The organism is Mucilaginibacter endophyticus (assembly GCF_003351025.1).
Classification (GTDB): domain Bacteria; phylum Bacteroidota; class Bacteroidia; order Sphingobacteriales; family Sphingobacteriaceae; genus Mucilaginibacter; species Mucilaginibacter endophyticus.
The window spans coordinates 171,611-221,651 of record NZ_QPCG01000008.1 but is presented as its reverse complement, the minus strand read 5'-3'; the positions used below and the strand labels follow the sequence as shown (position 1 = coordinate 221,651).

Sequence of the window (50,041 nt, the reverse complement as noted above, 5' to 3'; positions counted from 1 at the left end):
GCTTTGATGATCTCATGCTTCTGTTTTGCACTGAAAAACTTACTTGGTCGCTGTTTCGATTTAAATCTTTTCTCTTCCATGTTTTGTCCTGGTTAGGTGTAAACCTATTTCAGGACAAGACACCTCCGCTTTCGCGAAGCGACCACCGCTTTTCTTCCTGATTTGCGATGCAAATCATTACCAGTGCAGCCATTGGCTTCACCGGGTTCATATAGCTGGATATCTGACTATACTTATATCGGAATAACCAGTTATTCCGATATGCGGTTATCCGTATAGCCCGGTATACAGCTATGCCGATATAAAATACCGGGCTACACTTCCCAACCGGCAGGCCAGTAAACCTGGCTGCCGAGCTTGGGATGATATGACGGCTGATAACGGATGTAACCATATTCGTCAAGTTCTTTGATACACTTGTGATATGTTGCAATAGATGCTATCCGGCTAAAAGCCATCAGCGTCTTTCTGGTGACAGAAAACGGGCTTTTAAAACCAGCGCGCTGCCATTGGACGAATAATGCGCTGAACAGGCTGACGTGTGTCGTATTCAGCCGCCCGTCCATGCTCATACGTTTGAGCAGCTTACTATAACCGGCGAGTTCACTAACCGCAATTTTAGGATTACTCATTGCCGTCCTCCTTCAAGTAGCTTGTTAATGTCTTCGAGTTTGTAATACATGATGCTGCCGATGCGGGTATAAGTCAATGTCNTCCTCCTTCAAGTAGCTTGTTAATGTCTTCGAGTTTGTAATACATGATGCTGCCGATGCGGGTATAAGTCAATGTCCCGTTGATGCGCAGGTTCTGTAAGGTGCCTGGTGATATTTTGAGCAGCTTTCTTACTTCGTTACTTTTGAGCCATTTTTTGGACTGGCCCTGGCCATCCAGTTGAACCAGTTTTTTGATTTCCGTTAACAGTTCGCTTTTAAACTCATTCAGATCTCCTTTAGTGATCAGTTCACTTGCTTGCATAATCGCCTCCTTCGTTAAATCATTACTAAATACTTGTACCACCTATACCAGGTACGAAGCAAAAGTGTGGGCAAAGCGATGTTATTCATTACCATAGGCCAAGATATGGTAATGGCACACAAAGCATAGTGCTGAAAAAGAGCGCACTGAATAGTTTAAAGGCAATTGCTAACGTTTGCCTGCAAAAGAAAATTGCAACTAAAATCCGTTCTTAACCTGCCCGGCGTTTTGCCGGAGTGATGTTGAAGTGCTGGTTTTCGGAGGGGACAGCAGACGACCTGCCGCTCGGGTTACCTGCATCGCGCGGGTAGTAGCGCCGCACACGGTCTAATTTGATCGGTTCCCCGTCTTCCTGAAAGTACCGGCAGATCAGTTTGGCCCACGTGATAGGCATTTGCGAAAACACGAGTTCCTTATCGCCTATTTTTAGTGCCTCGATCTTCTTAAAAATGTCAACTACTGTGAGGAAATGACCGCTGGCAATATTGATCGGGTAGTCGGTATCCAACTTCTCTGCTTCTCTGCGCTCATCCATCAGACGTTGCAATTGTTCTTTGAGTATTTTGATTTGGCCTTCTTTCTCTGCGATGATCTCAACCTGCGTACGGCCAAGGTTCCATTCGTCGATACTTTGAAGATATTCTGCAAAACGGTTAAGGTGAAACTTATTCCGGAAGTTGGAGGCATGACTTGAAGTATACCTCTCTTTATGTCTTAACTGTGCAATGGCATCCTGTATGACTTCCCACACATACCTGAAGAACTCTTGCGGGCTTGCATCATGGTACTCGGAAAGGAAAAATTGCAGGTGATATTTATACAGTTCATCGAATTGTTGCTCACTCTTTCGATAAAGCAGGTTAAGAAAGTGGTTGTCCTCTACTTTTTTATTCCAAAAGAATGGACGGCCGATATCGTTGGATTCTTTATTAAAATCGAACGGTTCACGATGTTTGAAGTATTGTTCTCGCATAAGTTGAACTTTAACCTAAAGTTAATAATTTAAGTAAAATTCACATTTCGAAAACGGAAGGATATCGAAGTATCTTAAATATTAAGTTAGAAGCCATTTTTCGGGGAGCATAAACTACCTTAAGCAGGTCGGAATGTGATGCCAGATAATGGGTGTCTATGTTCAAACTTATAAGAAAATCGTTAGGTTGCTTCGCGATACTTGGAATACAATAATCCCGGATTGATTCAAGTAACCTGAGCAAATGGGATAACGTGCCAGCGCTAAGACTTTTTTATGGAAATCATGCGGTGTATTCCATTCCGCTAAATCAATATTTGAAATTGAGTAAAAAACATCAAATGATATCATTCGAAGTTTTTTTGTTTTCGGGCGACACAAAATTATTCATTTATCTAAATTGCAGCTTATTTCTTTATTTGATCCGTGAATGACGGTGAAACTTTTTAATATCAATAATAACGCTATAAAATATCTCGTCGCCTTAATGGTGTTCAATTGCTCGGTTACACGTGCGCAGATAGACTTAAAAAACACGCTACCCGATCTTACCGTTAGATATGCCAGGTCCTCCACCATTCAAACTCGGATCAAGCTCGCCTTAACAATCAGCAATTTTTATCTGAGTAATAAAGCATCCACCAAAGAAAATCTTGATTCATCGTTTATTTATACGAAAACCGCTGAAAACTTAAGCAGATCCATCAATTACAACCAGGGAGTGGAAGACGCGGAATTGCTTCAGATCCGGATGTTGCTGCTTCAAAAGCGGTTTGCCGAAGCACAGGAAATGGCAAATAAAGCTAAAGGCGGTTTATACTGTCGTCTTCACATTGCTATAGGAATATTTTTTCTGGAGAAAGGTGGCGAAGAGAAGGCCGACCTTGATATTGCTGATACCAATATAACCGCAGCCCAAAATTACGCCCGCAGCCATCATATGCCGGTACTTTCACTTTACGCTTTAATTTATCGGTATCCGCTTCAAATGGAGCAATACCTGCCTGCTGCTACTTACGATAAAACTTTCGCGCAAATTATAAGTGCCAGCAGAAAATACAGGAGGAAAGACATCGAAGCAAAAGCCTGGTCTTTAAAGGCTTTTAACGAAGGCAATGACAGCTTAGCCCGTTTTTATTTAAAAAAAGCTGTTGGTTATGCATTCGCCGCGAAAGACACCGGGCTCGCAGTCGGCGAATTGAAAGAAATAGCCAACTATGATTTCAGAGCGGGCAGGTTAGATACCGCAGAAAGGCAGTTAAAAAATGTATTGAAAATGTACACAGCAGCCGGCTTTAAAAACCTACAATATACTTACGACCTGCTTTCGGCAGTTTACATGGCTAAACTAAACTTTGAAGCGGCTATGCGCAGCAGCCTGACAGCAGTTAAATACGCAGATACCACAGGTACCGATTATAAACTTAACTATATTCAGTTCAGGCTGGCTAATATATGCCATGACCTCGGATTGAAAAAAGAAAGTGTAAAATGGAGCCGGTTATGCTTGGACAATACTATCAAATTAGAAAAACGGTTTCCTTACCTTGTTTTCAGAGACATAGCAACTGAAATGATCATCGATGGAAAAGCGTTGCTTGTGTTGAAGCTTGTTGAAAATGCGTTTAAAAGGTATCCTGATGAAAAGCAAAATCAGGTTTTCATACCACTGATTCGTGGCGACTGCTATGTGGCGTTACATAAACCGGCTCTTGCCGAACAAAACTACCTTGAGGCCATTTCGTTATTTAAAGCGACGAACAGGTATGATTCCTATTATAATCTCGCCTGCAAAAATATCGCCGAATTTTATGTTGGACAAAGAAATTACAACAAAGCAGTACCTTATTTAGAGAACATATTAAAAAAGCCAAACCCGGCCTTTTCTATAATCAACATAGCTGCATGTCATCAACTTCAATTTAAAGTCGACTCTGCGAACGGCAAATATCTTACGGCAATCAAACACTTCGAAGCGGCGAAAGCTATTACTGATTCTATCTTCAATAAAGTACGGCTAAAACAATCAGAACTATTGCATCTTCAATTTGAGACTGCCCAACGCGATCATGAAAATCTGGTATTAAGAAATAAAAACACCTTACAGCAAAGTGAACTGGACAAAGAGGCGCTGAACCGTAAATTCATAGTAGTTGCGCTTTTTAGCTCCCTTTTGCTAACCGGCCTTATGATTTACCTTTACCGTGCGAAACAGAAAAATAACCGGGTGTTGCAGCAACGGCAAAATGAGATCAATGAACAAAACGATCAGCTTAATGAGCTACTTCGCGAAAAGGAATGGCTGATGAAGGAAATTCACCACAGGGTTAAAAACAACCTCCAGATTATTTCCAGCCTGTTAAATACGCAATCGTCCTACCTGGAAAATGAGCAGGCCTTAACAGCCATCAGGGATAGCCAAAACAGGATGCAGGCAATATCTATAGTACATCAAAAACTCTACAAATCCGATGACCTGTCAACCATCCACCTGGGGAAATACATTACAGAACTCGCCGACAGCATCCAGGGATCGTTTGAAACGGGGCACCGGATTCAATTTGAATTTAAACTGGCACACCTGCAACTAACCACAGCAGATACCGTACCGCTGGGATTGATTTTGAACGAGGCGATTACAAACAGCGTTAAATATGCTTTTAACACTGAAGAGCCTGGTGTAATTTCGATATCATTGACAGAAATTCATGATGGGTACATCGAATTGCTGATAAGGGATAACGGTAAAGGCTTACCTGAGGATTTTGACGTGTATAATTGTACTTCGTTAGGGATTAATTTAATGATCGGGCTTACAGAGCAACTCGGCGGGAAATTCAACTTGAAATCACAACAAGGGGTGACGGTAAGCGTGCAATTCCGCCCCCAGCTTTCAGAAGCCGGGCGCTGATCAATATGCTTACAGGTGAGTAGTATTGGATGTTGTTCCTGATCTATTTAACATACTCATACTTTATTCCCAATCGTTTGATTTTAGAATTAAGGGTTGTTGAAGGAATATTAAGCATTTCTGCAGCGCCGCCTTCTCCAAAAATCTTCCCTTTACAAATTTTCAGTATTTCAAGAATATGTTCCCGCTCCATCTCTTCCATTGTCCTTACACGATAGCCTTCTTTTGTCGGCACTGAAGTTACGGCGTTAACTTTAGGGATATCGATGATGTCGATGCTATTACCTGTTGCCATAAGTAAACTACGCTCAATTAAATGTTCAAGTTCCCTGATGTTTCCGGGCCAATCGTAATTTAACAAGGTTTGCATCGCATCTTCACTGATACCTGAAACAATCTTGCCTGATCTTTTGGCAAAACGATCTAAAAAGTGATTTGCCAGCATTGGGATGTCTTCTTTTCGTTGCCTTAATGGGGGTAATTCGATCGGGAACACGTTGAGCCTGTAATACAAATCCAGCCTGAACCGCCCTTCGGCTACCTCTTTCTCCAGGTTTCGGTTTGTGGCTGTTATAATCCGTACGTTCACTTTTTTGGTATAATTCCCTCCCAGTCGCTCAATTTCCTTTTCCTGTAAAACGCGTAATAGCTTAACCTGCGCTTCCAGTGGCAATTCGCCTATCTCATCCAGAAATATGGTACCTCCATCCGCCTGCTCAAATTTGCCGGTTCGCTTTTCGGTTGCGCCGGTAAATGCCCCTCTTTCATGCCCAAATAATTCTGATTCTATCAGGTTGATGGGAAGGGCAGCGCAGTTCACAGTCACCATAGGTTTGTTTTTTCTTGGCGACAGTTTATGGATGGTTTGTGCTATTCTTTCCTTGCCTGTGCCGCTTTCCCCTGCAACTAAAACAGACGTTTCGTCAGGCGCAACAATGTTAATTTTATGGAATACCGCCTTAAGCAGCGGACTTTCGCCAATAATTCCATTGAAATTTTGAGACGCGACCGGCAGGCTTAGCGGTAACGGAGGAGATGCTCTTAAGGTGCGGACCGGTTTTACTTCCGCGTCCTTTTTAAGGATAATATCGGTAACTAATTGTTTCAGCGCTATGGCGTTTTTTTTAAGCAAATCAAGTTGCAGCTTATTATAACGCTCCTGGCTGGTGCTTAAAAACAAAAACTTGTATACAGAGCCATCATCTGAAAGCACATCATAACATAAGGCAGATTGATATTGATAATGATCGCTCAGGACTTTCAGCCATAAGTTGTCCATTTTCAGACGCCTGAACTCAAAATTATTGTAAAACTGATTTTTTGTATCTACAGGCGAGGGCTTCCATGACCGGTAATCCCTTTGCGTAATACCTGTTATCTCCAGCAGTTCGTTAAGCGTTTGCACCTGGAATATATTCAGGGTGTTTTTCACGAGGTAAACCTGCTCTTGTTCGGCCGATGGGTCATTTTTGCTGATTTGTAAACAATCAAATGTTACCACCCCCTGCAAAATATCTGCCACCTGCTTCAGCTTTTCGTTCCTGTTATCGGCTTTTGAAGCAATCATAGTCACTTGATCCTTCAGGGATGACATTCGCGACTGGCTAAATTTCCTGCTCTGCTCGTGCTTGTAAAGAGCAATATCGAGCATCACCAATAAATCTTTTTCCCTGAATGGTTTAACCAGGAAACCATAAGGTTCTGTGGCTTTCGCCGCCTCCAGTATAGCCTGATTAGTGTTAGCCGATATGTAAATGAATGGAATCCCCATCTCGCTCAATTGACCGGCCAGATCGATGCCTGTTTTACTGCCTTGCAAAAATATATCGAGAAGAACCCAGTCTGGGTTTTTAGCCTTGATCAGTTCTGTAGCCTTAGCAACAGATGGCGCTATGCCGCAAACCTGATACCCCGCCTTTTGAAGCATGATCCTCAAATCGTTCGCTACTATAAACTCATCCTCAACAATTAAAATCTGCTCTTTCATTTGCTTTATCATGCCCGATAAACGATCAGGCTATTTTATTTTCTAAGTTATTAATTTCAGGCGTAATGGTGATGCAGGCCTTTGAGCCATTATATTTTCAGTAAAAAGCACCATCCTGCTGTAGGCTTAAACTTGGTTTTAGGTTCATCCGGGCAATTGGTAACATAGGGGTAAATGTTACCTGGCAAGCCCGCACTATCAATTTATCAAGTAAGATGCCATCGCTTAACCACCTGTTAATCTTAAGTTTAAACTGGCGTCAGGCTCAAAACCATGGCGAAATTTCGTGAATTTGCGATTGCTGATTTTTAATTAAAGGCCATTAAGGCAACAGCCTCTAATTATACATGATTAAACCGCGGTAACCGGTTCGTTTTTACCTGCGACGAAATAGCAAAAGATTATGCCTGCTCCGGGCAAAACAATTACCATGAGACCGAAGCTTTTAGCCAGTACAGCGCCGGCAAGGCACCCCGCCAGGAAACCACCGATGGTTATACATTGCTTTTTTAAACTTTCCATCGATACCAGATCTTTAAAAACGGAGCCGGCAGATTTACCAAGATCAAGCGATAGCTGGGTTACATTGCCCGTCATCATAGTTGTTGGCCCGAACGTTTCTTTAGCATATAATTTACCGAACGCGTTTTGCAGCCCCATAGCAAATACCACTAACATGACAACCAGGTAGGTTTCCCAGGTTAGCCCGGCAGTATGCACAAAAAGTTGGGAAATTAAACCGCACAGCAAAAGCACCAGCCCTTCGGCCAGTAGTATTTTATAATGATTTACAGATCTTGCAGCAATTTGTCCGCCAACGATGACCGAGATCATGAATACCGGAAATGTTAGCAACTTGATCCAGGCCTGGGCATCCGACCCTTTAATAATTTGATAAGCAAATACGATAAAGTTACCGGTTACATGCGCGGAAAAAATAGAACCGGCAGATACAAAGGTCACCGTATCGCAATAACCTGCCACGGCGGATAATATGAGTGTGACAAACCAGATGTTATGTTGATTTTCCATGTCGTTTTATTTTAAATGGGATCTTAGCATCCAGGCCATTTTCTCGTGCGTTTCCATCAGGCCGGTTACATAATCGCTGGTGCCGAGGTCTTTCAGATCGTTGGCGAAAACATTAATGTATTCCCTTAAACGGATAATAACGCTCTCATGATCGTTCAGTAACTCAGTAATAAAGCCAGCTCCATCATTTTTGCTGTGCAATACTTCAGACAGGTGAGTTAATTCCAGGAAGCTTTTTAAAGTAGCCGGAGCATAATGGCCAAGCGAACGGATCCGCTCTGCTACACTGTCCATAATCTCGTCCAGTTGTTCATACTGGTTTTCAAAAAACAGGTGTTTGGTATGAAAGTCCGGCCCTTCAACGTTCCAGTGCGCGTTGCGGGTTTTAGTGTAAAGTATGTATTCGTCGGCCAGGATGCTGTTTAAGGCATGGGCCACTTTGGCCAGGTTATCTGCCGATATTCCGATTTTTGGTTCCATGGTTTACGTATTTAAATATTAAAAAAATGATTAAAAATTAACTGATCAAATGAAATGCTGCCTGGGCCTGTTGCCAGCAACAATAAAAAGCAAATGGTGTATACGTAGGGTACATCCCTCACCTCTATCGAATCGTGCCGATGCACCACAAAATAGCCAACTGCCGTTACGCCAATAGTTGGTAATACGGCAACGCGGGTACATAAACCCAATATTACCATCAGCGGTACCACGGTATCTGATAGCATAGCCACCAGGTTATTGATAGGTTGCGGCAATCCTAAGGGGTTAGGCACAACCTCGGGCTTACCATCGTTCCCCTTAAACTTTTTCATGCCATGCACCCTGAAAAGTTCAACAGCCAGTAATATCCGAAACGCGAACATGGCCCAGTTCGCTACCGGCGTACCCAAATCTGAGTAAAGCAGGTTTTTAATTATATCATTCATAAAAATAGCTCAATTAAAATGCAAAACATGAGCAGCCCAGTGCGCCCCAAAATGCCGTGTAATCGTTTACGGGCAAATTACTCATGCGGGCCTGGTTATGATCATGCCCATGTACCGAACAACTGCCCATACAACTGTGTACCGCGTTGGCTATTTGCTGCTGCATCAATGCATTATCGGCCTTGCGTTTTTCGGCCTGCGCCTGGCGGGTATTGGCCGGGGCTAAATGGTTGCTACCGGGGAAATAACCGTTATAAATTTTAGTGGGCGACCAATCCGGCAAAATTGGGATTGGCGGCGGGTTGTGTGATGAGAAAGCTCCTTTAGCGTAAACCACTTTACCACCCAAAACGGTCATATCCGCTTCTATAGCTTTGATCTGTTCTTCATCAACGGTGAAAAAATCACGGTCAAGCACGGCGAAATCGGCTAATTGTCCAACTTTTATCGCGCCTTTTTTCTGCTGCTCGTTCGAGAACCAGGCGCTTCCTTTGGTGTAAAGTTCCAAAGCGGTTTCCCGGCTTAACCTGCCAGCCTCATCATAAATAGTTGTGCCACCAATTGTTTTGCCCGATGTTAACCAGTACAGCGCCAGCCATGGGTTATAGCTCGATACCCTTGTGGCATCGGTACCGCCTCCTACCGGTACGCCCATCTCCAGCATTTTTTTAACTGGCGGGGTTTGCAAGGCGGCTTTTTCGCCATATCGGTTAGCGAAATATTCGCCCTGGAAAGCCATCCTATCCTGTATGGCTATACCGCCGCCCAATGCCTTAACACGTTCAATATTTTTCTCGTGAATGGTTTCGGCATGGTCAAATATCCAGGGCAGGCCGTTGAAAGGGATCTCACGGTTCACTTTTTCAAAAACGTTTAAAAACCGGGTGATGCTTTCGTTATAAGTGGCATGTAACCTGAAAGGCCAGCGGTTTTCAATCAATAGGCGCACAACGCGTTCCAGTTCATTTTCCATTTGTTCGGGCAATTCGTGGCGGGGTTGTACAAAATCCTCAAAATCAGCAGCGGAGAATACCAGCATTTCGCCAGCACCATTGTGCCTGAACATGTCGTCGCCCTGGTAAAGTTTTACGGTTTTTGTCCAGCTTTCAAAATCTTCCAGTTCTTGTTTAGGGCGTTGGGTAAACAGGTTGTAAGCAATCCTTACGGTGAGTTTACCTTCATTATTCAGTTCATCAATTACCCGGTAATCATCAGGAAAGTTCTGGTAGCCGCCACCCGCGTCAATTACGCTGGTGATACCGAAACGGTTCATTTCGCGCATGTAATGACGGGTGGAGTTTACCTGGTGCTCGTACGATAGCTTAGGGCCTTTAGCCAGCGTAGCATACAAAATCAGGGCGTTCGGCGTTGCAAGGATAAGCCCGGTCGGTTCGCCTTTCGAGTTTCGTTCAATGTGCCCTCCCGGTGGCGCTGGGGTATCTTTGGTATAGCCAACCGCTTTCAGCGCGGCACGGTTTAAAAACGCCCTGTCATATAGGTGCATGATAAACACCGGTGTATCCGGCGAAAGCTCATTGATCTCGGCCAGGGTTGGCAAACGTTTCTCGGCAAACTGAAATTCCGACCAGCCCCCTATCACCCTCACCCATTGCGGCGATGGTGTACGGTCAACCTGTTCTTTCAGCATCCGCAATGCATCGGCCAATGAAGGCACACCATCCCAACGTAGCTCGAGGTTGTAATTCAACCCGCCCCTTATCAGGTGTGTGTGCGAATCATTGATACCCGGTATCACTGTTTGCTTTTGCAGGTCGATGGTGGTAGTACCCTCTCCTGCGTATTTCAACACTTCGGCATCATCGCCAACGGCAACAAATTTACCATCTTGTACAGCCACCGCCGTTGTAGAAGGCTGTTCAGCGTCAACGGTATGGATTTTACCGTTAAACAATACCATATCAGCTTTTTTCATATCGGTAATTATTGTTTAGTTGCCAGGTACGCCTTGATAGCCTCGCCCGATGGCGCGAAGAACGCCTGACCAGCCAAAAGGGTGACTTTAGTTAATGGTTTATGGGTTGATAGCTTTTTGCTCACCAAATACTCCTCGGTTTCATAAGCCTCGAGCGCGCCTTTAACCACATTAACCGCCACCGGGCCTGTTGGCGAATCAATACCTGCGTCTTTCAAATCGCTTGCATGCGAGTAGCTGCTTACGCCAAGTTTCAAAGCTTCGCGCATACCTACCCGGCCTACGTTGGTCATCAGGTCGGGCGTGAATTGGTTGCGGTCGCCGAGGCCTATCAGTAATAATTTCTGAGCCGGGATACTACCTTTGGGCGGCGTAATCAGTAAAGTTTCGAGGGCATGGCCGGCAAATTTTCCACTTTTACGCAAATCGGTAATCAGGCCATTCAAAGCTTCGTCAACATGCAGCAAGCCGTTTGCAGCAGCGGGTAAAGCCTGCGGGCTGGTCATGTCGCCTTCGGTATATTCAAAAACACATACTATTTGTAAAGGAGTTGGCTGCGCCGATGGGCTTTGCACTTTGCCCTCGATAGCTATACCATCAGCCTTACCTAAAATTGCCGATGTATTTACCGCGGCCAGCTGAGGCGAAGCGTTTTGCGCCAAAACGCCCGAACTTAAACCGATAAATAACAGAGAAGATAATACTGTTGCCTTAAGACGGCCTTGCCAGATCCCGTTGGCGGGTGTAGATGATTTGAACATGATGTTTTTATTATTAGGTATTAAAATTTAAACGTGAATTGCATGTTGTAAAACCAGGAGTTAGCCGTGGGCTTAACTACATCCTGAATAAAAGCCCCTGTGCGGAAATATTGCGCGCCGCTGCTCAGCGTAAAAAATTTACTGAACTTATACTCGGCGCTGGCCAGGTATGTTGTGCCGATATACTTTTGGGTTGAGCCCGCGCCCGGCAGGTTAAAATTACCGCTTGGCCTGTACAAGCCGTCTTGCGTGGAGTAGCGCCAGTTAAACACAACATCGGCTTGCAGGTCAAGGCGGTTAAATATATTATAGGTAGCGTAGGGATGCAGATCAATGAGGTTGGCCGGGCCAATAAGCGGATTAAACCCAAAGTAGCCGCCGCGCGGATAAAGCGGATTGAACGTTTGCAGGTTCCCATCCCCTTTTTTGGCATCGCCGGATATATAATCGTTCCGGAGGTTGATGCTTGGCATACCTTTTATTTTATCAAACACGTAGCCAAAATCGATAGCGAGAGTCCAGGCGTTGATATTGCCTTTACCAAAACTGCCAAACTGGTATGCACCCTCCAGGTTGTAAATAAAGCCGCCGCCGTTTTTCCAGTAGCGGGTTGCAACGGTATGCCGGGTTTCGTTGGCTACACCTTCTTCAAAGCGTTTATTATCGTTTTTTACGCCGAGGTAGTAAAAATCAAAATTGCCTCCCTTTGGGATGATGATACATGAATATGCACCCCAAAGATTTACCTCGTGCGTAGGCTTGTTATCAAATATGCCGGGGTTAACGTTATAGGCCATCATAGCAAAGCCATCCAGTACAATATTTTTAGCCCTGTACATAGCTTTAGCACCCGTAAAATATAACCTTACGTTGGTGCCTTCGCGTACCGAGATCAGCCTGCCGGTGCCGTAATTAAGTTCCTGTCTGCCCGCTCTTACCGAAAAGCTTCGATCATTTTTTTGCCAGACTTTTAATTCGGCAAACAGGTTTTGAATGTTGAGCTTATCCTCATCAACAGGGGCCGCGCCGTATTTGCTTCCGTTTTCGAGCCCGCTGTTTATTTGGGCGAATACCCGGAAATGGCTACCCATTTGTAGGTTGGTATTTAGCGAATAGCGTTGTAAAAAGCTATAATTATACCCCTGACCGGCTATCCAGTTCTCATCAATTTTTGAGGCGTACTCGTAACGGATCTCGCCGCCGATAGAAAGGTAAACGCTGCGGTTTGCTGATAATCCTAAGTATTTGATTTTATTATAAGCGTTATTAGTAGTATCCGTTTTTAACGCGCTGTAATCCTCATCAAAACGCATCAGCTTAAACGACTGCGCCATAGCAATGCGGCTATTTAATAATGAAAGAATAAGAAGCGGTAAAATTATTTTTTTCACTTTGTTTTAGATAGGTAGATGAATAGGATTTACAGAAACCGCAACGTTAATTTTAGTGTGCCAGCATGCGGTGCGCATACTGAATACCAATACCATAAGCGCCGCCGTGTTTCTTCATCAAATCGGTAACGGCTATGTAGGTTTCCTGGCGTGCCCAATCGCGTTGCAACTCCAGCAGGTATTGGATAGATGTTACAGGTTTAACGCCGGTATGGATCATCCGCTGAATGGCGCGCTCGTGTGCTTCGGTGCTTACATCGCCGCAGGCATCGGTAATAACATAAACTTCGTAGCCTTCGGTAAGCGCAGATAATGCCGGGCCAACAATGCAAACGCCTGTCCACAAACCGGCCAAAACAATTTTCTTTTTGCCCGTTCCGGTGATGGCTTTGTAAGCGGCTTCATCTTCCCAGGTATTCATAGAAGTACGGTCGATATAGTTTGAAGTGGCTTGCGGGTAGTACTCCTCAATTTCAGGAAATACCGGGCCGCTGAATGATTCTTCGGCAACGGTGGTAACGATAGTGGCAACATTGAAAATTTTTGATGCGCCCGAGATGATTGCCGTGTTGGTACGGAGCTCGCTTAAAGCGATGCTTTTGGTAGCGAAGCCCATTTGGCCTTCAAAATCGATCAGAACCAATACGTGGTTGTCAGGAGTTAATAAGTCTGGTGATGGTTTCATAAAATAAAGTTTTGCAAACATTTATTCATGAACGATGCCATTAGAATAAAAATTTGAAAATCAGCACATTACAAAAATCACCACCGCCAAAAAATGATGACATATCGTAATTTTACGACTTTCCTGAAATTTGCACTATCCCCAAATTATTTGTTATGTAATAAAAACATATTTCCCGGGCAGGAAAAAGCAAATAAATTCGCCATATTTGAAATACTACCATCTTCATTATATATACTACACGAGGTATCATTTTTGAAACACGCTATAATATGCATGGCACAATCGAATCTACTTTTTCGCGAATAAACAAGCGATCCGCTTTAAATACCCCTGCTGCCCTTAAACCCGGACCTATACTTGATAGCGCTCTTGGCTTGTCCGAGCTTTTGGGTATTATCTTCAGTAGGCTCCATCCGCTTTTTTCAATAAATTGCGGGGCGCTGTTGATCTATGATGAAGATTTAACGATAATCAGGGAAGCTTTCATTTCTACTGTGGGAAACGAAACGGATGAGCCCTGCACCGAACTGATCAATCAGCCTTATGAACTCAGTCCGCTGCAAAAGCTCGTGGCCGGATTTTCCTTCCCTGTAATCAAATCGAAGGAGGAGTGGATGGAGGAAGAGAGCCAAAACCACACTCTTTTAAACGGAGAATCGGGATATGAGTACCATTGTTATATACCGCTTGAGGTGGAGAATAAAATTTTAGGGACGCTTGAATTGCACAATAACGTCCGCGAGTTTAGCGCCGAATGCCTTACTTTTTGCAGCAGCATTGCCGATCTGCTTGCTGATATCGTTTTTTTCACGCAGCAATCTCCAGTTCAAAGCGAAATAGCATATCTAACGGAAAAACTTAATCAACAGGATAATAACGTAACCTCTGAAGGGTTTGCTTCGCAGCTATCCGGGTTAAACCAACAATTAGCCCTGATAAACGAAGCGCACACACTTGAAGATTTTTTAAACAAAGTGACCGGATTGCTACAGGCGGCTAATCCAAAATTGAGCCTCCAACTGGAGGAGTTGCTTGCTTTTAAAGTGAAACATGAAAATGAAAGCGTATACATAGCCAACCAGCAACCAAATTCCGGGAATTATCCGCAGATTATTGGCGCGGGGCCGAAAATGAACAGAGTTTTCGCGTTGATGGACCAGGTGGTTACATCTGACTCGACCGTTTTGATTACCGGCGAAACCGGAACAGGCAAAGAACTGATAGCAAAAACCATACATGCCGCATCAGCAAGGAAAAACAAGCCCATGATCAGCGTAAACTGTGCCGCCATACCTACCAACCTGATGGAAAGCGAGCTGTTCGGGCATGAAAAAGGCTCATTTACCGGGGCCACCGAGCAACGGATAGGTAAATTTGAGCTGGCCAATAACGGAACACTTTTTCTTGACGAGATTGGCGAACTGCCTTTAGAATTACAGGTAAAGTTACTGAGGGCTTTGCAGGAAAAAGAGATAGAAAGGGTTGGCGGTAAGGGCACTGTAAAAACAGATGTAAGGATTATTTCTGCAACAAACAGGGATTTAATTGCTGAAGTTGAACGGGGGCGTTTTAGAAGAGATTTATATTACCGGCTGCATGTGTTTCCAATCGATCTGCCGCCGTTAAGAGAGCGCACTGAAGATATTCCGCTGTTGGCAAACTATTTTTTAAAAAGGTTTAGCAAGCAAAAAATCGGTTTCTCGAAAAAGGCTATCAAACAAATGCTCCATTACAACTGGCCCGGCAATATACGCGAAATGGAACACCTGATAGAACGGCAGATCTTATTGAGCAACGGCCCTATTATCAACGAGATGAATCTTCCGTCAACCGTTAAAACCATGGTTGATGGTGCCGGCGCCAAACAGCAGATTAAAACTATCGAAGAAAATGAGCGAGATCATATTTTCGCTGTACTTCAATTATGCAAGGGTAGGGTTTCGGGAGAACATGGTGCAGCTAAATTATTGGGCGTACCGGCTACAACGCTCAACTCCAAAATAAAAAAACTGGGATTGAATAAACAGCATTTTTAGCGTCCATCCGTTCCTGGCAATCGTAAATTAACGGAATGCCGTAATAGCCTTGGTTTGGTAAAAAATCCAAAATATTAATTATCAGCATTTTAGCCAAAGGCATGTTTGTAGATTATCCCCTGCCAGATAATCAAAACATGAAAACAAACTTTACAATCAAAATGATAGCCGCTGCAGCAGTGGCCATTTTAGTATCAACAGTTATTCCTACACAAACAAAGGCGCAATCCGCACCGATTAAAAATATTGTAATTGTGCATGGCGCATTCGCCGATGCTTCCGGCTGGGAAGCGGTTTACAAAATATTGGTGAAAGACGGATACAAAGTTACCCTTATACAAAACCCCACAAGTTCGCTGGCAGATGATGTAGCAGCAACAAATTTTGCCCTTGAACGCCAGGACGGGCCGGTGGTTTTAGTGGGTCACTCCTGGGGAGGTACGGTAATTACAGAGGCCGGCAATGCGGATAATGTAAAAAGCCTGGTTTATGTAGCCGCCTTTATACCGGCTGCAGGCGAATCTACGCTTGATCTGGTTCAAACGGTTAAAGAACAGCCCAAAGGGATCCTGCCTCCCGATGCCAGGGGAAATGTTTACCTGGGTAAAGCAACCTTTCAGGAAACGTTTGCCAATGGGCAGACTAAAGAAAAATCAGACTTTATGTATGATTCACAGATTCCGCTTACCGTTAAAGCATTTACCGACAAGGTAACTACGGCTGCATGGAAAAACAAACCTGTTTATGCCATAAAACCATCAAACGACGAAACTATTAACATGGGCCTTGAAGATACCATGTACAAACGCGCCAACGCGAAGGTTACCATGGTAAACGGCGGCCACACGCTATTCATGACCCAGCCCAAAGCCATTGCCGCGGTTATTGAAGCGGCAGCTAATGGAAAATAAAATCACTCCTGCCTTAAAGCGCACGTGCGCTAAACAATTATATAAAAAATCTCTTCCCGGTAAGCCTGCAGGCTTTATACCGGGAGGAGTTTACTATTTTTAAATGTTGCCCTAAAAAGGCCATTCAAAATTGCTTTCGACATGAAACTCATTTTCTGTAGCACTCAAAAAAGGATCATCATTTTACTCGGGCTCTTATCTGCAACGTTATACGGGTATGCGCAACGCCATGATAACATTACAGATCTGCGTAAAAATTTAGCGGTTGCAGGCGATGCAAAAAACCGGATAGATCTCTACTTAAGATTATCGGAGCAGTACCTTAATAAACCCGGCGAACTGAAACCCGATCTGGATAGCGCGATGGTATTGAAAAACATGGCGCTAAATTTAAGCAGAGAGGAAAGCCTAAAAGCCGGCGAAGCAAGGGCGATGTTACTGGACGGTAAAATACGAAACGAAGCGGGCGATAAGCTAAAAGCGAAGGTAAGTGTAGCCGCAGCCCTCGCTTTTGCAGAAAAACATAACCTGTTAATTGAACAAGCGCAATGCTACGAAGCGGAGGCACAATTTTATGATAATGAAAATGATGGCATTGCCCAAAAACTGCAACTACAGGAAAAAGCAACCCGGCTATATCATGAAGCCGGAGACAGGGAAAAAGAAGCTACGGCACTGAAATATACCGGCGACTACCTGCATTTACGCGGCCGTGCGTCAGAGGCCCTTGCCGCGCTTCAACAGGCTTTGGCAATTTACAAACAGATAGGTTTTCGGGAGTTACAGGGTGTGTACAACTTGATTGGCAATGTGTACACCCAAATGGGTAATTACCATTTATCGATAAAGTATGAATTATTATCGGCGCAAACCGCCGAAGCTCTTGGCGATAACAGCTTGCAGCTAAGCTCAATATACAACCATATCGCATTAACCTACTATTTTTTAAAACAGGATAAAGAGGCGCTTTTTTACTGGGAAAAGGCAAAAGCCATCGCCCAAAAATATAATGATGCGGGATATATGCAAACCATATTATCCAACATGGCTACATCATGGGTAAGATTAAAACAATACAAGAAAGGCCTGGATGTATTAGCGGTGATTGAGAAAAAATATCCGCCGACCGAGATGCAGATGAAGCTGCGCATACCTTACATTTATTTTAATACTTATATGAGTATGCGCCAGTATGCCAATGCTGCCCCGTATTATCATAAACTACGTGCTTTTCAGGAAATGCTGCCGAATGATGATGCCAACCTTGTTTATCTGTACAGTTCAATAATCCGGTACATGGTTGTTACCAAAAATCTGGGAGAAATATATCCTTTTTTACAGAAACAGGATGCCCTTCAAAAATCTACCGGGAATAACCTGTTCCGGTCTGAAAACCAATTGCAATGGTACCTGGCAGACTCGACCGCGGGCCACCTTAAATCAGCCATCGCACATTATAAATTATACAAATCTCTATCAGATTCCGTTTTTAACGCCGACAAAGCTAACCAGATCAGCAGCCTGCAAATACAGTTTGAAACCGATCAAAAAGACAAGAACATCAAACTGCTTACACAAAAAAATAACCTGCAGGCCGAAACCATCCGAAAGGATAATACCATAAAGCAGGTTATTGCCGGCGCGGTCATGATGTTGCTGTTGCTGCTCGCCCTGAGTTATAACCGTTATCGTTTAAAACAGAAAAGCAATGCTTTACTGCAGGCCAAACAGGAGGAAATTAACCGGCAGTACGACATCTTAAAAAAAGTGCTCAACGAAAAAGAATGGTTACTTCGCGAAATTCACCACCGTGTTAAAAACAACCTGCAAATCGTGATCAGTTTGCTCAACACCCAGTCGGCCTATATTAACAACCAGGACGCGATGGACGCCATACGAAACAGCCAGCACAGGATGCACGCCATGTCGCTGATCCATCAAAAACTTTATCAATCAGATAGTCTGGCTACTATCGATATGAAATGGTATGTGCATGAACTGGTATCCTACATGCGCGAGTGTTTCGATATCGACAAAAACATTCGTTTCCTGATTGAAACCGATGAAGTTAATCTTGACGTAGCGCAGGCCGTTCCGCTTGGTTTAATCCTGAATGAGGCGGTAACCAATGCTATTAAATACGCGTTTCCCAGCAACCGGTTCGGTACAGTGAGCATCATACTTCAACGCGATGCTGAAAGTAATTGTACGCTGATTATAGCAGATAACGGGATAGGTTTACCCGAAAATTTTAATGAGGACAGCTTAAATTCGCTGGGGATGAACCTAATGAAGGGCTTAAGCGAACAACTTAGCGGAACGTTCACTTTAACGAGTAATAAAGGGCTTAACATCCATATTTCGTTTCCGGTAAATACGGGCATGAGCATTCACGGCGGCAGCGAGTTTGAAGCTGCCTGAATTACTTGATAATTGGTAAAATAAAACCGGAATGTTCATTAGAAACTAACAAACAATCCGGTTCTTTCTAAATTATTTTTTTCGTGCTATCTCCTGCAATATTTTGCTAAGTTCTTCAGGTCTGGACAATAAGGGCGTATGGCCGCTGTTTAACTGATAGGTATTTTTAATTTTTGCCCGGGCTATCATTTGCTTCTGCAACTCATTGCCGATGCCGTGATCTTGCAGGGTTTCAATATAATACTTTTCAACGCTCCCGAAATTTTCGTCACTAAGCGATATCGGGTCTGAAAAAGGTATAGCCGGCTCAGCTTTGTAATTAGCGAGGATTAATTCCTTAACGTCCTGGGTTCCGTCCTGGCATACGATGTTGATAATGTCGTCTCTTTTAATATCAAATTCAGATTGATCGTCGGAAACCAAAAGGGAAGCGCCAAGCAATGATTGCTTGTCTTCCAGCGAGATCACGTAGGCAGATTGACCGTTTTGCGGAACATACCCGGCAACATACACCAGTTTTTCAACCAGTTCGGGAATTTTTTCGGCAACACCGGAGATGATCATGCCCGCCAGGCTATGCCCTACAAGAATCACTCTCCTGCCAATTTTTTCAATAGCTTCGCTCACGTAGCTGATATAAGAATCCATGTGTAAAGTACCGGCAGGGGTATTATCGGTGCCATGCCCCGGCAACTGTAACGCTATAACCTCATTGCCAGAGTTTTCCAGTGCATTTTTAATCATTTGCCATGAAAAAGGCCCCGCCCATGCACCGTGTACCAGTACGAATGTTTGTTTTTCAGATTGTATTGCTTCCATAATAAAATTGTTAAATATTTGAATTTGCCTTTAAAAGATATTTGTGTGTGCCGGAAAGCACGAGTTCGCCGTTTTGGTTATGAATGGTGGTTGCTGTTTCTACAATGCCTTTATCGCCCTGCGGGTTAAGCGCAATGATTTCCAGCGCAGGATAAAGTGTATCGCCGGCATTAACCTCTTTCAAAAATTTGCACGATAGTTCGGTAAAAGCGATGAATGCTTCTCCGATTACATGCGGGAACAAGGTAGCCCCCGGTGCGGTAAAAGCAAGAACCTGCAAACCATGTACAACCGGTGCCTTATGGCCATGCTTTTTGGCCCATACATCGTCATAGTGCACAGGATGATTATCGCATGAAACGGTTTGAAATGCTGCCGAATGGGCATCTGTGAGCGTGCGGCTCGGTGCCCTGAAAATTTCTCCCACTTTAAGCTCTTCAAAAGTCCTGGCCGGTACAATCAGGAAGTCGTCCGGGTTAAAATTTCCCGCGGTTTCTGTAATTGGATGGTTTTTCATATCGTTGTTTTTAATATTTATCCAAAAAAGAAGCCACACGATAAATACTTGAAAAACAAAGTTTTAGATAAAAACAGATAGTGTTTAATTTACGAAATGACGTTATTTTATGATAGCTATAGGGCTTCCATTGCGGTACTAAAGCGGATCAACAAGCCGCAACCGCCGCGGCGTGGGTCTTTGCCGGATTGTTGATTTAGCCTTTTACAAAAAAGTCCCGGCTGCACTGCCGGGACTTCTACATAATCCTTAACATTCAGGATTACATTATACGATAATTAAGCAAGTAAATTTTCTTGTATGACCGTTAATTACCCGATCCGGATTTACTGAGCTTTTTGGCAGCATCCATGGTAAACTTGCCATCAATCAATAACTGGAGTACCTGTTCATTAATTTGGTCGGGAGTAGTTACCCACATTAATTTACCATTTCGTATCAGGTAGGTTTGGGGTATTGCCGATACAGCTGCCGGTTTTATCCACTTTTTATCAAAATCACTTCCGGGCGGGCCGCTTAGGGCGATATTAAAATTCAGTTCGTGGGTGTGATTTTTTACATAGTTCACCGCCTTCGCCTCATCCCTTTCAAATACGTCCTGGGCAATGAATGTAATCTTATCCTTAAATTTTAAACTAAGCTCATTCAGGTGAGGCATGGCGGCCATACAGGGTACGCACCAGGTTGCCCAAAGTTCGACCAAATAAATTTTGCCATCCTCAAATTTATTTATGGGGCCGCCTTTTATCCATTCTACCTGTGGATAAGTTGTAATCGGGTCGCCGATATCGGGAAAGTCTTCAACCCGTTGCGCGTTTGCTGTTAATGCTGTAATTGTTAACAGCAAAACAACTAAAAGCCCCATTATGTTATTTGCCTTCATTTTCAATCAATTTTTCAAGTGTAAATCCTAATTCGTTATCATTGAGCACTACCTTGTCCGACAAAAACTTACCGTCTTTGCCAATAAGATAGGCTGCCGGGAGCGTGCCTTTATTGAATAAGGCATAACTTTTTGTAACGGCGCCTGCAGAGCGGCCGTTTTCAGAAAACCCTTCAACATCATTAAGGTGCACCCATCCCGGAAACTGTTCGGCTATTTGCTGCTTCCAGGTATCTTCATCGTCATAGCTAACGCCAATTATAACCGCTCCTTTTTCTTTTAACCGCTTTTCGGCCCGTCTCATGTAAAGGGCAAACTTGTCAAACGGCACAAAGTTTCTGAACCAGAATACCAATAAAACATCCTTGCCTTTAAATGATGATAGCGACACCATTTTCCCTTCACTATCGGGTAAAGTAAAATCAGGCGCAGGCTTTCCTTTGGTAAGCAGCGTAACCGCATCGATTTTTGAACTTAATATTTTTCCTGCTTCAGATTCTTTGATACTCTTGCTAAAGCGGTTGAACGATGAGTTGAGGACCGGTGTAATTGCACGGGCCTTTTTCCTCCTCCAGATATCGAAGGCAACATAGCTATCGGGATGCTGAGCTATAAAAACGCTGTCCAGTTCGTCGGCCTTTTTCATCAGCATGCCAAGTTCTTTCATTAATGGCATCCTGGTACTGTCGTCTTTTGATAGCCTGGAAAGTTTTTCGTTAATCGGCTTAAGCTGTTCGTTCAATGGTTCAAATGGCTTATTTCTGCGGGTAAATTCAGCCTGCGTTTTTCCACCTGTAATTATCGCTTCCTTCATGCCTCCCAAGCTTTTTACATTGACGTCTCCATCAATATAAAATCTTTGCATATCAATTTTCGACATCGTGGCGGCAGTTAGCGGCCCCTTATATGGGTTGAGGTTCAGCGTGGCGTAGGCAGGGTCGGTAATTGTGCCTTTAAATGTAAACGCGCCGTTTACAACTTTAGTTGAATCCTGTATGTAATCCCCTTTGGCGTTGTCGTATTCTAAAAGGATTATGCCTTGTTTATCTTTTGCAAGCTGGCCGGTAATTGTAAATGGATGTTGTGCAACGGCTACCGTCGCTAACAGATATAAAAAACTAAATATGATGTATTTTTTCATGACTTATGGATTGTTTGTTATTTGCGGATTGCTGACCATGATGTAGTAAGGCAATTTTAAGGTCATACGTTTTTCATCCAGCGTTATGGTTTTGGCGTTATTTGTTTCATCGGCGTACAGCAAATGGGTAAATGTTTGCCCGGTAAATAATGGATCGACAGACATGCGCCTCATGTCGAACCAACGGTAACCTTCAGCTGCAAACTCACGCACACGTTCATCAAAGATGAATTTGATCAGGAGGTTTTGGTTGGATGCAACTGCGGCAGGAATCGCCGCGTGATCCACGGGCATCCTGTTTTTCCGTAATATTTCCACATCGGCTACGGCTCCGGCCAAATCACCGTTGCGGGCCTTTGCTTCGCCGGTAAGTAAATACAGCTCCGGAAGCTGAATCCCGAAGCGACTTAGTTGTACGCCTATTTTTGAGAGGCGGCCTGATGGGTTTATTTCCTGGTAGGGAAATTGTGCCGCATAAAAATTCAAACGGAGGTCTGCCGGGTCAAACAAGGAACGTGCTTGCGGCGATAGTACGATGAAATCGTTCATGAAGCCGTTGCCATTATATGGCCCGTTGTAAAATGACTTCGCTAAAAGCGATTCTGTTACGTTGGTATAGCCGGCAAATGGAGAGTTTGTTGGCCCATAATCCGTTACCGGATAAAATTCGCCGTCGGGTGCAAAGGTTTGGTTGTAATTATATAATACTGCCGGAGCGGATGAAGCACCATTATCCTTTATTGCCGCGTTAAGCATGGCAACAGCGTTTAAGTTATCGCCGGTAAAAAGATATACTTTGCCCATTAGCGCTTCGGCCGCTGCCTTATTAAAGCGCACTTTACTTTTACCGCTAAGCGGTAGTTTGGAAATAGCGGCTTTAAGGTCGGCAGTAATAAAATCATACACCTGTTTTACGCTGGCCCGTGTAAAACCGGTAGCATTTATATCGGCAGAAGTGATGATAGGAAACGCGGGGTCTGCGCTTGCGGTTGACGCGTTGTAAGGTTTTCCAAAAAAATTGACGAATTGAAAATAAATCCAGGCCCTTGTTGCCTGTGCTTCGGCCAGTAATACCGCTTTTTGTTCGGCCGATCCGCCTGTTGATCCCTCAACCTCGTTAATAACCTTGTTGATGGTATACAGGTTACTCATATACAACTGCATGGTCCAGTCGTAGTCGGTTGGTGTAAAAACATCGGCTTTCCATTCAAACGCTCTTTGCGATATGCCCGGATTGCCGCCCGAATTGTAATGGCTTTCTTCGGCAGCTACGTCATCGCCCATTAAAACCAGCTGTTGCCATCCGCCGGCAAAGTCATAAACATACAAGCCCTGGTCGTTCATCACTTTATCAAAATCGGCGGTTGTTGTTACCAACTGGCGGCCTTGCGGCACAATGTTTAAAAAGTCTTTTTTACAGGATAACAGCAGGCAAAAAAGACAGGTATACATAAAAATTTTACAATGTTGTACTTTCATCTTCAATAAAAATTTAAAATGTAACATTAGCCCCGAGCGTAAAGGTGTGCTTGTACGCAGGCAAACTTCTTACACCTATATTAAATGCCTGATACTCCGGGTCTATGCCATATTTATTATTCTTCCAAACCATGTAATTGCCTGTTTGCACGTAAAGGTTAACTGCCGAAAGCTTCAGCTTGCCTGCTACTCCGGCGGGCAGGGCGTATGATAGCGTAATGTCCCGCAGTTTGGCATAAGAGGCGCTCACTACATTGATATCGGCATAAGTGTAGTAGCTGGTGTTCCGTCTGAAGTTGTTAACGCCAAGGCTGGCAACATAGGCGGGGATATTTGTACTGAGCTCATCGCCAGGCTTTTTCCAACGGTTTTCAAACTCCGGGTTAATGTTTTCACTAAAGCTTCCGGCAGTGCCGCTTAACCGGCCCGCGTAAAACTGGTTAACATCACGGCGCATTACTGCACCAAGGTTAAAGATGATGTTGGCCGTTAACGACAGTTGTTTGTACTGAAAGGTGTTGGAGAAGCCGCCGTTATATTTAGGTAAAGTAGAGCCCTTGTACACAAGGTCGGCAGCGGTTGCAACGTACGGATCTTTGGTGACGGTTCCGTTGGCCAGTTTAATTTGAGGATCGCCTATGTTGTCGAGCCCGGCGTAACGATAAGCGAATAACACCGGCGTAGCATAACCTATGGCCCACTGCGACGCGAGTTGCCAGGTATTGGTAAGCATATCGGGCGTGGGCTCGCTGTATGAAGCAAGTTTATTAAGGTTGTAGCTGAACACCAGGTGGCTTTGCCACTTAAACGCGCCAGCCTCCAGGTTTAAGGTATTCAAGTTAATCTCAATACCCTTATTGGTAATATTACCTAAATTGCCGTTTGTGCGTACAAAGCCGTTAAGCGGGTTTACAGATATACTTCCCAGCAAATCGGTAGTGTTTTTATAATAGGCATCAACACTGCCCGAAATACGGTTGTTCAGCACGCCCATATCAATACCGAGGTTAAAAGTACGGGTAGTTTCCCAGGTTAACTTCCTGTTTGCCGGCGAGGATAAATAAAGCGAATTGCCGAACGTAGAGTTGGTTTGGGCGTTAACTATATCGTATAGCGAAGCCGCGTTGAGGTAAGGCGAGTTTCCGGTGATGCCGTATGTTGCACGCAAACTTAAATTATCTATCCAGCCAACCTTTTGTATAAACGCTTCCCGGCCGGCATTCCACCTGGCACCAACGCTAAAAGCAGGTTTGTTTTGCGAGGCCTGGTTAGAGGCGAAAAGGTTACTATGGTCTCTGCGTATGCTGGCATCGAGCTGATATTTATCATTCATTGAGTAGTTGAGCAAGGCGAAGTATGAGCGGAATCGCCTTAGGGTACCAAAAGTATCAAAGGGCTTTTCGGTAAAAACGCTGCGAAATGAGCCTACAGCGCCAAAGACACCCTGAGATAGCGTTTGATAATTTAGCAGGGTGTAAGTTTTTAATACATCATCATAACCTCTAACTGTAGTTGTGTTTATCAGGGTTGATTGTTCCTGCAAATCCTGGCCAGCCTGGATATTGAGGTGGTCTTTGCCGTCCCTTAATGCAGAGGTAAACGTTAACTGGTTCCTCACTGTCCAGTTGGCAGCGGTTGAACTTGCTGTAGAAAATCTGCCGCCTGTATTGGGAAGATAATAAACAGGTGTCGACCCTGCAAACGGCGCCACAGTAAAATCAAGAAGTTCCCTGCGCATCGCATACTTGGATATATCGTCGTATGTTTCGGTAGTGCCCGGAATCCGCTGATATCCGTAAGTACCCTGAAAGCTAAGCCCCTTCAAGATTTTTATCGTAAGGTCGGCGGTAGCGCCCACTGTAAGCAGTTTGCTACGGGTATATCCGCTACCCAGTTCATCAAGCGGACTATAGTTTAAGTTAATACCGCTCCGTTGCTCATAATCGGCTTTTCTTTCATCCGGGATGCCTTGCAGATAATTTAACTGGATGTTATTGCCATTCCCATCCCTGAATAGCTGGTAGGGAAGAAAGTCGGCCCCGATGGTTATGGGCCTTTTGCTGCTGTTATACGCGTAAGCAAATGCCGAATTAAGGTTTAATGTAACACGTTTATTAGGGCGGAAGGTTTGGTTGAAAGTCAATCTGTACTGGTCATTTTTTTCGCCGGGGGTATTGCTTTTATTCCCGGTGTATGATATGGAACTGTAAAAAGAATAAGCGTCGCCGCCGCCGGTTGCCGAAACAGTATGATTACTGAGTATACCGTTTCTGAACCAAATGTCTTTTACCTGCGCGGTGTTGTTTATCGCTGCGAGGCTGTCAAGCTGTTGAGCCGACCTGGCAGCACTGATAATGCCGCGGTTCTGATTGTATAATATCTGCTCGTGCGGCGCTATAAAGCTGTTTGAAAGGCTACCCCAGGGATAAGTTACCGGATCAAATGTTTCCCGGGCAGCTTGTATATATTGCCGGCTGCTCATCACATTGGCATACCCAAAATTTGGTTTGCCGGTAAAAGTGACATAGCCAGAATAATTGATATTGATATTTTGATTATTCCGGCCCGATTTGGTTGTAATAACAATAACACCATTAGAAGCCTGAGCGCCCCATATAGCAGCTGCCGACGCGTCTTTTAATACGGTGATATCGCCAATATCATCCGGGTTTATAGCCGTAATATCAGGCACCGGAACGCCGTTTACTACATAAAGCGGTTGCGAGCCGTTGGTAACGGTGCTTTTTCCTCTAACCACGGCCTGCTTTGTAGTGCCGTTACCCTGCACGCCGGGAACAACAGTCAAACCGGCTATCTGCCCGTCAAGGCGGCTAACAATATCATTTGTAGCGGCGCGCTGGCCAAACACTTTCATATCGGGCCTGGCGAATGATCCCGTAGCCCGTTCCTTGTTTAGTTTTTGAAAACCCGTAGATACAACAAATACCTCGTGCATTTCCTGGTTGCCGCTGCTCATGGTTACATCTATGCTGCGCCTGCCCATAAGGGGTATGTTTTGCGTTTGGTAACCTATAAAACTCACCTGTAATATACTGCCGGCGGGGACCTTATCTATTTGATAATAGCCGTAATTATCCGCTAACGAAATACGCGAAAAGCTGGGGGTGATATCTACCTTAACAGTGGCGCCCGCTAAGGGCTGGCCTTCGGCAGAATAAACCACACCATGAATATTAAGCGTATCGGGAACCGAACTGCTCGCCTGTTGCGGAGTTACCGGCTTTAGCCTGATCACGATGGTTTTATCTTTTAGCTCGTAACCAAGCGGCTGGCCCGCAAAGCATCGGGCAAGCACCTTATCAAATTGAAGCTCCGTAACATTGATGGTAACGGGCAAAGCCTTAGACAGATCATGAATGTTATAAAGAAATTCGTAGCCGCTCTCTTTCTCTAACACTTTGAGCAATTTTTCAAAAGGCGCATGATTAAGATGAAGGGTGATTTTCTTTGTTTGCGCTGCCGCGGAGAAATGAATATTGATTAAAAAAAGTAAAACTGCCAAAAACTTCGCCCACGATAGTAAGCGAACTTTCCGGACGGGCTTCGGCCCATAAAAAAGGGTAAAAAAATTCATTACATTTGAATCGTTTAAGTTCAATAGTTCAATTAATTCGAGTTGTTCATATAAAACTTAGCATTACTGGTTATACCAGGGGCCAGTTCGCGGTAGCAGCCGTTAACTGGTTTTTTGCTTTTTGTGGTGTACAAAGAGCATTAATTCATTATCGTTACCCTCCTTCCTTCGATAATATAATGTAAGTGATTGGTGGAAGCCAGCAGATCGAGTATGGTGCTTACATCATCATACCGGGAAAAGCCGCCGGCGAAGTCTTTGCCGCGCATGTCGCCCTTGAAAGTTACCTCTATATTATACCACCTGCTTATGCACCTCATAATCCCGGTAATATTTTCGCCGTTAAAATGAAAACGGCCTTTGGTCCAGGCTATGGCGCTTTGCGCGTCGATGTCAAAAATTTTAAGCTGGTGCGCGGTTACTACGGCCTGCTGACCAGGTTTGAGTAAATTATTGTTGATCCTGACGCTGCCCTCAAGTAAAGTGGTTAAGGCCTTAGCATCGTCGGGATATGAACTGATGTCGAAATGAGTGCCGAGTACCTCAACCTCCTGCCCGGCCGAAGAAACTATAAATGGATGATGGGCATCCTTAGCAACCTCAAAATATCCTTCGCCCGTTAACTCCACCGCACGTTTTGCCACTCCTGAAAATGAAGTGGGATACTTAAGCGATGACCCTGCATTTAACCACACCTTCGTACCATCGGGCAGCAGGAGCCTGTACTGTTCTCCGTTGCTTGTAATTAAAGTGTTAAAAATGTTGGCATTGGCTGATTTATCAGCATCTACGTACTTTAGCTGCCCGTTATCCGCCTTGCTTATCGTCGATCCGCCATCTGTTGCCAGAGTGCCATTATCAGTTGTGTTAAGCACTATTGTGCGCCCGTTAGACAGGGTGAGCCTCGCTCCATTTTTGCCGGGTTTTATTGGTGTAGTATTTAATGCAACCTGTTGATTTATTGTTTTAGTTTGATTAAACAGGGATAAGTATATCCCGATAGCTAAAATGATTGTAGCTGCGGCTGCTACGTATCTCGGCCAATAGATGACTTCTTTATTTTTGCGAACCAGCTGTGGTAACTCAGCCTCCACTTGCTCAAGTTTTTTGATAAGAGTTTCCTCACCAAGATCAACTTCTTTGTCGGCCCCCCATACCATGTACCAGCTTTCAAGTATTGATTTTTCATCATCACTTAATTTCCCGGTACGCAGTTTGTTTATTAATTGTTTAGCGTCGTATTTACGTGCCATCAATGTGTCTCTTTTATGTATAGAGACAAGTTAACGGCATACTGGGAGTAGATAACTTAGCAGTTTTTTAAAATAATGTTAAAATTATCATAACATAAGCATGAAAAACAGCGGTCCGAGTTTTCCTTTTAATATTCGCAAAGCATTTTGAACCTGTTTTTTTACTGTTTTTTCAGATATGCTTAACTTTTGGGCGATTTCTTTGTGTGTTAGCTGCTCATTTCTGCTAAGCCGAAACACTTCCTGCATTTTTAAAGGTAGTTGTTCAATTTCTGATTCGATCAAAGCCATTAATTGCATGTACCTTACCTTGTGATCGGCAAAATCAGTGGACTGATCTAAAAAGTTTTGCAGGGAATCGAGGTATTTAGCTTCAACTTGTTTTTTCGCAATCAGGTTAAAAATTTGATTTCTAACAGCGGTATAAAGATATGCGCGCAGGCTTGTTTCAAGAACAAGGGAAGTACGCTTTGCCCAAAGCTGTGTAAAAACTTCCTGTACAACATCCTTGGCGGTATCAGTATCTGTTAGGCGTTTGTAGGCATGCACGAATAAAAGCCTTTTGTAGCGATCGTAAATAGCAGTATACGCCTGCCTGTCATCATTTTTCACAAGTGACAGCAATTCATGATCAGGAAGCAGTTCGTAAGTCGCCAAGGGATGCGGAAGCAATTAAACCTGAAAAGTAATCAATTTTTTAGTTCTTCAAATTAGATCAAGAATGAAAAGTGTACGCAATATTCCCTAAGAATCTACATTAAAGGCTGACCATTAACAAAAAAACCGGGGAAGGCAAGTGCCTTCCCCCGGACTTAAAAAAAATCTATGCAATTTTAAGACTGGATAAAGCTCAAAATATCAGCGTTGATGGTGGCGGCTTCAGTTGCCGGCATGCCATGAGGGAAACCGGGATATGAAATCAGTTTACCATTCTTTAACAAGGTAACGGCCTTTTTTCCGGATATTTCGAAAGGTACAATCTGGTCGTCTTCACCGTGAAGTACCAACACCGGGATGTCTACATTTTTCAGGTCTTCTGAAAAATCGAACTCAGAAAAGGCAGCTATACCATAATAATGCGCGTTGATACCGCCCATCATACCCTGGCGCCACCAGTTATCGCGGATACCTTGCGATATCTTAGCGCCTTCGCGGTTAAAGCCGTAAAAAGGCATGGTAAAATCTTCAAAATACTGAGCTCTGTTGGTCGCGGTATTCAGGCGGATCTCATCAAAAACCTCCATCGGTACGCCATCCGGATTATTCTCAGTTTTCACCATTAGCGGGGTAACAGCACTCACCAGCACGGCTTTAGCCACACGGCCTTTGCCATATTTGTTTACATAGTGAATCACTTCCCCCCCACCAGTTGAATGGCCAACGTGAATGGCATCCTTCAGGTCGAGGAACTCGGTAAGTTCGGCAACGTCGGCCGCGTAGGTTTCCATATTATGATTTGCAGAACCCTGGCTCGACCTGCCGTGTCCGCGCCTGTCATGGGCAATCACGCGGTATCCTTTTTGTAAAAAGAACATCAATTGCGCGTCCCAGTCATCGCTTGATAGCGGCCAGCCATGATGGAACATAATCGGTTGTCCTGTTCCCCAGTCTTTGTAGTAAATCTCTGTGCCGTCTTTTGCTGTAATTTTCATGTTGTGTAGGTATTTGATTAAACGATAAAAAATTAATTTATTCTGTTTTTTAATTGAATGACAAACTTATTGACATCGCCAGTCTTATATTGAACTGCCATCAGCATGCCTTTATTTAACTTGTTCAATGTCAATAAGTTGATTAAAGTTCGCCATTTTTTCATTTACGCTATTTCGTGATTTTACGTACAGGCTTATTGCAAACTGCGGTGAACAAATAATAAGGAAACAAATTTTCATTAAACGGAAAATGCAATAGTGATCACCGTGCCCCTGTCGGTAGCGAAACTCAGCCTGCCGCCAAGCTGATCGGTAAGGCCAATAATCATATTTACGCCTAATGAATTACAGGCATACATGTCAAAATCGGCAGGCAGCCCCCTGCCGTTATCCCTGATCACAAGTTCATAAAAATTATCATCGGTAAATGAGGAGGAAAGCGTGATAATGCCCGTTTCCGTTTTATCAAAAGCGTACTTAACGCAATTGGTAATCGCCTCATTCAGGATCAGCCCCAGCGGTACCGTGCGGGCGGTATCAAGCAGGGCATCAGCCAGGTCAATTCTGAACTTAATCCTTTGGCTGCAGTGAAAGGAATCGAGAATGCATTCCGAGAGTTCTTTAATATAGGTTTGAATGCTGATGGTTGTCAGGTCTTCCGATTGGTAAAGCCTTTGATGAACGATTGAGATTGCCTGCATGCGGTTCTGGCTGTCTCTTATGGCTGCCACCGCCTGTTCGCTATCCAGGTACGATGCCTGTGTGTTCAACAAACTGGATATGATCTGGAGGTTATTTTTAACACGGTGGTGGATTTCTTTGATGAGCCATTCTTTTTCCTGGAGCAACTGATTGAGCTGCGAGTTCTGGACGCTGATCTCCTCCTGTTTAGTCTTTAACTGTTCGTTACGGGCATTTATCTCTTCCTGGTGTAATTTCAATTGCTCATTCTGCACGGTAATCTCTTCCTGGCTGGCTTTCAATTGTTCGTTTTGGGTATTGATCTCGTGCTGGTTTTTTTGCAAAAGCCTGTTGGTCTTCAGTTTTGCAAGGTAAAAATAAATCATTAGCCCACTTATCAGGATAAAGGCACCCAAAGCTATGGTGATTAGTTTACGATGCAACCCACCCTTTTCCAATTCGCTGGTTTGCAAATCATTACGGTTGCGTAAATCGAGGTTTTCGCGGTCCCGCTCGGCCGTGGCAAACTGCACCTGCAACCGCTTTGCCTGCTCCAGTTTAACAGCGTCGTTTATAGAATCGCTGATATTTTTGGATAGCTTGAAATTTTTCAACGCCGACAAATAATCGCCGCGCGCCGAATCTACTTTGAACTGGCAAAAGTAAAGAAAAGCCATCTCAGCAGCCGGAACAACCGCGCCTCCGGCGTCGAAAACCACCTTTAAAAACGGAGCGGCTTTATTAACCTGCCCGTGAGAAATATAGAAGCCAGCCATTCTTTTATATGCCGAGTAGTACATATAATCTTTCAGTCCCCGTCCCTCCATTTTACTAATAATCATTTTATTAAAAAACTCGGCACTATCAGTTTTATGCAGTGCATCATAGCAGTTGGCGCGTAGTTGGGGAAGGAAATAACTTATAGCTTCATCATGTTTAAATAACCTTTGGGCACTATCCAACATATTTAGCACCTGCCTGGGTTTCCCGGCAGCGAGCAATTCATCAGCCAGTTCGTAATAAGCCTGTTGAGGAAAATTCGCTTTTTTCAAAACAGCGGCATCGCGCCATTTTTTATACCAGATGGCACTTTGTCTGTCCAACCCCAAATCCTTGCAGATTTTGGCCAGCCGCGAATAAAACGCATTAAGGGCTATATCCGTACCAGTGCTCTCGGCAATCTTAATCAGGGTAAGGCTATACCTCATAGCCTTGTCAAGATTACCTCTTACCATGGCTGTTGCAACCAGCAAATCGTAAGTGAATTGCAGGTTTTTGTATCCCAGAGACTGATAAACTTTTAAAACATGGTTTAGCTTGATTTCGGCGGAATCGAGGTTGCCCTGCCTTAAATAATAATCAGCAATCTCTTTCTCGCAAAACGTTTCCATTGGCACATCGCGAATAGCCCGGGCCACGCTTTCGGCCTTATACATACTGCCCACCAAATTACGGTGATAGAGCTCATGAATGGCCTTTGCCTGCAATGCCTTTAACTCGAGGCGAGGCAACCCGTACAAATTGCACAGTTTTAACACCTGTTTCATGAAGCTATCACAAACACCTTCGTCTAAGCGCCTTTCTACCATGACGTTATATCGATAAACCATATTGATCAGTTCTATCGAGGGCATGCCCTTACTGCGGGCATATCTTTGCGCGGCCAGGAAATGATTTTCAGCGATATCCAGGTCCTCTTTATATTCGCCCGGCTTTTCCAGGAAGTAATTGCCGGCCAAAGCGTGCAGCTGACAAAAGAGCGCTCCCGATGCCTTGCTGATCATCTCATTTACATCGGCGAATTTTTCCTTGCGTAAAAGGATCTTGGTTTGCAATATGGCTATCAGATCGGCTGATGCCTTATCGTTGATGTTGCTATTGATAGATTCTGCTATAGCTGCATACTTAACGGCCGAGTCTGCCATCATCTGGTATTTTTCCTTATTGGTAAGAAAAAAACTCCCGGCAGCAACGGCCAGCCTGATCCTGGTTTTATCGTCGGTAGCTGTATTGAATTGCGCTTTAAGGTCGTTCAGCGAATTCTTGAGATCAATTTGACCATAACCATGAAAAGCATGCAGCAGTATAATAATGGTAAAGCATACCCGATAATACATGGGCCTGAATTGCTGAAGTTCCTTCATTTTTTGCTTCAGTGACTTAATGTGGGGTAAAAGATGGTGATTGAAAATTTAAGGTACTTACACTTTTCAAGTATCATTCCATTTGATAAATACTTAACTATTAGAAGGTAAAATAAAAATCCTCTCCGAGATGCTTATGACATATCGTAGATTTACGATAGCCTTTCGTAAATTCCCTGAACACAAACATTTTGAAGGAAAGCGAAAAAACACTAAATGGTTGTCACTGGTTACTAATACTGAAAAATATCCATGCCCCCTCGTGTATTTCGATCAATGTGGATATTCCGAAGCCATTGACCAATGCATTCGAAAATGAATTCACAATGTTCCGTTACACTTTGACCATGCTATATACTTGAGTTAGATAGCTAAAATTGAAATTCATTAACACAACCAGTTGCTCTAATAAAAACGGAACAGCATGGTCAAGCATGCCGGAATATCCACCCAGAACCGGAGGCGAACCGCCACGGCTTCCAAGAGGGGTTTGAGACCAGCGCATTTGTCAATTCCTTTACTTAGGTTTGCAGATATTTATATTTTTAAATAATTATATCTTTGTTAAATACGCACAGGCGATTCGATTATTTAAAGGTGATCCATTAGGTACCTCTAATTGAACGAAAACCACAAAGCATTGATTTATAGCGGAAATTAAACTGATTAGTGTTACCTAACTGTTTCTAACTCTACATTTCATTGTACCATAAATGATAACGGCACATTATCTATATGGTAATCGACAAATAAGGTTAAATTCAAGGATTTTAAGATTGCATTTCCTTTGTAATAACCTCCTCATTTCTTACTTTTGTATATATCATTTGAAATCAAACAGCTTTAAAATAAAAGTGAGTTTTAAGAGAGTCGCTTTTGTAATAGTTGGTAAAATATTGGTTATGAGCGCTAAGTGAACATAGTTCATGTCCCGTCCATTCCGCAGAAAGCCTTACTGAGCAGTAAGGCTTTTTTGCTTTTTTAATATTTATACCGTTTACACCATCCTCAATACCCTCTCCACAGGATTTTTTTGAATTCCTCCTGACGGAATTATATCCCGTTTAATTTTATTTTTGATTGACCGGTATTTGCTTTTACAGGGCAATCAAAATCAACACAGAGCATTCGTTTTAATAAGAACGGGCTTTAAATAATAACTATTATTTTATGATTCAAAAGATTATATGAAGAAAATCGGTTTCTTATCATTTGGACACTGGTCCGATCATCCTGCTTACAACACCCGTACAGCAGGTGATACCTTACTTCAATCTATTGATCTGGCTGTTGCAGCTGAGGAAATTGGCATTGATGGGGCATATTTCCGGGTACATCACTTTGCTCGTCAATTAGCATCGCCCTTTCCACTACTTTCGGCAATAGGTGCTAAAACCAGCAAAATAGAAATTGGCACGGGCGTAATTGACATGCGGTATGAAAACCCATTGTACATGGTAGAAGATGCCGGCGCTGCCGATTTAATTTCCGGCGGACGGTTACAATTAGGCATCAGCAGAGGTTCACCGGAGCAGGTTATCGACGGCTGGCGCTATTTCGGCTATGAACCTGCCAAAGGAGAAACCGATACAGACATGGGCCGTACCAAGGCCTTAGAATTTCTGGACAAGTTGGATGGTGCCGGGTTTGCCGAGCCTAATCCATATCCAATGTTTCCGAACCCTCCTGGCCTATTGCGCTTAGAACCTTATTCGGAAGGGCTACGCGAACGCATTTGGTGGGGAGCCGGTTCTAATGCAACGGCTATCTGGGCCGCCGAAAACGGCATGTACCTGCAAAGCTCTACCTTAAAAAATGATGAAAGTGGCAAACCCTTTCATATTCAACAGGCAGAACAGATCAGATTATATAAAGAAGCCTGGAAAAAAGCAGGCCATGCAAGGGAGCCAAGGGTTTCGGTGAGTCGCTCTATCTTTGCGCTGGTCAACGATGAGGATAAGTATCTATTCGGACAGCAAGCTAACAGCTCCGATAAGATAGGTTATATAGAAGCCAATAAACGGGCGATCTTCGGAAAAAGCTACGCTGCCGAACCAGATCAGCTGATCAAAGAGCTCGCGCAGGATGAAGCTATCCAGGAAGCCGATACCGTACTTTTGACAATACCTAACACTTTAGGAGTTGACTATAACTTGCACGTACTATCTTCTGTTTTAAAATATGTGGCACCCGGACTGGGATGGCGTTGATTTTTCAATATTATCCCAATGGCCAAAAGAGATTTTGATCAACAAGCCATCCCGCCTGCTTAATTAAAAAGCAACGGGATAAAACCAATCTTAAAATTTTCATTAAATAAAAAAGGCCGGACAACTCTCGCAGTTATTCCGGCCCTACATCTACCTATGAAAAACAACCCTTTGAGAAGGGTAATAAGCTATATTCAAACGTGGTGCCAATCTTAAAAATTGCCTTTAATTGCCTAATTGGCAGCTTTTTAAAACCAAAACCATCCTCAATGTGTAGAAATGACACCCTTAACCGGGAATTAATTTCCCAATGGTTAATTTTGGCAGATTTCGCTTTAATTATCAGGAAACATGCATGTCCCGAATAAAAAAGGCCGGAACACTCTCGCAGTATTCCGGCCCTACATCTACCTATGAAAACAACCCTATGAGAAGGGTATTAATACCTATCCAAACCCAATGCCAAACGAAAAAACATGTGCTCAATAGTCTCAAAAAGCACTTTTTAAATTACATAGCAAATAAAGTGTGCAAATACATTCCGTGGATAGTGGCGTTATTTTCCCAAAGGTTAAAATTCGAGACTTGATCAGTTCAAAGACACTCCAAACCTATTATGCCACTTTTAGATAGCCATTCGCACTACTCACTGGCTGCCGAAGGTTAACAGCTTAAACAATACAGTAAAAAACGATTTTTAAAAACTGGTAAATAAAAAAGGCCGAAACACTCTCGCAGTATTTCGGCCCTACATCTACCTATGAAAACAACCCTTTGAGAAGGGTATTAATATCAATCCAAACTAAATGCCAAATGACAAACACGCCTCTAATAGCCCCAAAAAGGCATTTTGACACGATGAACTATAAAAAGTGTGTAAATACGTTCCGGGATTAGTGGCATTATTTTCCCAAAGGTTAAAATTTTTCGCCCCGATCAATTTAAGGAGCAATCTAAATCTGCAATATTGGCCTTAAGCCCCTTTTGTGGTTTTATATCGGCAGAAAAAAGGAATTAAGATCTTACCTAATACACAACAGCGGAATCAAATTTTAAAAACGTGGTAAATAAAAAAGGTCGAAACACTCTCGCAGTATTTCGACCCTACATCTACCTATGAAAAACAACCCTTTGAGAAGGGTATTAATATTTATTCAAACGAAATGCCAATTGATAAATTGGGGCATATTAACCTAAAAAACAGCTTTTTAATATTACCTATTCGTTAAAATGTAGAAATTTTACTCAAACATGGGTGAGATTTCCCCACCATGGGAAATACACATATTTTTCAAACAATTTCACACTTTAAACACTTATAAAGAAACCAACCCCGCTAAACTTTGTTAACCCAACTATGGACTATAATGTATATTTACTGGCAACCGATCCTCAAAACCCCTGCAGGGATGTGATCCACTCCAGGGATACACGGCTCAAGGTAAAAGTTTATTGCCTTGATGAGGAACTATTTAGTCCGGATGATAACGAGATACAGCTTTATGGCTATGCCGATCATAAGCTTTATGCCTTTGAAACTGTAAACGTTGAAGCCGAAGACGCGCTTGATTTAGTAGGTGCCATACAGTGGTACGCCAATTATATCGATTTCCCAAAAATGGAGATCCTCCCTGAAGACCCGCGACCGCGTGCCCAATACCGGGATGTTAAGTAAATAACAATCTTAATATCTGTAAATCAGCACACTATTTTTATTTGAAATTTTATTTGGACAAATAAACGCAACCTCCTATATTTGCAGTCCCAAAAGGAAGGGAGCTTAGCTCAGCTGGTTCAGAGCATCTGCCTTACAAGCAGAGGGTCACTGGTTCGAACCCAGTAGCTCCCACAGAAAAGAAGCCTAACAGCAATGTTGGGCTTTTTTATACTACTATTACCTGCAAATACTTTATAAAAGTTCTTGCATTATTTGGCAAAGTGAATTATCTTCGCCACTCGGTTTTACCAGCTAACGGTAACATCAAAAACAAAGGGAGCTTAGCTCAGCTGGTTCAGAGCATCTGCCTTACAAGCAGAGGGTCACTGGTTCGAACCCAGTAGTTCCCACATAAAAAAGCCTAACAGAAATGTTGGGCTTTTTTATGTCTTGTGCTGTTTTTAGCCAAAGCGTTTAATGGTGCTGGCCAATATCCTTATTGATACTTTGTATTATTGCTTCATATAGCTCATTAAAGTTCGATTGCTGATGCCCATCAACGGTAAGTGTATTCATATCCCTGATCTTATCAACCAATCGCGGCAAAAACGCCCTAATGTCTGAATATAAGTCCAAATCTTCGCGAATACCGTGTAAGTTGGCAATGGAAACCTTTTTCATTGCAGCTTGAAGTTCAGTAAATTGTGTCTCCCAGTAATCTACATAATTAAGGAAGTTTATCGCGTTAAAAATATTTGCATCCCTTAGTACTACCGGGAATATCCTTTGGACAAACTCCCCATTATTTGCAACCTGCAACAACTCAAATAAACAATTTTTTGACTTTAGGTAGCGGTCACTGATAACCAGTACAACGCATTTTCCTTTACCTATTGTTTGCATAAATTCCTTTATGCTACTTCGGTATCCCAAGGTCGTTTTATCACGTACTATGGCAATATTTCTTTCGCTTAGCGCATTAACTATAGCATCCGTAATTATCTCACTTTCCCCGCCCCAGGCATAAGAAATAAACACCTCGCCTGTTGATTCTTTTTCACTCCGAACAGATGAGATAGAATTCTTCTCATATTCTTGCAGTACTGACAATATATTTCCGGTAATTGTTGCAAAAGCAATACTATCTTCCGAAGCGGTCAATATACCGCCTATCAGATCCAATTTATATTTCCGATACTTTGCAGAGATGGTATGAGCTACGTCATCTAAATTAGTACCCTCTGTTAGAAGCAACGATGCTTGTATCGCCTTTTCAATCTCTCCGTTTTTTATCAGGAGCCGTATTTCTGATGTTTCCACAATTAATAATTTATTATTTCAAATATATACTATTTACCCGTAGTTAAATACTGATATACAGACATATACAATTATTTTTTTTTCAAAAAAAATAGGATACACAACTAAAAGTTGTATATATTTATTAATACTAAACTTTTTTCACCAATGGACGAACCAGTTGTCACAAAAACAAACAACCCAGATTGGGATTTTTTGCTTGCAACATTAAAGGAGGATAGATGTATTCTGCTTTTGGGGCCGGATATTATTAAAGTTTCCGATCCTAATGATACAACTAAGGTGCGGCCTATTCAAGATGCACTATTGGATTATCTTGATGCCTATCGAGACCCCAATATTCTTAAATACTACAGCCAGGACGAACTTTTTTTATTTAAAGATATGCCTGCCCAAACAAAGGTTTTTTACAAAATAAAGAGATTTTATGCCAACACACCTGTAAAACGCGATATATACGAAAATATAACAAAGGTTCCTTTTCCCTTAATTGTCTCTGTTTCGCCAGATATGTACCTGGATCAAGCCTTTGCAACTATGGGATTTCGGCATCGCTTTGAGGTTTATAAAACGGCGTCAGAGTCTCACGCCATTGCGCCCATTACCGGGCAAGACCCCGTAATCTATAACCTATTTGGTTATGTTGATGACGAAGAATCGCTTGTATTGACACACGATGGGTTATTTGATTTTTTAAGCGCTATAATGGGTAAGAGGCCTCTCCCAAATGAAATAGAAAATATGTTTCAGCGGGCCACAAACATTATATTTCTTGGATTTAAATTTGAAAAATGGTATGTACAGCTATTATTAAGGCTTCTAAAAATACACAACTCCGCCTACAACCGTTCGTCCAAATACTCTTCTAAAATTACCAATAATGGCAGTTCAGAAATTGAAGATTTATGCAGAGAACAATTTCATATTGATTTTATCGACACCCAGATAGAAGATTTTATAGAAACGCTTTGCGAAAAATGCAAAGAAGAGGGAATCCTGCGAAGTGTTAAGAATTCTAAAAACAATAAGGTTGTTTTAACAGGGATCCCGAGAATAGAACAGTTAATCAAAGAGGGTAAAATAGCTGAAGCATTAGAGGAACTTAATGACTTTGTTGACAACAACAATAGCATCCCTGATGATTTATCTAAAGCCTCTATAGCTATATATGCAAGATATAACCGGTTTGAAATTAGAAGAACCAGCGGGGTATTAACATCAGCTGAAGCAGAAGTTGAAATGGCAATTATCACAGAGAATACTTTGGCGTTGACGTCCCTAATGAAAAAGTTGTAACGCTTTTTAATGAACAATAAAAACAATACAATGGCTTTAGGATTTAGATACCCCGGCGTAAAACCGTTTTCAACCGAAGACCGGGACTTGTTTTTTGGTCGGGGCGGCGATATTGACAGTTTATTTAAACTGATAAATGTTGAACAGCTATTGGTGCTGTATTCAAAATCCGGGTTGGGGAAAAGTTCGATATTAAACGCCGGCTTAACTCCTAAACTAAGAGAAACCGGGGATTTTGACATCCTGAATATACGCTTTGGGGTTTATCGTCCCGAAAATGAAATGAGTCCGCTTGACACACTATTGGCAAAAGTAGGTTTAGGAAGAACGTACAATGCGTTTGCGCCTGCCGACATCAACACCAGGAGCGCCGCTCAGGTTTGGAGGGCCTTAAAAGCTATCCAAAAAAACACCGGCAACAAAAATATATTGATCATTATTGACCAGTTTGAAGAGTTGTTTACTTATCCGGAGGCAGATATTCTGGATTTTAAGAAACAACTGGCCGAGGTGCTATACGTTAACATCCCTTTATCGGTGCGCGCCGAACTGGAGAAGCAAATGATCAACACCCCGGAAGCCATAGATGAGAATGATCTTAAATTTCTATTCGAGCCCCTTAATGTAAAAGTACTGATGTCTATCCGGTCGGATAAAATGAGCTTACTTAATAATCTTAAAGATTACATTCCGGGCATTAACGGCAAAACTTACGAACTTACCGCGCTCAATAACATGCAGGCCGAAGACGCAATCCTGAAGCCGGCATATAAACGTGAAGAGATATTTTTGTCCGATCCATTTGATATTTCTAATGATGCGCTCGACAAGCTTTTATCCTTTTTAACTAAAGACGGTAAACAAAAAATAGAATCATTTCAGCTTCAGATCATTTGCCAGTATATTGAGGCATTGGTAATAGGTAAGAAAATCAAAACCATTGGTACCGAACACTTAGGCGACATCAACAATATTTTTGAGAACTATTACGACAATCTCATCTCAAAACTTCCTACGACAGAAGATCAGCGAAGAGCACGGATATTTATAGAAGAAAAACTAATTTTCGAAGAAGATAAAACGCGACTGAGTATATATGAGCAACAAATTTTACGCGACTACAATGTAAGTAAAACACTGCTTGCCGAACTGGTAAACAGCCACCTGGTACGTGCCGAACCAAATACTGCAGGGGCGCTGTCCTATGAGTTAAGCCATGATACTCTTGTAGATCCGATACTTAAGGCCAAGGCAAAACGGCTTGAAAAATTAAAGATAGAGGAAGAAAAACAGAGAAGAGCATTAGAACAGGATATTGCGGCCAAGCAAAGAAAAAATTACGAGTTACACAATTGTTATTGGTTTGTATTTCAGTGTTGGCAATATTTTCGATTGCAGCGGGTGGGTTTGCAGTCAACATGAAAAAGCAAGCAGATCGAAATAAAGACTCAGTAATAAGATTGTATAACCGTGTTTTGCAAAATAAAGATTCTTTAGCTCATGCTGTTAAAGCACTCAAAATACAAACCAACTTAACAAACAAGGCACTCAAACAAGCAGACAGTGCTAAACAAATTGCAGTACAACAGTTAGAAATAGCTAAAATACTGAATCAAGACTTACAGAAGGAGGTACACGAAAAATTTGTGTACAAAGATAATCTCCGTTTTAATGGTACTGGCTTTGCAAAATCAAACCAAATCGATTCCATAATAAAGGATTGCGCCAGAAACCTCTGCTTATCATACCTGGAGGCAAGAGACCTTAAGCGATATGAAAAGACTTATGTTATGCTTGACAAGCTGGCTATTGCGAGCGACTCTTCTTTAACAAACCCTGACGATGCCGCTTATCAACTAAAAAACATCTATAACATAACCAATGGTACCCAGGAAAAAAACCTCGTGAATTTAATTGGATTACCAATGTTCAATAGCAATGTATTTAGGAAACAGGAAATAATACCTGATTATGATGCTGCGCATTTTCATACCACCTCATTCGCTATCTCACCTGACAGAACCAAATTTGCTTATAATGTAGAAGAAGACGTTGTAGAAGGCAAGTTAGTGGGCGATAGTTTAACTTTTGGTTACATGCCTGATTTTAAGCACAGTCCTCATCTTACTTCCCTGGGGATTAACAACACAGGAGACATTATTGCACGGGAAAAGAAGCATTTGGTTTATTTAAAAAACGGGAGAAAAAAAATATTTAATTTACCGGTAGACAGTAACGCATATTTTAAATTATCACCCGATGGTTCAATGTTATTCACATTGAAGAACGATCTACCACAGTTATGGAGAACAAGTGACCTAATCAAAGATCAGCCTACTCCGATATCGTTTAAAGATTTTGATCAAACAATCTACTCGATTGCTTTTTCAAATAATAACCAATTAATTGCACTTGGGTATGCTAATGGTGTAAGCATATTTGATCTTACAGGAAAACTAATCAGCACGCGTATAGCTCCGGGCAATAAAATATATTATAACAGCAGAGACAAGAAGGTTTATGTCACTGCTTTAAATTTCTCCAGCGATTCAAAAAGCATAATCATGGGTACTTCCCAGCAGGAAATAATTATTTCAAACCTATCCAAACTACCAACAACCGGTCAAGCGTTCGACTTCAGAGCCAATCTAAACGAAATAAGCAATGTGTCATTGTCTCCAGACGAGCAAAATATTTTGGCAGGATCGGCAGATGATGGAAAATACTTTATATTAAATATACCGGAAAACTTGTTTAAAAAATTACCGATAGATACAAATATTGTTTATGCCGACTTCTTAAGTAGCAGTGCGATAATTTATGCGGGCTTCCATGGTAAAATCACGATCTACAATATTCCTCCTAAATTTAACAATTTAAATAGTGCTATTAGCAAAACACAAACCTTCAAACCTTTAACATCCATTAAAAAGAAAGCCTCTAACCGGATAGTTGACTTTGGCGATCTAATGTTATCAAATGACCCGCAGCTATTACATGACAGGGGATATAGTTTTCAGAAAGGGTCAAATAACAAGGATTCTCTTAATAAAGCCAAACAGGTTTTCACGAGGTTAGTGGCAATCACAAAGGAAAACCCAAAATATGATTATCTAAAACATTTGATTGATGTAAATGCCGCTTTAAACAAGCTGGAACCGAAAAACTATTTCGCAAAGGTTACCCACCTTAAAGAGAATATCATGCTGTACGCGGATATACTACAACTTACCGTTTCAGATAGTGTGAAGACCGTATCCGCTAAAAAACTTTCTAACAACTGGGGTGACCTCGCTTATAACCAGCTATTCATTAAAGACTACAAAGGAGCTATTTCTTCATCGCAAACAGGCCTCCAGTTAATAAAATCAAATGATTGGATAAATACCAATTTAGCCTTGGGTTACCTTTTAAGCGGCGATTTTGAAAGTGCAAAGGCTATTTATCTGCAGTATAAAGACAAAACTTTCAATCAAGCAGAAGATATCAAATTTAAAACGGTATTTCTTGAAGATCTGGCTGTTTTAGAAAGCGAAAGCATCATCACATCGGACAATACAGAACTATATGCTCATGTAGAGCAAATTAAGGAGATGTTGAAATAAAAACATCTTAGAAGATTAGACTATTTGGTAAACCGTAAACGATTATCTAAAAACTAAATAAAAGAAATCATGAAAACCAAACTACTCTTTATGTTTTGTTTCGCTTTGATACCCTATGGTATTAAGGCCCAGGGGATCAAATTCATTGATAATAAGACCTGGAAGGATGTATTGGCGATGGCTAAAGTTCAGAAAAAACTTATTTTTTTGGATGCTTATGCCTCCTGGTGCGGCCCGTGCAAGTATCTGCAAAATAATGTGTTTACTACAGCGGAAGCCGGCACTGAGTACAACAAAAACTTTATCAATGTAAAAATGGACATGGAGAAAGGCGAGGGAATAACGCTGGCCAAAAAATATGATGTAAAAGCCTATCCAACTTTGTTTTTCATTAATCAGAATGGACAATTGATTCATTTAAGCGTTGGGGCATTAGAGGTAGATCAATTTGTTGCATTAGCCAGAGATGCCAGGAACCCTCAAAAGCAGTTTTACACTGTACGCAACAAAGCCATAACCGGGGCTTTGCCTACATCGGCTTTTACTGAATGGTTAACAGCCGCCAAGCGAATAGAATATGGAGGTGTTGATGAGGTAATGACGGGGTATATAAAAAGCAACCAACATCCTTTGATGGAAAAAGACATGCTTAACATTATCCTGGATTATGCTAACGTTTTAAATGATGAACAACTTACATTCCTTAAAACTAACAGATCGCACATAATAGAATTGACCGGCAGAACGCCCAAAGTATATGATGACATATATACAGAAAAAGTGGTTAACAGTGCCGTCAGTAAAATGCCGGCCAATGGCGAATTTGATTTTGAAAAATTTAATTCGTTAATCGCGGTTTATCTTTCGCCCGAAGAAGCTAACTCCACAACTAAAAAATTAAAAACACGCTACGGATTAAACAATCAAACATTATCATTTGAGGAATTGATTACATCCGATGATGAAGACGTTTTGACAGCTGGGGCAGAGTTTTATTATCGTGACAAAAAAGAATACCTGAATAAGTCAAAACAGCTTTATGTTAAGCTCCTTAAAGCAGGCAAAAAACAAAAACCATCAGTTTACACATTTCGGATCGTTCAGTTAAATAATGCGTTGAACAATTCCGATCCTGATAATTATTTTGGCAAGGTTGAGCGATTAAAACAAAGTATATCGCTGGTTGAAAAAAACATGCAGGACAGTACTGCCGCTGATTTTTATCCAAAAAACAAATTATCTTCACTGTATGGAGATTTGGCTTGGAACCAACTTTTTATCAAAGATTTTGGCTCTACCATCGCTTCTGCAAAAAAAGGCATTGAATTAGCTAAAGAAAATGATTGGATATATACTAACCTGGCGCTCGGCTACCTGCTTAGCGGCGATGTTACCAATGCAAAAACGCTCTATATCGATCTTAAAAACAAAAACTATGCTAATGGGCAAAAATCTTTTAAAGAAGCTTTCCTGAAAGATTTTGAAGATCTTGAACAAGAAGGCATAATCATCCCTACAGATGCGGATCAATATCGTAATGTGAAAGAAATAAAGACATTACTCAATCAATAAATTCTTTATATCAGTGAAATAAACAGATAAAACGTTGTTAAAAACAGGGGCAAAAGTATAGATGACAATCAGTAATTTACAAAAAAAGGGGCCACCTCCGGCAGCCCCTTTTTCAATAAACCAGGATTATCTTACAAATTCACTTCCGCCAATACCGGGAAATGATCTGATGGAAATTTTCCGTGGTAGCTATCGCTTAAAATACCCCATCTTTTAACATCCACTTTACCGGTGGTAAAAATATGGTCGATTACACCGTTTGATTTTAAGGCCCTTCCAAATGAGTTAAAAGATGCATTAAATCCATACGGCTGTTTTGCCTGACTGTAAGTGTCAACCAAATAGTTTGAGGTTGCCAGGCGCTGGTACCAGGTACTGTTATGATCGCCATTCAAATCGCCGGTGAATATGGCTTTTTCGTTGCCGGCAATTTCTTTGATCTTTTTCAGGATCAGCTTACCACTTTCTTCGCGGGCTATTTTCCCCTGGTGATCGAAATGCGCGTTAAAGAAATAGAATTTCTTTTTGCTTTCTTTATCCTGCAGGTACACCCATGAGCATATCCGGTTGCAGCAAGTCGCGTCCCAGCCTAAGCCTGGTTTATCAGGTGTTTCTGACAGCCAGAAATCACCTTTTTTCAACAACACAAATCGGCTCTTTTTAAAGAATATGGCCGAATGTTCGCCGGCATCCTTACCGTCATCCCTGCCTAAGCCATAACGCTCATATTCGGGCAGGGCATTGTTTAAATCATCTAATTGATTTTTTAGCCCTTCCTGGGTTCCAAAAATATCAAACTGATGAAAACGGATCAGCGCGGCAGCAACCGGCGCACGGTTCGCCCATAAATTGCCGGTATCCCTGGGGTTATCAAACCGTAAGTTGAAAGTGCCTGCAATTAAATGCTGCGCATGGCCTTGCATACACACAAACGCAAATAATAAGGCAAATAAATATTGTTTTATCTTCATGATTATCTATGTGTTTGATTATTGTTCCCAACCCGGGTTCTGACCTAATTTAGGATTCTGAAGCCTGTCGGTTTCGGGGATAGGGTACAGGTAAAACTTGTTGTCCCATTTACGCTGAACGGTTGTTAACCAGGTGAGCTCATTATCGCTGTTAAGCCTTTGCGGATTTGCAGTACCTCCGGTTAACGTAGCGGCAACGCTAACATAGGTTACACCCGAAACCTGGTTTGCCGGAAGCGTAGTATAAAAGCATACGTCGGGCTTACCATCTTCATTTAAATCAAGTGGTACATCCAGCGCCGGTACGTAAAAACCGTTCCAGGTCTGATCCATCAGCTCACCGCGTTTCCACCTTACAATATCATTGAACCTGAAACCTTCAAAAGCAAGCTCAATACCACGTTCACGCCTTATCTCTAATAAAGCAGGATCGGAGATTGCCGGGAAGTAATTTGTTTGCAGGTATTTATCGGCAACAACCGGCTTGGTAGCCGTATTGCCGGTTATACCAGCCCTGCGGCGTAAGGCGCCAATGGTAAGGTTCCAGTCGGCATCGGTAAATGTACCCAGCTCGGCTTTTGCTTCAGCATAATTTAACAATACCTCGGCATAACGCATAAGTGGTATTGAGTTGGTATTGCGCGATCCGCCATCCATCGAGGCATCATCCTGAGTTAATTTAATAGGCTGGTAACCGGTATAGGTATACGAAAACACCGGAGGGGCGGCCTGTTGCGTTGCGCCATTTAAACGGGTGTAGTTACCCATACGGATGGTTTGCTGTAAACGCATGTCACGACCTTTTACCTCTTGTGCAAATGGCATTGTTTTATAGCCGGGCTTATCGGTAAATGGCGTACCATCAATATTAAGATAGGTATTTACAAACGTGCGGATAAAACTTAACCTGTCGCCGTAGGTGGCGCTGGTCCAATACCAGTTTGAATCGTTGAAGATACCCAGTGCAGGATCAGAAATCGCAGCAAGGATCACCTCCGATGCTACCGGCGCCTGGCTGGTGAACAATTGCCTGTATGCTTTATCGGTACCGCCTGCGGTGTTCAAACTAAAACCACCTTCGTTCATTACTTTTTGCGCGGCAGTAACACCCTGATTCAGCAATCCATCAACCGATGATTGTAAGCCATATTCGTCATGATATTTTCTGAAGGTACCTTCAAACAAGCAAACCCTTGATTTAAACGCGTAAGCCGTGTATTTGGTAATAAGGCTCCGTGTATTATCGGTAGTGTTGATATGCAGGCCTGCATAGTCAAGATCGGCAAGTATCGAATCGACAACAAGCGTCCTTTTGTCCCTGCCGTTATATAATGCAGGATCATCAACCTTCATGGTTTTGCCAATCCATGGCACATCGCCAAAACGTTTCAGTTTATCAAAATAAAACCAGGCCCTGAAAAAGCGTGCAAGACCTATAAAATGCTGGCGCTGATCAAGCGAGATAGACGGGTTTGTACAGTTTTCGATAAAGTAATTAATGTTACGCAAGCCGCTCCAGCTCCAGCCGCTGCTTTGTCGCGGACCAAACGCGCCCGGCCTTAAAAAATCAGGAACCGATGTCCTGGCGGCATAATCAGCCATCGCGTCGCCGCGTACAGCGTCGCCCGCTGTTGGCAGGATATCGTAAAACGAGTTGGCGTATAGCTGCAAACCGTTTATACTTCCAAAAACAGCGCTGTTGGTGGCGGTGTCCTTTGGTACCTGGTCTAACTTTTTACAGCTAACTATAATCAAGCTTGCAAAAAGCATTGCTATGGCTAACTTAATGTGTGTTGCTTTTATGTGAAACATATGGAATGTCTTTAAAATTGTCGTCTGCTATTGATTAAAATGTTGCGGTGAAACCCAGGGTTACGCTCTTAAGTATCGGGTAGTTATTTCCGTTACCACTATTACCATCGGTAAGTACCCTGTCCGATCCGTTGATGCTTTCAGGGTCGATATCTTTGGTGATCTTATAAAGCGGCGACCAGGTTAACAGGTTCTCGCCCGAGAGGAATACACGGAAGTTGTTCAGCTTGATCTTCTGGATCAAACGCAATGGCAGGTTGTATCCTATCTGTACGTTTTTCATGCGCAGGTAAGCCGCGTTTTGCAGGTATTTGGTTTGCGCCTGGGTTAACTCACCCGAGCCATTTTGTGCCGAATAGCCACGGTACCTTGGGAAGTATGCATTAGGGTTATCTTCTGACCAGATTTTACCCAATTGCGATTGCGGCACTTTATTATATGGTCTGTTGTATTGTCCCCAGAAAACACTTGCTTCGGAACCCGGATACCAATCGCGTTTGGCAACGCCCTGGAAAAAAGCCGAGAAGAAGAAGTTATTCCAGTCGGCATCAACACCAATGCCGTAAGTATACCTTGGTGTACTATTACCAATAATGCGTTTATCACCAGGTTTATTTACAGTTTGATCGCCGTAGTCAATTACGCCATCGCCGTTCAAATCTTTAAACTTGATATCGCCCGGTAAAAGCTGCCCGGTAGTTGACGCTTTAATAAGGGTTTGCTTTGGGGAGTTGGCAATATCCTGTGCAGATGTGAAATAGCCCGCTGTTTCAAATCCCCATATCTCGCCTACTGTCTGACCTGCGTAGTAATCATTCAAACGCTTATCGGGGTTATTGTATTTGGTGATTTTAGCTGTATAGTCGGCTAGGGTTAACCTCAGGCCATAGTTAAACGGCTTTGCTCCGGCATTAAACTTGTCGCGCCAGGTTACAGTTACTTCCCAGCCTTTTGTTTTCAGGTCGGCGTAGTTACCTTTAGGTACATCGGTACCAAAAACAGCAGGTAAGGTCATACCTACGGTAAACATGTTGGTTGTTCTGCGGATATAGCCATCGGCAGAAATATTCAAACGATTTTGCAGCATGCCCAGATCCAAACCAAGGTTTTGGACGTTTGAGGTTTCCCATGTTAAACCATCGGGCAATACACCCGGCTGATTGGTTTTTTGAGGTAATACACCATTCAGGATCCTGCCCGATTTAGAAATACTGAATTTTTCCTGGAACGCGTATGAACCAATGCTACCATTACCCAACGAACCGTAAGAAGCCCTTACTTTTAAATTGGTGATCAAATCTTTCGATACTTTCCAGAATGGTTCATTGGAGATTTTCCAACCTCCGGAAACAGAAGGGAAGAAAGCATAACGCTGATCGGCAGGGAATTTTGATGAGCCATCATAACGGCCATCTACCTCAACCAGGTACCTGTCTTTAAACGAATAATTCAAACGATAGAAACCGCCTACGATATCCCACTGATCCCAGCCACCTGCAGTGCTTATTGACTGGCCCAATGCCAGGTTAATATCCGTTGCATCGTCAAAAATTAAACCGTTCCGTGTAACGTCCAGCGATTTTTTGGTTGATTGCTCGAAGTTAAAACCAGCCAATGCTTTGAAATAATGGCCGCCTTTCAATTTAGGCTCAAACTCGCCATAAGTGTTGGTGGCGATGTATTGGGTACTTTGGCTATAATTTTCAAGGTCATTATAGGCAGTACCTACGTATTCAATTACGCCCGGTTTGCGGCTATAAGCAACAGGCACGCGTTTACGGGTTTGGCCGTTGTCAGTATTCTGAAACGTGAAATCGCCTTTAACCCGGAATGTATTATCAAAGAAACGTGCCGTGAAACCTGTAGTATTCCTAAATACCCTGTTATCAAAGTCGATACCGTTTTTGCCGTAAAAATAATCACCTACCGAGTAAGCGGCAGAATAAGTAAGGGTGCCATCAGGATTAAATAAAGGCACCATGGTATGGCCTTCATCCTGAATATTTCTCCAGATACTACCACCTTCACCTACGTTTAACGGGTTATGGTATTTCATATTGGAGTAATCGGCATTGTTATAAAGGGTTAACCATGGATACACCTGTAATGATCCTTTAGCCCTTAAATTATACATCCTGTAATCATCAGAATTATAGCGGAACAAACCATCCTGTGAATAGTAACGGCCGGTGATCAGGAAGTCGGCTTTGTCACTGTTACCCGAGATAGCGATGTTATGTTCACGGGCTTCGTTATGATCCTTGTACAATAGCTTGTACCAATCGGTGTTACCATAATATTCATATTCGCCGGCACTATTAACTATGGTCGATGGCAATGATGGATCAAGGGAATGCTTTCTGAGTTCTTCCAGGTAAGCCGGGGAAAACTTAACTGTTTTATTGATGTTTTGTGGTGTTTGCGAGTAATCATTCCATGCACTCCAGGCATCGTTAAACATCTTAGCGAAGGTGTATCCATCTGTA

35 protein-coding genes and 2 tRNA genes (1 of these 37 only partly in view) are annotated in these 50,041 nt (G+C 42.6%); 12 read left to right on the top strand and 25 right to left on the bottom strand.

What is annotated here, in order from left to right; genetic code table 11:
• Positions 1 to 314 precede the first annotated feature (314 nt).
• The 3 genes from DUL71_RS27230 to DUL71_RS27215 form a co-directional block, all read right to left on the bottom strand.
• Complete coding sequence (locus tag DUL71_RS27230; RefSeq protein ID WP_244228847.1) at positions 315 to 566, bottom strand: hypothetical protein; 252 nt, start codon at positions 564 to 566, stop codon at positions 315 to 317.
• 139 nt (positions 567 to 705) lie between these two features.
• Positions 706 to 975 (bottom strand): helix-turn-helix domain-containing protein, encoded by a 270-nt coding sequence (locus tag DUL71_RS27220; protein WP_114940985.1) that lies wholly within the window; start codon positions 973 to 975, stop codon positions 706 to 708.
• A gap of 211 nt (positions 976 to 1,186) precedes the next feature.
• Entirely contained in the window at positions 1,187 to 1,948 is a 762-nt protein-coding gene (locus tag DUL71_RS27215; protein WP_114940984.1) for a hypothetical protein, read from the bottom strand.
• A 430-nt stretch (positions 1,949 to 2,378) separates the two neighbouring features.
• On the opposite strand from DUL71_RS27215, the gene DUL71_RS27205 reads away from it, so the two are divergent.
• Positions 2,379 to 4,859, top strand: a complete 2,481-nt coding sequence (locus tag DUL71_RS27205) for a sensor histidine kinase (protein ID WP_114940982.1) — start codon at positions 2,379 to 2,381, stop codon at positions 4,857 to 4,859.
• A 43-nt stretch (positions 4,860 to 4,902) separates the two neighbouring features.
• Here DUL71_RS27205 and DUL71_RS27200 read toward each other — a convergent pair whose 3' ends face one another.
• From DUL71_RS27200 to DUL71_RS27165, 8 genes are all read right to left on the bottom strand, one after another.
• Entirely contained in the window at positions 4,903 to 6,846 is a 1,944-nt protein-coding gene (locus DUL71_RS27200; protein ID WP_114941000.1) for a sigma 54-interacting response regulator, read from the bottom strand.
• Between the two features lie 351 nt (positions 6,847 to 7,197).
• Positions 7,198 to 7,878, bottom strand: coding sequence for a YoaK family protein (locus DUL71_RS27195; RefSeq protein WP_114940981.1), 681 nt, complete (start codon positions 7,876 to 7,878; stop codon positions 7,198 to 7,200).
• A gap of 6 nt (positions 7,879 to 7,884) precedes the next feature.
• The gene (locus tag DUL71_RS27190) at positions 7,885 to 8,358 is read right to left on the bottom strand and encodes a Dps family protein (protein ID WP_114940980.1); all 474 of its coding nucleotides are present in this window, start codon (positions 8,356 to 8,358) and stop codon (positions 7,885 to 7,887) included.
• 11 nt (positions 8,359 to 8,369) lie between these two features.
• Complete coding sequence (locus DUL71_RS27185; protein WP_114940979.1) at positions 8,370 to 8,807, bottom strand: DoxX family protein; 438 nt, start codon at positions 8,805 to 8,807, stop codon at positions 8,370 to 8,372.
• A 13-nt stretch (positions 8,808 to 8,820) separates the two neighbouring features.
• Positions 8,821 to 10,740 carry an amidohydrolase gene (locus DUL71_RS27180; protein WP_114940978.1) on the bottom strand — a complete coding sequence of 640 codons (1,920 nt, stop codon included), beginning with the start codon at positions 10,738 to 10,740 and terminating at the stop codon, positions 8,821 to 8,823.
• Positions 10,741 to 10,748: 8 nt separating this feature from the next.
• Positions 10,749 to 11,501 (bottom strand): M17 family peptidase N-terminal domain-containing protein, encoded by a 753-nt coding sequence (locus DUL71_RS27175; protein ID WP_114940977.1) that lies wholly within the window; start codon positions 11,499 to 11,501, stop codon positions 10,749 to 10,751.
• A gap of 20 nt (positions 11,502 to 11,521) precedes the next feature.
• Complete coding sequence (locus tag DUL71_RS27170) at positions 11,522 to 12,892, bottom strand: alginate export family protein (RefSeq protein WP_208645661.1); 1,371 nt, start codon at positions 12,890 to 12,892, stop codon at positions 11,522 to 11,524.
• A gap of 52 nt (positions 12,893 to 12,944) precedes the next feature.
• Positions 12,945 to 13,577: a hydrolase gene (locus tag DUL71_RS27165; protein ID WP_114940999.1), complete on the bottom strand. Its 633-nt coding sequence runs from the start codon at positions 13,575 to 13,577 to the stop codon at positions 12,945 to 12,947.
• A 497-nt stretch (positions 13,578 to 14,074) separates the two neighbouring features.
• On the opposite strand from DUL71_RS27165, the gene DUL71_RS27160 reads away from it, so the two are divergent.
• From DUL71_RS27160 to DUL71_RS27150, 3 genes are all read left to right on the top strand, one after another.
• Positions 14,075 to 15,616, top strand: a complete 1,542-nt coding sequence (locus DUL71_RS27160) for a sigma-54 interaction domain-containing protein (protein WP_244228846.1) — start codon at positions 14,075 to 14,077, stop codon at positions 15,614 to 15,616.
• Positions 15,617 to 15,753: 137 nt separating this feature from the next.
• Positions 15,754 to 16,527, top strand: a complete 774-nt coding sequence (locus tag DUL71_RS27155) for an alpha/beta hydrolase (protein ID WP_114940997.1) — start codon at positions 15,754 to 15,756, stop codon at positions 16,525 to 16,527.
• Between the two features lie 141 nt (positions 16,528 to 16,668).
• Positions 16,669 to 18,948 carry a histidine kinase dimerization/phosphoacceptor domain -containing protein gene (locus DUL71_RS27150; RefSeq protein ID WP_114940975.1) on the top strand — a complete coding sequence of 760 codons (2,280 nt, stop codon included), beginning with the start codon at positions 16,669 to 16,671 and terminating at the stop codon, positions 18,946 to 18,948.
• A 72-nt stretch (positions 18,949 to 19,020) separates the two neighbouring features.
• Here the strand turns inward: DUL71_RS27150 and DUL71_RS27145 are convergent, their stop codons facing one another.
• From DUL71_RS27145 to DUL71_RS27100, 10 genes are all read right to left on the bottom strand, one after another.
• Positions 19,021 to 19,767, bottom strand: a complete 747-nt coding sequence (locus tag DUL71_RS27145; protein WP_114940974.1) for an alpha/beta fold hydrolase — start codon at positions 19,765 to 19,767, stop codon at positions 19,021 to 19,023.
• 10 nt (positions 19,768 to 19,777) lie between these two features.
• Positions 19,778 to 20,284 (bottom strand): MaoC family dehydratase, encoded by a 507-nt coding sequence (locus tag DUL71_RS27140; RefSeq protein WP_114940996.1) that lies wholly within the window; start codon positions 20,282 to 20,284, stop codon positions 19,778 to 19,780.
• Positions 20,285 to 20,591: 307 nt separating this feature from the next.
• On the bottom strand, positions 20,592 to 21,167 hold the full coding sequence (locus DUL71_RS27135) for a TlpA disulfide reductase family protein (protein WP_114940973.1): 576 nt from the start codon (positions 21,165 to 21,167) through the stop codon (positions 20,592 to 20,594).
• The gene (locus tag DUL71_RS27130; protein WP_114940972.1) at positions 21,154 to 22,308 is read right to left on the bottom strand and encodes a redoxin domain-containing protein; all 1,155 of its coding nucleotides are present in this window, start codon (positions 22,306 to 22,308) and stop codon (positions 21,154 to 21,156) included. The genes DUL71_RS27135 and DUL71_RS27130 overlap by 14 nt, the downstream gene beginning before the upstream one ends.
• 3 nt (positions 22,309 to 22,311) lie before the next feature.
• A complete protein-coding gene (locus tag DUL71_RS27125; RefSeq protein WP_114940995.1) occupies positions 22,312 to 23,760 on the bottom strand; it encodes a RagB/SusD family nutrient uptake outer membrane protein in 1,449 nt (482 codons plus the stop codon).
• 40 nt (positions 23,761 to 23,800) lie between these two features.
• Positions 23,801 to 27,205 (bottom strand): SusC/RagA family TonB-linked outer membrane protein, encoded by a 3,405-nt coding sequence (locus DUL71_RS27120; protein ID WP_161964519.1) that lies wholly within the window; start codon positions 27,203 to 27,205, stop codon positions 23,801 to 23,803.
• Positions 27,206 to 27,522: 317 nt separating this feature from the next.
• The gene (locus DUL71_RS27115; RefSeq protein WP_114940970.1) at positions 27,523 to 28,635 is read right to left on the bottom strand and encodes a FecR family protein; all 1,113 of its coding nucleotides are present in this window, start codon (positions 28,633 to 28,635) and stop codon (positions 27,523 to 27,525) included.
• Positions 28,636 to 28,722: 87 nt separating this feature from the next.
• Positions 28,723 to 29,247 carry an RNA polymerase sigma-70 factor gene (locus DUL71_RS27110; protein WP_244228845.1) on the bottom strand — a complete coding sequence of 175 codons (525 nt, stop codon included), beginning with the start codon at positions 29,245 to 29,247 and terminating at the stop codon, positions 28,723 to 28,725.
• Between the two features lie 221 nt (positions 29,248 to 29,468).
• Positions 29,469 to 30,287: an alpha/beta fold hydrolase gene (locus DUL71_RS27105; RefSeq protein ID WP_114940969.1), complete on the bottom strand. Its 819-nt coding sequence runs from the start codon at positions 30,285 to 30,287 to the stop codon at positions 29,469 to 29,471.
• Between the two features lie 239 nt (positions 30,288 to 30,526).
• Positions 30,527 to 33,112, bottom strand: a complete 2,586-nt coding sequence (locus DUL71_RS27100; protein WP_114940968.1) for a tetratricopeptide repeat-containing sensor histidine kinase — start codon at positions 33,110 to 33,112, stop codon at positions 30,527 to 30,529.
• A gap of 1,187 nt (positions 33,113 to 34,299) precedes the next feature.
• Here DUL71_RS27100 and DUL71_RS27095 point away from each other — a divergent pair.
• The 4 genes from DUL71_RS27095 (at position 34,300) to DUL71_RS27080 (ending at position 37,389) form a co-directional block, all read left to right on the top strand.
• Positions 34,300 to 35,322, top strand: a complete 1,023-nt coding sequence (locus DUL71_RS27095; protein WP_114940967.1) for an LLM class flavin-dependent oxidoreductase — start codon at positions 34,300 to 34,302, stop codon at positions 35,320 to 35,322.
• 1,357 nt (positions 35,323 to 36,679) lie between these two features.
• Positions 36,680 to 36,997 (top strand): hypothetical protein, encoded by a 318-nt coding sequence (locus tag DUL71_RS27090; protein WP_114940966.1) that lies wholly within the window; start codon positions 36,680 to 36,682, stop codon positions 36,995 to 36,997.
• A 99-nt stretch (positions 36,998 to 37,096) separates the two neighbouring features.
• A tRNA-Val gene (locus tag DUL71_RS27085) sits at positions 37,097 to 37,171 on the top strand.
• 143 nt (positions 37,172 to 37,314) lie between these two features.
• Positions 37,315 to 37,389: transfer RNA gene (locus DUL71_RS27080), tRNA-Val, on the top strand.
• A gap of 64 nt (positions 37,390 to 37,453) precedes the next feature.
• Here the strand turns inward: DUL71_RS27080 and DUL71_RS27075 are convergent.
• Positions 37,454 to 38,299 (bottom strand): TIR domain-containing protein, encoded by an 846-nt coding sequence (locus DUL71_RS27075; protein ID WP_208645659.1) that lies wholly within the window; start codon positions 38,297 to 38,299, stop codon positions 37,454 to 37,456.
• Between the two features lie 147 nt (positions 38,300 to 38,446).
• Between DUL71_RS27075 and DUL71_RS27070 the strand changes: the two genes are divergently transcribed.
• The 4 genes from DUL71_RS27070 to DUL71_RS27055 all read left to right on the top strand — a co-directional run bounded on the left by DUL71_RS27070 (position 38,447) and on the right by DUL71_RS27055 (position 44,772).
• Positions 38,447 to 39,595 carry an SIR2 family protein gene (locus tag DUL71_RS27070; RefSeq protein WP_114940965.1) on the top strand — a complete coding sequence of 383 codons (1,149 nt, stop codon included), beginning with the start codon at positions 38,447 to 38,449 and terminating at the stop codon, positions 39,593 to 39,595.
• A 30-nt stretch (positions 39,596 to 39,625) separates the two neighbouring features.
• A complete protein-coding gene (locus tag DUL71_RS27065) occupies positions 39,626 to 41,017 on the top strand; it encodes an nSTAND1 domain-containing NTPase (protein WP_114940964.1) in 1,392 nt (463 codons plus the stop codon).
• On the top strand, positions 41,014 to 43,200 hold the full coding sequence (locus DUL71_RS27060) for a WD40 repeat domain-containing protein (RefSeq protein WP_114940963.1): 2,187 nt from the start codon (positions 41,014 to 41,016) through the stop codon (positions 43,198 to 43,200). The genes DUL71_RS27065 and DUL71_RS27060 overlap by 4 nt, the downstream gene beginning before the upstream one ends.
• A 69-nt stretch (positions 43,201 to 43,269) precedes the next feature.
• Positions 43,270 to 44,772, top strand: a complete 1,503-nt coding sequence (locus DUL71_RS27055) for a thioredoxin domain-containing protein (RefSeq protein ID WP_114940962.1) — start codon at positions 43,270 to 43,272, stop codon at positions 44,770 to 44,772.
• 131 nt (positions 44,773 to 44,903) lie between these two features.
• On the opposite strand, the gene DUL71_RS27050 is transcribed toward DUL71_RS27055, so the two are convergent.
• The 3 genes in view from DUL71_RS27050 to DUL71_RS27040 are tightly spaced (at most 34 nt apart) and all read right to left on the bottom strand, a layout consistent with a single transcriptional unit that may run on beyond the window.
• Positions 44,904 to 45,743, bottom strand: coding sequence for an endonuclease/exonuclease/phosphatase family protein (locus tag DUL71_RS27050; RefSeq protein WP_114940961.1), 840 nt, complete (start codon positions 45,741 to 45,743; stop codon positions 44,904 to 44,906).
• A gap of 18 nt (positions 45,744 to 45,761) precedes the next feature.
• Positions 45,762 to 47,555 carry a RagB/SusD family nutrient uptake outer membrane protein gene (locus DUL71_RS27045; protein ID WP_114940960.1) on the bottom strand — a complete coding sequence of 598 codons (1,794 nt, stop codon included), beginning with the start codon at positions 47,553 to 47,555 and terminating at the stop codon, positions 45,762 to 45,764.
• 34 nt (positions 47,556 to 47,589) lie between these two features.
• On the bottom strand, positions 47,590 to 50,041 hold the 3' portion of the coding sequence (locus tag DUL71_RS27040; RefSeq protein ID WP_114940959.1) for a SusC/RagA family TonB-linked outer membrane protein. 1,085 nt of this gene lie beyond the right edge of the window; the window shows 2,452 of its 3,537 coding nt (coding positions 1,086–3,537); its start codon lies off the right edge, out of view — the gene reads right to left on this strand; the stop codon is at positions 47,590 to 47,592.

Bases quoted from the DNA above. Each gene is read 5' to 3' on its own strand.
- DUL71_RS27055 (WP_114940962.1), top strand. From the start codon at position 43,270: ATGAAAACCAAACTACTCTTTATGTTTTGTTTCGCTTTGATACCCTAT.
- DUL71_RS27135 (WP_114940973.1), bottom strand. From the start codon at position 21,167: ATGAAGGCAAATAACATAATGGGGCTTTTAGTTGTTTTGCTGTTAACA.
- DUL71_RS27190 (WP_114940980.1), bottom strand. From the start codon at position 8,358: ATGGAACCAAAAATCGGAATATCGGCAGATAACCTGGCCAAAGTGGCC.
- DUL71_RS27175 (WP_114940977.1), bottom strand. From the start codon at position 11,501: ATGTTCAAATCATCTACACCCGCCAACGGGATCTGGCAAGGCCGTCTT.
- DUL71_RS27195 (WP_114940981.1), bottom strand. From the start codon at position 7,878: ATGGAAAATCAACATAACATCTGGTTTGTCACACTCATATTATCCGCC.
- DUL71_RS27065 (WP_114940964.1), top strand. From the start codon at position 39,626: ATGGCTTTAGGATTTAGATACCCCGGCGTAAAACCGTTTTCAACCGAA.
- DUL71_RS27090 (WP_114940966.1), top strand. From the start codon at position 36,680: ATGGACTATAATGTATATTTACTGGCAACCGATCCTCAAAACCCCTGC.
- DUL71_RS27205 (WP_114940982.1), top strand. From the start codon at position 2,379: ATGACGGTGAAACTTTTTAATATCAATAATAACGCTATAAAATATCTC.
- DUL71_RS27185 (WP_114940979.1), bottom strand. From the start codon at position 8,807: ATGAATGATATAATTAAAAACCTGCTTTACTCAGATTTGGGTACGCCG.
- DUL71_RS27095 (WP_114940967.1), top strand. From the start codon at position 34,300: ATGAAGAAAATCGGTTTCTTATCATTTGGACACTGGTCCGATCATCCT.
- DUL71_RS27045 (WP_114940960.1), bottom strand. From the start codon at position 47,555: ATGTTTCACATAAAAGCAACACACATTAAGTTAGCCATAGCAATGCTT.
- DUL71_RS27130 (WP_114940972.1), bottom strand. From the start codon at position 22,308: ATGAAAAAATACATCATATTTAGTTTTTTATATCTGTTAGCGACGGTA.
- DUL71_RS27140 (WP_114940996.1), bottom strand. From the start codon at position 20,284: ATGAAAAACCATCCAATTACAGAAACCGCGGGAAATTTTAACCCGGAC.
- DUL71_RS27100 (WP_114940968.1), bottom strand. From the start codon at position 33,112: ATGAAGGAACTTCAGCAATTCAGGCCCATGTATTATCGGGTATGCTTT.
- DUL71_RS27200 (WP_114941000.1), bottom strand. From the start codon at position 6,846: ATGAAAGAGCAGATTTTAATTGTTGAGGATGAGTTTATAGTAGCGAAC.
- DUL71_RS27070 (WP_114940965.1), top strand. From the start codon at position 38,447: ATGGACGAACCAGTTGTCACAAAAACAAACAACCCAGATTGGGATTTT.
- DUL71_RS27060 (WP_114940963.1), top strand. From the start codon at position 41,014: ATGAAAAAGCAAGCAGATCGAAATAAAGACTCAGTAATAAGATTGTAT.
- DUL71_RS27150 (WP_114940975.1), top strand. From the start codon at position 16,669: ATGAAACTCATTTTCTGTAGCACTCAAAAAAGGATCATCATTTTACTC.
- DUL71_RS27125 (WP_114940995.1), bottom strand. From the start codon at position 23,760: ATGTATACCTGTCTTTTTTGCCTGCTGTTATCCTGTAAAAAAGACTTT.
- DUL71_RS27050 (WP_114940961.1), bottom strand. From the start codon at position 45,743: ATGAAGATAAAACAATATTTATTTGCCTTATTATTTGCGTTTGTGTGT.
- DUL71_RS27105 (WP_114940969.1), bottom strand. From the start codon at position 30,287: ATGAAAATTACAGCAAAAGACGGCACAGAGATTTACTACAAAGACTGG.
- DUL71_RS27155 (WP_114940997.1), top strand. From the start codon at position 15,754: ATGAAAACAAACTTTACAATCAAAATGATAGCCGCTGCAGCAGTGGCC.
- DUL71_RS27145 (WP_114940974.1), bottom strand. From the start codon at position 19,767: ATGGAAGCAATACAATCTGAAAAACAAACATTCGTACTGGTACACGGT.
- DUL71_RS27215 (WP_114940984.1), bottom strand. From the start codon at position 1,948: ATGCGAGAACAATACTTCAAACATCGTGAACCGTTCGATTTTAATAAA.
- DUL71_RS27115 (WP_114940970.1), bottom strand. From the start codon at position 28,635: ATGGCACGTAAATACGACGCTAAACAATTAATAAACAAACTGCGTACC.
- DUL71_RS27180 (WP_114940978.1), bottom strand. From the start codon at position 10,740: ATGAAAAAAGCTGATATGGTATTGTTTAACGGTAAAATCCATACCGTT.
- DUL71_RS27165 (WP_114940999.1), bottom strand. From the start codon at position 13,577: ATGAAACCATCACCAGACTTATTAACTCCTGACAACCACGTATTGGTT.
- DUL71_RS27230 (WP_244228847.1), bottom strand. From the start codon at position 566: ATGGACGGGCGGCTGAATACGACACACGTCAGCCTGTTCAGCGCATTA.